This is a genomic window from Bacillus sp. UNC322MFChir4.1, assembly GCF_000746135.1.
Classification (GTDB): domain Bacteria; phylum Bacillota; class Bacilli; order Bacillales; family Bacillaceae_G; genus Bacillus_A.
The window spans coordinates 1-57,671 of the sequence record NZ_JQKQ01000022.1 but is presented as its reverse complement, the minus strand read 5'-3'; the positions used below and the strand labels follow the sequence as shown (position 1 = coordinate 57,671).

Annotated in this window: 55 protein-coding genes, 3 tRNA genes and 1 pseudogene (1 of these 59 running past the window's edge); 17 read left to right on the top strand and 42 right to left on the bottom strand. The window is 37.3% G+C overall.

Annotated features, from left to right (window positions below):
- Positions 1-970, bottom strand: the 5' portion of a protein-coding gene (locus BR72_RS09915; RefSeq protein WP_035432514.1) for an isochorismate synthase. It extends 425 nt beyond the left edge of the window; the window shows 970 of its 1,395 coding nt (coding positions 1-970); it begins with the start codon at positions 968-970; its stop codon lies beyond the left edge, outside the window.
- 225 nt (positions 971-1,195) lie between these two features.
- On the opposite strand from BR72_RS09915, the gene BR72_RS09910 reads away from it, so the two are divergent.
- Together BR72_RS09910 and BR72_RS09905 are read left to right on the top strand one after the other, a co-directional pair.
- Positions 1,196-2,143 carry a 1,4-dihydroxy-2-naphthoate polyprenyltransferase gene (locus BR72_RS09910; RefSeq protein WP_035432512.1) on the top strand — a complete coding sequence of 316 codons (948 nt, stop codon included), beginning with the start codon at positions 1,196-1,198 and terminating at the stop codon, positions 2,141-2,143.
- Positions 2,144-2,329: 186 nt separating this feature from the next.
- Complete coding sequence (locus tag BR72_RS09905; RefSeq protein ID WP_035432510.1) at positions 2,330-3,061, top strand: yteA family sporulation protein; 732 nt, start codon at positions 2,330-2,332, stop codon at positions 3,059-3,061.
- 437 nt (positions 3,062-3,498) lie between these two features.
- Here BR72_RS09905 and cspD read toward each other — a convergent pair whose 3' ends face one another.
- Positions 3,499-3,699, bottom strand: a complete 201-nt coding sequence (gene cspD / locus BR72_RS09900; RefSeq protein WP_035432508.1) for a cold-shock protein CspD — start codon at positions 3,697-3,699, stop codon at positions 3,499-3,501.
- A 289-nt stretch (positions 3,700-3,988) separates the two neighbouring features.
- Between cspD and BR72_RS09895 the strand changes: the two genes are divergently transcribed.
- The gene (locus BR72_RS09895) at positions 3,989-4,771 is read left to right on the top strand and encodes a TIGR00266 family protein (RefSeq protein ID WP_035432505.1); all 783 of its coding nucleotides are present in this window, start codon (positions 3,989-3,991) and stop codon (positions 4,769-4,771) included.
- 238 nt (positions 4,772-5,009) lie between these two features.
- Positions 5,010-5,756 carry a lipase family protein gene (locus tag BR72_RS09890; protein ID WP_035432503.1) on the top strand — a complete coding sequence of 249 codons (747 nt, stop codon included), beginning with the start codon at positions 5,010-5,012 and terminating at the stop codon, positions 5,754-5,756.
- A 412-nt stretch (positions 5,757-6,168) separates the two neighbouring features.
- Here BR72_RS09890 and BR72_RS09885 read toward each other — a convergent pair whose 3' ends face one another.
- From BR72_RS09885 to BR72_RS09860, 6 genes are all read right to left on the bottom strand, one after another.
- Positions 6,169-8,523 (bottom strand): glycogen/starch/alpha-glucan phosphorylase, encoded by a 2,355-nt coding sequence (locus BR72_RS09885; RefSeq protein WP_371261908.1) that lies wholly within the window; start codon positions 8,521-8,523, stop codon positions 6,169-6,171.
- 121 nt (positions 8,524-8,644) lie between these two features.
- Complete coding sequence (glgA, locus tag BR72_RS09880; protein ID WP_035432617.1) at positions 8,645-10,150, bottom strand: glycogen synthase GlgA; 1,506 nt, start codon at positions 10,148-10,150, stop codon at positions 8,645-8,647.
- Between the two features lie 84 nt (positions 10,151-10,234).
- Positions 10,235-11,263, bottom strand: coding sequence for a GlgC family sugar phosphate nucleotidyltransferase (locus tag BR72_RS09875; protein WP_035432500.1), 1,029 nt, complete (start codon positions 11,261-11,263; stop codon positions 10,235-10,237).
- A gap of 193 nt (positions 11,264-11,456) precedes the next feature.
- Positions 11,457-12,587, bottom strand: a complete 1,131-nt coding sequence (locus BR72_RS09870; protein ID WP_035432498.1) for a glucose-1-phosphate adenylyltransferase — start codon at positions 12,585-12,587, stop codon at positions 11,457-11,459.
- Entirely contained in the window at positions 12,535-14,442 is a 1,908-nt protein-coding gene (gene glgB, locus BR72_RS09865; RefSeq protein ID WP_035432615.1) for a 1,4-alpha-glucan branching protein GlgB, read from the bottom strand. Before glgB ends, BR72_RS09870 begins: the two co-directional genes overlap by 53 nt.
- 349 nt (positions 14,443-14,791) lie before the next feature.
- Positions 14,792-15,736: an L-lactate dehydrogenase gene (locus tag BR72_RS09860; protein ID WP_035432495.1), complete on the bottom strand. Its 945-nt coding sequence runs from the start codon at positions 15,734-15,736 to the stop codon at positions 14,792-14,794.
- Positions 15,737-16,074: 338 nt separating this feature from the next.
- On the opposite strand from BR72_RS09860, the gene BR72_RS09855 reads away from it, so the two are divergent.
- Both BR72_RS09855 and BR72_RS09850 read left to right on the top strand, forming a co-directional pair.
- Positions 16,075-16,299: a hypothetical protein gene (locus tag BR72_RS09855; RefSeq protein WP_035432613.1), complete on the top strand. Its 225-nt coding sequence runs from the start codon at positions 16,075-16,077 to the stop codon at positions 16,297-16,299.
- A 91-nt stretch (positions 16,300-16,390) separates the two neighbouring features.
- On the top strand, positions 16,391-16,690 hold the full coding sequence (locus BR72_RS09850) for a hypothetical protein (protein WP_035432493.1): 300 nt from the start codon (positions 16,391-16,393) through the stop codon (positions 16,688-16,690).
- 102 nt (positions 16,691-16,792) lie between these two features.
- On the opposite strand, the gene BR72_RS09845 is transcribed toward BR72_RS09850, so the two are convergent.
- The 4 genes from BR72_RS09845 to BR72_RS09830 form a co-directional block, all read right to left on the bottom strand.
- Positions 16,793-16,864, bottom strand: a tRNA-Glu gene (locus tag BR72_RS09845).
- Between the two features lie 6 nt (positions 16,865-16,870).
- A tRNA-Ser gene (locus tag BR72_RS09840) sits at positions 16,871-16,961 on the bottom strand.
- A gap of 8 nt (positions 16,962-16,969) precedes the next feature.
- Positions 16,970-17,044 (bottom strand) — tRNA-Asn (locus BR72_RS09835).
- Positions 17,045-17,167: 123 nt separating this feature from the next.
- A complete protein-coding gene (locus BR72_RS09830; protein ID WP_035432491.1) occupies positions 17,168-17,614 on the bottom strand; it encodes a SprT family protein in 447 nt (148 codons plus the stop codon).
- 107 nt (positions 17,615-17,721) lie between these two features.
- On the opposite strand from BR72_RS09830, the gene cmpA reads away from it, so the two are divergent.
- Positions 17,722-17,835: a cortex morphogenetic protein CmpA gene (cmpA, locus tag BR72_RS26370; RefSeq protein ID WP_020063275.1), complete on the top strand. Its 114-nt coding sequence runs from the start codon at positions 17,722-17,724 to the stop codon at positions 17,833-17,835.
- 78 nt (positions 17,836-17,913) lie between these two features.
- Here the strand turns inward: cmpA and BR72_RS09825 are convergent, their stop codons facing one another.
- The 6 genes and pseudogenes from BR72_RS09825 to acpS all read right to left on the bottom strand — a co-directional run bounded on the left by BR72_RS09825 (position 17,914) and on the right by acpS (position 22,803).
- On the bottom strand, positions 17,914-20,085 hold the full coding sequence (locus BR72_RS09825; protein ID WP_035432488.1) for a Tex family protein: 2,172 nt from the start codon (positions 20,083-20,085) through the stop codon (positions 17,914-17,916).
- A gap of 66 nt (positions 20,086-20,151) precedes the next feature.
- Entirely contained in the window at positions 20,152-20,502 is a 351-nt protein-coding gene (gene ndoA, locus BR72_RS09820) for a type II toxin-antitoxin system endoribonuclease NdoA (protein WP_020063273.1), read from the bottom strand.
- 4 nt (positions 20,503-20,506) lie between these two features.
- Positions 20,507-20,794, bottom strand: a complete 288-nt coding sequence (locus BR72_RS09815) for an antitoxin EndoAI (RefSeq protein ID WP_000004571.1) — start codon at positions 20,792-20,794, stop codon at positions 20,507-20,509.
- Positions 20,795-21,023: 229 nt separating this feature from the next.
- Positions 21,024-21,182: pseudogene (locus tag BR72_RS25515) on the bottom strand (alanine racemase); the annotation flags it as partial.
- A gap of 157 nt (positions 21,183-21,339) precedes the next feature.
- The gene (locus tag BR72_RS09810) at positions 21,340-22,287 is read right to left on the bottom strand and encodes a LolA family protein (protein ID WP_035432611.1); all 948 of its coding nucleotides are present in this window, start codon (positions 22,285-22,287) and stop codon (positions 21,340-21,342) included.
- A 156-nt stretch (positions 22,288-22,443) separates the two neighbouring features.
- Positions 22,444-22,803 carry a holo-ACP synthase gene (gene acpS, locus BR72_RS09805; RefSeq protein ID WP_035432485.1) on the bottom strand — a complete coding sequence of 120 codons (360 nt, stop codon included), beginning with the start codon at positions 22,801-22,803 and terminating at the stop codon, positions 22,444-22,446.
- Between the two features lie 88 nt (positions 22,804-22,891).
- Here acpS and BR72_RS09800 point away from each other — a divergent pair, with 88 nt between their 5' ends.
- The gene (locus BR72_RS09800; protein ID WP_035432483.1) at positions 22,892-23,461 is read left to right on the top strand and encodes a rhomboid family intramembrane serine protease; all 570 of its coding nucleotides are present in this window, start codon (positions 22,892-22,894) and stop codon (positions 23,459-23,461) included.
- Between the two features lie 2 nt (positions 23,462-23,463).
- Here the strand turns inward: BR72_RS09800 and uvsE are convergent, their stop codons facing one another.
- From uvsE to BR72_RS09735, 12 genes are all read right to left on the bottom strand, one after another.
- The gene (uvsE, locus tag BR72_RS09795; protein WP_035432481.1) at positions 23,464-24,426 is read right to left on the bottom strand and encodes a UV DNA damage repair endonuclease UvsE; all 963 of its coding nucleotides are present in this window, start codon (positions 24,424-24,426) and stop codon (positions 23,464-23,466) included.
- A 100-nt stretch (positions 24,427-24,526) separates the two neighbouring features.
- Positions 24,527-26,101 (bottom strand): degradosome RNA helicase CshA, encoded by a 1,575-nt coding sequence (locus BR72_RS09790; protein WP_035432479.1) that lies wholly within the window; start codon positions 26,099-26,101, stop codon positions 24,527-24,529.
- A 581-nt stretch (positions 26,102-26,682) separates the two neighbouring features.
- Complete coding sequence (locus BR72_RS09785) at positions 26,683-28,059, bottom strand: UDP-N-acetylmuramoyl-tripeptide--D-alanyl-D-alanine ligase (protein WP_035432477.1); 1,377 nt, start codon at positions 28,057-28,059, stop codon at positions 26,683-26,685.
- Positions 28,060-28,121: 62 nt separating this feature from the next.
- The gene (locus BR72_RS09780; RefSeq protein ID WP_035432475.1) at positions 28,122-29,210 is read right to left on the bottom strand and encodes a D-alanine--D-alanine ligase; all 1,089 of its coding nucleotides are present in this window, start codon (positions 29,208-29,210) and stop codon (positions 28,122-28,124) included.
- Between the two features lie 186 nt (positions 29,211-29,396).
- Positions 29,397-30,671, bottom strand: a complete 1,275-nt coding sequence (locus BR72_RS09775; protein WP_035432473.1) for an MDR family MFS transporter — start codon at positions 30,669-30,671, stop codon at positions 29,397-29,399.
- A 162-nt stretch (positions 30,672-30,833) separates the two neighbouring features.
- On the bottom strand, positions 30,834-32,249 hold the full coding sequence (locus BR72_RS09770; RefSeq protein ID WP_035432471.1) for a branched-chain amino acid transporter BcaP: 1,416 nt from the start codon (positions 32,247-32,249) through the stop codon (positions 30,834-30,836).
- Between the two features lie 437 nt (positions 32,250-32,686).
- Positions 32,687-33,856 (bottom strand): homogentisate 1,2-dioxygenase, encoded by a 1,170-nt coding sequence (locus BR72_RS09765; protein WP_035432469.1) that lies wholly within the window; start codon positions 33,854-33,856, stop codon positions 32,687-32,689.
- Positions 33,822-34,778 carry a fumarylacetoacetate hydrolase family protein gene (locus BR72_RS09760; protein ID WP_035432467.1) on the bottom strand — a complete coding sequence of 319 codons (957 nt, stop codon included), beginning with the start codon at positions 34,776-34,778 and terminating at the stop codon, positions 33,822-33,824. Before BR72_RS09760 ends, BR72_RS09765 begins: the two co-directional genes overlap by 35 nt.
- Before the next feature lie 93 nt (positions 34,779-34,871).
- Positions 34,872-35,990 (bottom strand): 4-hydroxyphenylpyruvate dioxygenase, encoded by a 1,119-nt coding sequence (gene hppD / locus BR72_RS09755; protein ID WP_035432465.1) that lies wholly within the window; start codon positions 35,988-35,990, stop codon positions 34,872-34,874.
- A 472-nt stretch (positions 35,991-36,462) separates the two neighbouring features.
- Positions 36,463-36,573 (bottom strand): DUF3948 family protein, encoded by a 111-nt coding sequence (locus BR72_RS09745; RefSeq protein WP_081904850.1) that lies wholly within the window; start codon positions 36,571-36,573, stop codon positions 36,463-36,465.
- Positions 36,574-36,663: 90 nt separating this feature from the next.
- Positions 36,664-36,774 (bottom strand): DUF3948 family protein, encoded by a 111-nt coding sequence (locus BR72_RS09740; RefSeq protein ID WP_090999245.1) that lies wholly within the window; start codon positions 36,772-36,774, stop codon positions 36,664-36,666.
- A gap of 51 nt (positions 36,775-36,825) precedes the next feature.
- Positions 36,826-36,936 carry a DUF3948 family protein gene (locus BR72_RS09735; protein WP_035432457.1) on the bottom strand — a complete coding sequence of 37 codons (111 nt, stop codon included), beginning with the start codon at positions 36,934-36,936 and terminating at the stop codon, positions 36,826-36,828.
- Between the two features lie 364 nt (positions 36,937-37,300).
- Here BR72_RS09735 and BR72_RS09730 point away from each other — a divergent pair, with 364 nt between their 5' ends.
- The 3 genes from BR72_RS09730 to BR72_RS09720 all read left to right on the top strand — a co-directional run bounded on the left by BR72_RS09730 (position 37,301) and on the right by BR72_RS09720 (position 40,963).
- Positions 37,301-38,170 (top strand): Cof-type HAD-IIB family hydrolase, encoded by an 870-nt coding sequence (locus BR72_RS09730; RefSeq protein WP_035432454.1) that lies wholly within the window; start codon positions 37,301-37,303, stop codon positions 38,168-38,170.
- 417 nt (positions 38,171-38,587) lie between these two features.
- Complete coding sequence (locus tag BR72_RS09725; protein ID WP_035432452.1) at positions 38,588-40,459, top strand: LTA synthase family protein; 1,872 nt, start codon at positions 38,588-38,590, stop codon at positions 40,457-40,459.
- A 303-nt stretch (positions 40,460-40,762) separates the two neighbouring features.
- Complete coding sequence (locus BR72_RS09720; RefSeq protein WP_035432450.1) at positions 40,763-40,963, top strand: hypothetical protein; 201 nt, start codon at positions 40,763-40,765, stop codon at positions 40,961-40,963.
- A 17-nt stretch (positions 40,964-40,980) separates the two neighbouring features.
- Here BR72_RS09720 and BR72_RS09715 read toward each other — a convergent pair whose 3' ends face one another.
- The 7 genes from BR72_RS09715 to BR72_RS27450 all read right to left on the bottom strand — a co-directional run bounded on the left by BR72_RS09715 (position 40,981) and on the right by BR72_RS27450 (position 48,863).
- Positions 40,981-42,126, bottom strand: coding sequence for an ABC transporter permease (locus tag BR72_RS09715; protein WP_035432448.1), 1,146 nt, complete (start codon positions 42,124-42,126; stop codon positions 40,981-40,983).
- 12 nt (positions 42,127-42,138) lie between these two features.
- Positions 42,139-43,335, bottom strand: coding sequence for an ABC transporter permease (locus BR72_RS09710; RefSeq protein WP_035432447.1), 1,197 nt, complete (start codon positions 43,333-43,335; stop codon positions 42,139-42,141).
- Positions 43,336-43,347: 12 nt separating this feature from the next.
- Positions 43,348-44,280: an ABC transporter ATP-binding protein gene (locus BR72_RS09705; RefSeq protein WP_035432446.1), complete on the bottom strand. Its 933-nt coding sequence runs from the start codon at positions 44,278-44,280 to the stop codon at positions 43,348-43,350.
- Positions 44,281-44,418: 138 nt separating this feature from the next.
- A complete protein-coding gene (locus tag BR72_RS09700; RefSeq protein ID WP_035432444.1) occupies positions 44,419-45,078 on the bottom strand; it encodes a response regulator in 660 nt (219 codons plus the stop codon).
- Positions 45,075-46,265: a sensor histidine kinase gene (locus BR72_RS09695; RefSeq protein ID WP_035432441.1), complete on the bottom strand. Its 1,191-nt coding sequence runs from the start codon at positions 46,263-46,265 to the stop codon at positions 45,075-45,077. The genes BR72_RS09700 and BR72_RS09695 overlap by 4 nt, the downstream gene beginning before the upstream one ends.
- Before the next feature lie 471 nt (positions 46,266-46,736).
- Positions 46,737-48,596, bottom strand: coding sequence for a ribosomal protection-like ABC-F family protein (gene abc-f / locus BR72_RS09685; protein ID WP_035432437.1), 1,860 nt, complete (start codon positions 48,594-48,596; stop codon positions 46,737-46,739).
- A 132-nt stretch (positions 48,597-48,728) separates the two neighbouring features.
- Positions 48,729-48,863: an RAxF-45 family protein gene (locus tag BR72_RS27450; RefSeq protein ID WP_090917231.1), complete on the bottom strand. Its 135-nt coding sequence runs from the start codon at positions 48,861-48,863 to the stop codon at positions 48,729-48,731.
- 430 nt (positions 48,864-49,293) lie between these two features.
- Here BR72_RS27450 and BR72_RS09680 point away from each other — a divergent pair, with 430 nt between their 5' ends.
- Positions 49,294-50,055 carry a DUF4931 domain-containing protein gene (locus tag BR72_RS09680; RefSeq protein WP_035432435.1) on the top strand — a complete coding sequence of 254 codons (762 nt, stop codon included), beginning with the start codon at positions 49,294-49,296 and terminating at the stop codon, positions 50,053-50,055.
- 18 nt (positions 50,056-50,073) lie between these two features.
- On the opposite strand, the gene BR72_RS09675 is transcribed toward BR72_RS09680, so the two are convergent.
- Both BR72_RS09675 and BR72_RS09665 read right to left on the bottom strand, forming a co-directional pair.
- A complete protein-coding gene (locus BR72_RS09675; protein WP_035432433.1) occupies positions 50,074-50,607 on the bottom strand; it encodes a transglycosylase SLT domain-containing protein in 534 nt (177 codons plus the stop codon).
- Positions 50,608-51,465: 858 nt separating this feature from the next.
- Entirely contained in the window at positions 51,466-51,822 is a 357-nt protein-coding gene (locus tag BR72_RS09665; RefSeq protein WP_035432609.1) for a YxeA family protein, read from the bottom strand.
- Between the two features lie 188 nt (positions 51,823-52,010).
- Here BR72_RS09665 and BR72_RS26365 point away from each other — a divergent pair, with 188 nt between their 5' ends.
- Positions 52,011-52,115, top strand: coding sequence for a DUF3948 family protein (locus tag BR72_RS26365; protein ID WP_090999269.1), 105 nt, complete (start codon positions 52,011-52,013; stop codon positions 52,113-52,115).
- Between the two features lie 78 nt (positions 52,116-52,193).
- Here BR72_RS26365 and BR72_RS09660 read toward each other — a convergent pair whose 3' ends face one another.
- Complete coding sequence (locus BR72_RS09660) at positions 52,194-52,802, bottom strand: lysophospholipid acyltransferase family protein (RefSeq protein WP_035432428.1); 609 nt, start codon at positions 52,800-52,802, stop codon at positions 52,194-52,196.
- A gap of 461 nt (positions 52,803-53,263) precedes the next feature.
- Between BR72_RS09660 and BR72_RS26360 the strand changes: the two genes are divergently transcribed.
- Positions 53,264-53,365: a DUF3948 family protein gene (locus BR72_RS26360; protein WP_090999273.1), complete on the top strand. Its 102-nt coding sequence runs from the start codon at positions 53,264-53,266 to the stop codon at positions 53,363-53,365.
- A gap of 58 nt (positions 53,366-53,423) precedes the next feature.
- On the opposite strand, the gene BR72_RS09655 is transcribed toward BR72_RS26360, so the two are convergent.
- Positions 53,424-54,353, bottom strand: coding sequence for a substrate-binding domain-containing protein (locus BR72_RS09655; protein WP_035432423.1), 930 nt, complete (start codon positions 54,351-54,353; stop codon positions 53,424-53,426).
- Positions 54,354-54,518: 165 nt separating this feature from the next.
- Between BR72_RS09655 and modA the strand changes: the two genes are divergently transcribed.
- The 3 genes from modA to BR72_RS09640 all read left to right on the top strand — a co-directional run bounded on the left by modA (position 54,519) and on the right by BR72_RS09640 (position 56,591).
- Positions 54,519-55,319 (top strand): molybdate ABC transporter substrate-binding protein, encoded by an 801-nt coding sequence (gene modA, locus BR72_RS09650; RefSeq protein WP_035432421.1) that lies wholly within the window; start codon positions 54,519-54,521, stop codon positions 55,317-55,319.
- An 8-nt stretch (positions 55,320-55,327) separates the two neighbouring features.
- Positions 55,328-56,002, top strand: coding sequence for a molybdate ABC transporter permease subunit (modB, locus tag BR72_RS09645; protein ID WP_035432420.1), 675 nt, complete (start codon positions 55,328-55,330; stop codon positions 56,000-56,002).
- Positions 56,003-56,102: 100 nt separating this feature from the next.
- Positions 56,103-56,591, top strand: a complete 489-nt coding sequence (locus BR72_RS09640) for an NUDIX hydrolase (protein WP_035432417.1) — start codon at positions 56,103-56,105, stop codon at positions 56,589-56,591.
- Positions 56,592-56,614: 23 nt separating this feature from the next.
- On the opposite strand, the gene BR72_RS09635 is transcribed toward BR72_RS09640, so the two are convergent.
- Entirely contained in the window at positions 56,615-57,157 is a 543-nt protein-coding gene (locus tag BR72_RS09635) for a GNAT family N-acetyltransferase (protein WP_081904848.1), read from the bottom strand.
- Between the last annotated feature and the right edge of the window lie 514 nt (positions 57,158-57,671).

The following is a 57,671-nucleotide window of genomic DNA, read 5'->3' as shown; positions in this document are numbered from 1 at the left end:
TGCGAATCATGTTTACTACATAACTATGCTCTGCTAAATTTTTTTCATCATTCAAAAGTTCATATCCATTCTCTTTCGTTTCCTCTTCTGAAGCACCTCGTCCAATCGAACCGGCAAGACACATAGATGTATATATTTCTCCCTCTTTACGAAGAAGCCTCTCTGGCGTTGCTCCTAAGAAACACGTTCCTTTATAATCAAAGGCAAATACATAACAATCCGGTTGTCCCATGCGAAGTGCTGCCAAAACAGAAGTCGAATCCACATCTTTATCCATAACAAGTTGCATTTCCCGAGCTAATACAACTTTTTGAACAGCTCCTCGCTTCATTTCTTCCTGCACTTGTTCAATTGCTTTAAGCCATTGTTTCGGTTCTATCTCTACTTTTGAAAGAATGGTTACATGTTCTTCTGCGGAAGAATGCTTGCTTTGCTGTAACAACTGCTTCTCAGCACTTTGCAATTCCTCGTAAATCTGCTTTGCACAATCATTTCCAGATACGAAACGGTTTACTGTTAACCAAGCTTTTTCATTCTTTACTGTTAATAAAAAGGCTGGTAATTGCAGCGTCGTATCGTCAAACGCATTCCATAAATCTGTTCTTTCTTTTCGCGGGTCAAAAGAAAAACCACCAAATAAAAGTGGGCCTGTTCCAAATTCATAAGCACCGCGGTGAATGACTGCTTCTCCTTTCACCTTCTGCCACTCTTCACGAGCGTTTTGAAAGCGCTTTTCAGAAGAATTTGCTATAGTAAAAGCAGAACCTACTCCAGCGAAAATAACATGCTGCGCTGGGTCTGCAAAGTAACATCTATCTTTATATCCAAATTGTGTTCCTGCTGCATAAAAAAGGAGTGGATCAATCCATTCCACTTGCTTTACAACACTAACGAGTACTTGCTCTTCAGCTGCACGCTGAATTGCAGTCAGAATCACATCTTTGACATCATGTTGTTTCGTTTGAATCACAGAATCTCCCCCCTATGGGCGAAAAATAGTCATAAATACGCTTGATTTTAAGATACACCTCAAATGAAAGGTGTGTCAATGTTTAGCATTTCTGAGAGAATCCGAGCACATTCCTAGAAAATAAACATTGACACTATATGAGGCATTTCCTACACTTAATTGTGGGCTTTACCCATTGTTAGAACTTATTTTATTTTATCCGATAGACAGATAGGAGGATTCCATATGGAAACAAAAGTTGAGACGAACTCCTCTCCCGTGCAGCCAAGTAAACAAACAGGCTGGCGTATTTGGTGGAGCTTATTACGTCCTCATACATTAACAGCAGCTTTTGTTCCTGTTTTTATTGGAACAACTTATGCGATGCAAGTTGAAGGCATTAATAAAATAAATGTACCTCTTTTCCTTATCATGCTTCTTGCTTGCCTTCTCATACAAGCAGCAACAAACATGTTTAATGAATACTTCGATTACAAAAGAGGACTCGATCATGAAGGATCTGTTGGGATTGGCGGTGCAATCGTTCGCGATGGCATTCAGCCGAAAACAGTATTGAACTTAGCGTTCGGATTCTTTGGCATTGCGATTTTATTAGGAGTTTACATTTGTATGAACTCTAGTTGGTGGCTCGCAGCGATTGGCCTTATTTGTATGGCTGTTGCCTATTTATATACTGGAGGGCCACTTCCAATTGCCTATACACCTTTTGGTGAATTAACAGCAGGTTTATTTATGGGTGTTATTATTATTGGAATTTCATTCTTTATTCAAACCGGAATCGTAACATCAGAGGTTGTATTACTGTCCATTCCAAATGCAATTTTAATCGGGGCCATTTTACTTGCGAATAATATTCGCGATTTAGATGGCGACAAAGAAAACGGTAGAAGAACATTAGCTATTTTAGTTGGACGAAACAATGCAATCGGCGTATTAGCATCTATGTTCATCATTTCTTATATATGGACGATCGCTCTTATTCTTGTCGGAATTGCCTCACCGTGGATGCTTGTCGTCTTTTTAAGCGCTCCAAAAGCGTTTAAAGCAGCGAAGGGATTCGTCGGAAAGAGCATTCCAATGGAAATGGCACCTGCAATGATTGCTACCGCAAAAACGAATACAATTTTTGGATTTTTAATGGGGATTGGAGTATTACTCGGATATTTCCTATAAGAAAAGCGCGAGTGCGAGAGCACTTGCGTTTTTTTATTGCGCATGTATGTCATATGTTGTCGAAGCGTCTTTATACTGTGTCAAAAGGTCTTTATCTTGTATAAAAGCGCCGATATATTAGCGTAATAATTCCCGCAATTGAGCTCATACTACTTAAAGAAACAGAATTGTAGGAAGGTGGATTTTATGCTAACTCCACAACAAATAAATCATTTTCAATCTGCATTGCAAAAGCAAAAAAAAGAGCTAGAACAAACGCTGCAAAATCATGAACATCGCGGGCAAGCATCTGAACGCGATGCAGTTGGCGAACTCTCTGCCTATGATAATCATCCCGGGGATATGGGAACAGAATTGTATGAACGAGAAAAAGACTTAGGATTAGTAGAATTTTGGCATAAACAACTGACAGATGTAAAACACGCTTTGGAAAAAATAGAAGCTGGAACATATGGAACTTGCGAAGTATCAGGCGAACCCATTCCGCTTGAACGTTTAGAAGCAATGCCAACCGCAACGACTTGCATTGAACACACGCATAATAAGCTAATCCTAGGCGCGCGTCCGATTGAAGAAGAACTGATTGAACCGCCTTTTGGTAAATATGATATGGATAGTGCCGTTGGATATGATGCTGAAGATGCTTGGCAAGATGTTGCTTTATATGGAACATCCGAAACACCTGCTGATTTAGAGCGCCGCGACTCTAAAAACTTTAATGAAATGTATGTAGACGCCGAGGAGCCACGCGGATATGTGGAGGATTTTGAAAACTTTATCGGAACAGACATATATGGAAAGAATGTACAAGTATACGCTACAGAAGAACATGAAGAATATGAACAAATGCTAGATGACTACGAAGCAAGAACCTTTAAAGGCGAACTTTCCTCAGACGAGTCCAGTTCAAGGCCATAAAGTGAAACTTTAATCAGTGGGGGTTCTCTTCAGCCCCCACTGATTATTAGTTGAACCAATCGGGCTTTTACGGGCAGTTTATCTCCCACCTAACTTCTTAAGAAAAGCGGAAGCGGCTCGTTCAGAATCGTAGGACGTTGGAGCCCCCGACAGAGAGGCGCTTTTGGCCTCGTCCGAGGGGGCGAAACGACCGAAGATTCTAGCCGCTAGAGCGGGACAATGCTTTCGCTGAATTTTAAGGTGGGAGTATTACTGCCCGTTAATGCGGGATAAAGTGAAACTTGCACCAGGGTGCCCTTTCCCCGATGGTTAGTTAAACCAATCAGGCTCTTACGGGCAGTTTTCCCTTCCCGCTTCTTTCCTACCTTTTACTGCCCGTTAGAGCGGGATAAAAAAAAGAAACATTCCTTATTCAGGAATGTTTCTTTTTGCTGTCATTACTTTTTAGTAACGTTAGCAGCTTGAGGTCCGCGGTTACCTTCAACGATTTCGAAAGAAACTTCTTGACCTTCTTCTAAAGTTTTGAAGCCTTCGCCTTGAATTGCAGAGAAATGTACGAATACATCTTCGCCACCTTCAACTTCGATGAAGCCAAAACCTTTTTCGCCGTTAAACCATTTTACTTTTCCTGTTTGCATTGCATGTACCTCCTAAATAAAAAAGAAATCTATCTATTGGAAACTACATACAACGGTCGAGATAAACATCATGATTTCCTCACAAGCTAATGCTTTGAAACGAACACGCTTTATTTCCGTACCACATTATGCAGCTCAATAGTACTTTTACTATACCATGCCCGAAATAAAACGTCAAACAAAACAGAAATGTCTTATTTGAAAATTAACAAAACTTGTATTTTCTATTTTGAAATCTTTCGGTACAATATAGATGTATTAATACATATTTATTATTTGAGGTGAACTGATGAAAGCACATGAAATTGAATACAAATTATATGGCGATGACATGCAATTTGTTGAAATTGAATTAGATCCAAAGGAAAGCGTAGTTGCTGAAGCCGGCGCTATGATGATGATGGAAGACAATATTGAAATGGAAACTGTATTTGGTGACGGTTCTGCCCAAACAGGTGGATTTTTCGGAAAGCTTGTTGGTGCTGGGAAACGTCTTGTAACAGGTGAAAGCTTGTTTATGACTGTATTTACAAACACAGGATATGAAAAGCGTCACGTCTCATTTGCAGCACCGTACCCTGGGAAAATTATTCCTGTTGATTTAACGAAATATCAAGGAAAAATAATCTGCCAAAAAGATTCTTTCCTCTGCGCTGCCAAAGGTGTTTCTGTCGGTATTGAATTTACAAAGAAAATGGGTAGCGGTTTCTTCGGGGGCGAAGGATTTATTATGCAAAAGCTTGAAGGTGACGGCCTTGCGTTCATGCATGCTGGTGGAACAGTTTATCAGCGTGATTTAAAGCCAGGAGAAAAACTCAAAATTGATACAGGCTGCCTTGTTGCTATGACAAGAGATGTTGACTATGATATTCAATTTGTTGGGAATGTGAAAAGCGCAATCTTCGGCGGCGAAGGTCTATTCTTCGCAACATTACAAGGCCCTGGAACAGTTTGGGTTCAATCCTTAACATTAAGCCGCTTAGCACAGCGCATTGTGGGATCAGGAGCAACTAACTCTGGAGAAGGTAGCATCCTTGGCGGAATCGGCCGCATTCTTGATGGGAACGAATAATCTTGTAACAGAATGAAACATACATCCTCCTCATATATTTATATAGATTCATTCTAATTTTTCAGCATGAAGTCATTGCTATGCAAAACGAAAAGTAACTTACACTCTCTTTGTTTTGTTTGGCATATGGCAAGAAGAGGATCTGACCGTTTCTATGTATGGCCAGATCCTCTCGCTCTCTGCAAATTTTCAATTGATATTTATATAAATTACGCTTCAACATGAGGAGGATTTTTCTATGCCAACTTCCGTATCCTTCCATAAGGATACCGCTGTATTGTTAGCTACTTGCTGTGAATTAACATATGAGCAATATAATCAAAATGGCATTTTTACTATTCCGAAAGGCTTTCGGTATGTCCAAGGCTTTCAAGCAACCGCTATTCAAATGACAGAATGGTTTGGATTCATTTTAGAATCAGACGATCAAATTATTGTAGCCTTTCGCGGAACACAATCAGATCGTGATTGGATTGCTGATTCTATCGTCCAACAAAAACCGTACCCATTTACCGCAAATAGCGGGAACGTTCATAGTGGATTTCTTTCTATTTATGAATCATGCCGAGATACAATTATGGACACCCTCGTTTCCTTGCCTTCCTCAAAAGCCCTTTTCGTTACAGGACATAGTTTAGGAGGAGCTCTTGCCGCTTTGCACATACTAGATGCCCGTGTAAACACTTCATTTCCTCATTACACACTCTACAATTTCGGCTCTCCAAAAGTCGGTGATATCGCCTTTCGAAATTATTATAAAATGCAAGTTGCCAATAGTTTTCGCTTCGTAAATTTATTTGATGTTGTTCCGCTTCTTCCACCCCGTAAAGTACAATTTGAAGAAAATGAATGGGAATATTCCCATACCCATCGCAGTATGACATTTACGAAAAATATGCATTCCTTTATAAAAAACCATCATATTACTACGTACAAAATGGCAATTTCTTCTCATTTCCAGAGAGATACATTGAAAGAATTGTAGTAAACTTTTTATCATATCTGGCGAGAAGACCTCCACCTCAAGCGCGGAACGGTAGGTGGGCGAGAGCAACTGGCCATGCATAGAAGCGATTTATCCCGCTATTCGTGGGCAGTAATACTCCCGCCTCAAAATTCAGCAAAAGCAAAGAAGTTAGGCGGGAGATAAACTGCCCGTAAAAGCCCGATTGGTTCAACTAATAATCAGTGGGGGATGAAGAACCCCCCCACTGATTAAAGTTTCACTTTATATGTTGGAAAATCAAAGTGGGTCTATATTCTATTTCTCTGATAAAGTAAAACGACTTGGAAAATTCCAAGTCGTTTTTTATGCCGAACAACGTCGAAGGGTCTTTAAATCGTGTCGAAGCGCCGATATATCGGTAGGCACTCTCCCTACTGCTGGAAGTTTACCCTTATCTCGCCCTCATCTCTTCTGTAATTCTCCAAATATCATGACTGTACTGCAAAATTGTTCGATCACTTGCAAAATGACCAGATTTTGCAATGTTCATCGTACTTATTTCCAACCATTTTTTTCGATCTTCATATGTTTCTCCAATTTTTTCTTGCATATCTGCATATGGTGCGAAGTCCCGAAGAACAAAATATTCATCGTTCTGAATAAGGAAAGAATCAAAAATGGCTTCAAACTCATCGCCCGCATTTTCAAAAAAGCCATTCGTCAACTGATTAACAACTTTTTGAATACGCATATCATGATGATAATAATCGCTAGCACGATATCCGCCATTTTGGTAATAATGCAGTACTTCCTCAGCCGTTAAGCCAAAAATGAAAATACCATCATTTCCAACTGCCTCTTTAATTTCAACATTCGCACCGTCTAATGTACCTAGCGTTATCGCACCGTTCATCATAAATTTCATATTTCCAGTTCCTGACGCTTCTTTACTTGCCGTTGAAATTTGTTCGCTCACATCTGCGGCTGGAAAAATATCTTCAGCAAGTGAAACGCGATAGTTTTCTAGAAAAATAATTTTCATATATTGTCTAACATACGGATCATCATTTATTTTTCGCGCCAATTCATTTATGAGTTTAATAATTTTTTTTGCATAATAATAACCAGGCGATGCCTTTGCACCAAAAATAAATGTACGCGGATAAAAGGAAAAACTAGAATCTTCTTTTAAACGATTGTACAAATATAAAATATGCAGGACATTTAACAATTGGCGCTTATAAGCGTGCAGACGTTTTACTTGTACGTCAAAAATAGAATACGGATCCACAACAATACCAGTTTGCTTTTCAATCCGTTTCATTAACAATTCTTTTCGCACTTGTTTTACATTGTAAAGCTCAACTAAGAACGCTGTATCGTGTTTATAATTTCCTAAAGCTTGCAGTTGCTCCGTGTCTTTCACCCAATCCGTTCCAATCGTGTCACAAATTAATCTCGATAGTTGCGGATTTGCCTTTAATAACCAGCGCCGATGCGTAATTCCATTTGTCTTATTGTTAAACTTCTCTGGATAAAACTCATAAAACAAACGCATTTCTCGTTGCTTTAATATTTCCGTATGAATTTTCGCAACGCCGTTCACACTATGACTCCCCACAATCGCCAAATGCGCCATTTTCACAAGCCCATGAGCAATGATTGCCATGTTTTCAATGCGGCTCCAATCATACGAATAGCGTTCCCATAACTCATGGCAAAAGCGCTCATTAATTTCTTGTACAATCATATAAATGCGTGGTAATAACGGTTCAAAAATGTGAATTGGCCATTTTTCTAGCGCTTCCGATAAGGTTGTGTGATTTGTATAAGAAATTGTATGTGTTGTAACGTACCACGCATCTTCCCAGCTCATCTTTTCCTCATCAAGCAAAATACGCATTAATTCTGGAATTGCTAAAACTGGATGCGTATCATTAATATGGATGGCAATTTTCTCATGTAGATTACAAAGCGTACCATTTCGTTCCCGGTGCAACCGCACAATATTTTGTAAGCTTGCCGACACAAGAAAATACTGCTGTTTCAAGCGAAGTATTTTCCCTTCATCATGCGTATCATCTGGATATAAGAACTCCGAGACTGCTTCTGTTTCCCGTTTATATTTCAATAAATCCTTGCAGTTTGGCGGAAATGGAACAAGCTCCGCACTCCAAAGGCGTAGCGTATTGACAGTACTTGTCTTATACCCAACAACAGGTACATCATACGGTACAGCCATAATCGTCTCTGTATTGATATGCCGAAACTCAAGACGCTCACCAGACTGAAATGTGTCAACTTGTCCCCAAAAACTAACTTCCACTGCTTGGTCATGTCTTCGCACTTCCCAAACATTCCCGTGCCGCAGCCATTGCTCCGGCAACTCAATTTGATAACCATCCACAATTTTTTGATCAAACAAACCGTGCTTATAGCGAATCCCGCACCCGTGCCCTGGTAAATTTAATGAAGCAAGTGAATCAAGAAAACAGGCTGCTAAACGGCCGAGGCCGCCATTTCCAAGTCCAGCATCCGCTTCCATTTCTTCAAGATCTTGCAAATAAATTCCCAGCTCTTCTAATCCTCGTTCACATACATCGCGTATTCCTAAATTTAATATATTACTTCCTAACAAACGCCCTAATAAAAACTCAATAGATAAGTAATATACTTGCTTCTGATTATCTGTTCGATACCGTTCATTCGTCCCAATCCAGCGCTGACTAATATATTCACGTACCATATGACCGAGCGTATTATATTGATCTTGCACAGTTGAATCTTTAAAACTTTTTCCATACATTGTTTCTAGCTTTTCTAAAAACGCAGCTTTAAAATTCTCTGTGTTCGAGAACAACTTTCTCACCTCTTCCAAAGTGAAACTTCCAGTAATGGTTTCTCCACTGCTGGTTAGCTCTATCCTACTACTTGATAACAGAAAGAATTGGTTGCTTATGATTACTCTTCTTTTCTTCCTTCTTAGCTGGTGGTTCTTGATTGATAGTAGACAAGCTTTCATATAGCTCCTTATACTTCTCAGCAGACTGCTTCCAGCTATAATCCTCTGTCATCGCACGTCTCATAAGAGACTGCCATACTTTTTTGTCGTGATAATAATGCAGGGCACGCTGCACTGTATGCAGCATATCGTGCGCATTAAAGTTCGTAAAACTAAAACCATTTCCTTCATTTGTAGCTTCATTATACGATTGAACGGTATCATTTAAACCGCCAGTTTCCCGCACAATTGGAATCGTACCGTACATAAGAGCAATAAGTTGCCCAAGACCGCACGGTTCAAATAAAGATGGCATTAAAAATAAATCGGAGCCGGCATATATTTGATGTGCCAGTTCTTCATGAAACCCGACATATACTTTCACTTTATCTGGGTAATCATATGCCATTTGTTCAAAAAACTGCTCATATTCTTTATCACCCGATCCAAGCACAATAAACTGCACATCTTCTTGCATCATTTCATGAAAAACATGGCGTACTAAATCTAATCCTTTTTGCTTCGTTAAACGTGTAACCATTGCAATAATTGGTGCATCTTCTTTTTCTGGTAATCCAAAATAACGCTGCAAAGCGCGTTTATTCTTTCTTTTTTTATAAAGCGAATTTGCATCATACATTGCCGCTATCGCTTGATCATTCTGTGGGTTGTACAACACATCATCAATTCCATTTACAATCCCAACAAGTTTATCGTTATATTTGCGCAATAAACCATCTAGCTTCTCTCCGAAAAACGAATATTGAATTTCTTCTTTATATGTCGGACTTACCGCTGTAATGATATCAGAAGCAATAATTCCGCCCTTCATAAAGTTAATGTTGCCGTAAAACTCAAGTTGTTCACTATGAAAATACTCATCACCAAGCTCTAACAAATCATGCATAACAACGCGCGGGAACACACCTTGAAACTGCAAATTATGAATCGTAAAAACAGTCTTTATCTTTTCATATAATGGCTGCTCACGATATTTTTCTCGCAATAAAAAGTTTGCCATCGCTGTATGCCAATCGTGGCAATGCAGAACATCTACTTCAAAGTCTAAATGCGGAATACATTCTAATACAGCCTTTGAGAAAAATGAAAAACGTTCGCCATCATCATAATGACCATATATGGAATCACGTTTAAAGTAATACTCATTGTCGATAAAGTAATACGTAATTCCTTCCTGTTTCATTTTCAAAATACCGCAATATTGATTACGCCAACCAAGCTGAACCGTAATCACTTTATGAAGCACACATTTTTTTCTTATATGCTTCGGAATTAAACTATAATATGGAAGCATAACACGCACGTTCATCCCAAGCTTTTGTAATGCCTTCGGAAGCGCCCCGGCTACATCTGCTAATCCGCCCGACTTAATAAATGGTACGCACTCTGATACTGCAAATAAAATATTCACTGTAATTGTCTCTCCGCAATAGCTAAGCATAGGTAAAACATTTCCCTATGCCGCATATGCAGATTCCTCCTCTCAATTCTTATCTTAATGAATTGTTACATTACTACTTTGAGTCTTTCCTTTCTCTACAACCACTGGATCACTTGCATCTGTTAATATTGTTCCATCCTCAATCTTTACATCTTTATCAAGGATGACACCATCTAGTATACAATTCTCTCCAATTTGACTCTTTTGCATAATAACACTATTACGAACGATAGAACCTTTTCCAATCTTTACAGAACGAAAGACAACGCTACTTTCTACTTCCCCTTCAATAATGCTGCCGTTAGCTATCATCGCATTATGTACACTTGCCTCTTTTCCGTACCTTGTTGGCGGCTCATCCTTTACTTTCGTAAAAATTGGCGCCTCTTTTTTAAAGAGTTGCTTCCAAATGTGCGGCTGCAGTATCTCTAAACTATGTTTATAATAACTCTCAATTGAATCTATGACTGCCACATAACCAGTATGCTCATAACTTTCCATACGCAATGAAGTGTTTCGTTTTTCTTTGACAATGTCAAGTAAGCTATAATAGCCCGTCTCTTGATACGTCTCAAACAAATGTAGCAATAACTCCTTCTTTAGTATATATGTCTGAAGCGACTGACCACGGTGACATACTTCCGTAATATGTGCGTTTGTATATAAATGACGTTCTAATACAGATTGGAAATCAAGCGCTGTGACAACATGACTGTTTGTAATGACCACATATTCTTGCTTACTACGTAAAAAGTAGTCAATATGTCTGCTAAAATGTGCAAATGATCCAAACTCATCTTGAGCACATTGACAATTTGGAGGAAATAAAAATAAGCCGTCGCGTTTTCGATCTAAATCCCACTGTTTCCCAGAACCGAGATGATCCATGAGCGAACGATTTTTATGACTTGTGAAAATAGCTACACTATGAATATGAGAATTTACCATATTCGAAAGCATAAAATCTATTAAACGGTAACGTCCACCAAACGGCAATGCCGCCACCGAACGATGATTCGTTACTTGCTGCAATGATGGGAAATTCTCTGTCGCATTAATAATTCCTAACATTGATTCTCTCACTCATCTCATCCCCTTTTCGTCACGCTCTAACAGAAAGTAAAATAACCGTCCATAAAAAATTAAATTGTTTCCAATAACCATTTATATATAAATCCGTTGTGACCGCTACTACACACGGCCAGACGCTCTTGCTCCCCTAAAAAGAAAGGGGGGGTATCAAGTCTTTTTTCACTTGTACAGCAAACATCTCACCTTACATTTCCTCTGCAATTAACACAACATCTTCTATATTTTTCTCCGGCCGAATAATTGTCCCATCTTGAATAACCATTCCTGGTCCAACAATAGCCCGCTCAATCACAACATTCTTTCCAACCTTAGCATCTGGCATAATAACGGAATCGACAATTCGGCTTCCTTCCTCTACAATTACTCCTTGAAACAATACAGAATGCTGCACATTCCCTTCAACAACACAGCCTTCATTAATTAACGATTCTTCCACTTCCGCTGATGGTGCAATATATTGCGGCGGCTGATTCGGATTTACAGAACAAATTCTCCAATCAAGATCATATAAATTAAGCGATGAATCTTCCTGAAGCAAATCCATATTTGCCTCCCATAAGCTCTTCACTGTTCCAACATCTTTCCAATACCCGCTAAATGGGTATGCAACAAGTTTTTTATCTTCATCTAGTAAAAGTGGGATCACATCTTTCCCAAAGTCATTACTAGATTCCGGATTTCTTGCATCCATTTCTAAATACTCTTTTAAAATAGCCCAATTAAAAATATAAATTCCCATTGAAGCTAGGTTGCTTTTTGGAAATTGCGGCTTTTCTTCAAATTCAACAATCTCCATCGCCTCATTCGTATTCATAATGCCAAAGCGGCTCGCTTCATCCCAAGGCACTTCAATAACAGAAATAGAGACATCTGCCTCTCTTTCTATGTGATAATCAAGCATTTTGGCATAGTCCATCTTATAAATATGATCTCCAGACAAAATGAGAACATGTTCTGGATCATACTGCTTTAAATAGTTTAAATTTTGATAAATGGCACTTGCCGTTCCTGTATACCACTTCACACCTGAAGACTCTGCATAAGGAGGCAGTACAGTAACTCCTCCATTTACACGGTCTAAATCCCATGCATCTCCAATACCGATATAGCTATGCAGCTCTAACGGCTGATATTGTGTTAAAATCCCGACTGTTTCGATACCAGAGTTCGCACAGTTACTTAATGTAAAATCAATAATGCGATATTTCCCCCCAAATGGAACAGCTGGCTTAGCTAAATTTTTTGTTAATGCACTTAGACGACTACCTTTTCCTCCTGCTAATAACATTGCTACGCACTTCTGCTTTTGAACCATCTTGTTTACTACTCCCCTTTCGTGTTTTCACTGGTCGTAAAATTGATATTCCAAATGGTGGTATTGTCATTTCGACATGTGCAAGCTGATTATGATAAGGTTCCATAATCGCCTTTAATCGCTTCTTATTCATTTTTCCTGAACCGCCATATGTAGAACTATCGCTATTTAAAATTTCGTTATAATAACGAAATGCTGGTACACCAATTTTATAGCTTTCATACACCGCGCTCGTAAAATTACAAACGATAACGAGAAGATCCTCTTCTCTTTCGCCTTGTCGAATAAATGAAAAAACACTTTGTTCACGATTATCTGCGTCAATCCACTGAAATCCTTTCGGTGTATGGTCAAGCTGCCAAAGCGGCTTGGAGCGCTTATACAATGCTATGAGCTCCTTGAAATAATCATGCATACAATTATGCATCTCAAAGTCATGTAAACTCCAATCTAAGTCTTCAAGGTCTTTCCATTCATCAAATTGTCCAAACTCGCCACCCATAAAGAGAAGCTTCTTCCCTGGATGTGTAAATAAATAGCCGTACAATAAACGAAGCTGCGCAAATTTGGACCAATAATCACCCGGCATTTTATTTAACAGCGACTTCTTCCCATGTACAACCTCATCATGCGATAAAGGTAAAATAAAGTTCTCAGAATACGCGTACAGCAGCGAAAATGTTACTTTGTCATGAATATATTTCCGATACTCCGGCGCGCATTCCATATATTTTAAAATGTCATTCATCCAGCCCATATTCCACTTATAATTAAAGCCAAGTCCACCTTCATACGTCGGTGCTGTTACAAGCGGCCATGCTGTTGAATCTTCTGCAGTCATTAAGAAAGTAGGATCTTCTTTAAATACAGCTTCATTTAACTGTTGCAAGAACGCCACCGCATGTTCATTGCTTTCCTGCCCCCCACTTCGCTCCCAATACAACATATTCGCAACCGCATCTACCCGAAAACCGTCAATATGATAAAACCTCATCCAAAACAGCGCATTTGAAATAAGAAAATTTCGCACTTCTTGTTTTCCTAAATCAAAATTCACCGTCCCCCATACACGGTTTTCTTGCACATCAAGATCTTTATATTCATACGTCGGTTCTCCATCAAACAAATAAAGCCCATGAGCATCTTTACAAAAATGTCCCGGTACCCAATCTAAAATGACACCGATCCCATATTTGTGACATTCATCGACAAAATACATAAAATCTTGTGGCGTTCCGTATCTACTAGTCGGCGCATAATATCCCGTTCCTTGATATCCCCAAGAGCGGTCATATGGATGTTCAACGAGCGGCATAATTTCCACATGAGTAAATTGATGCTCCGCTACATATGGAATAAGTTCATCTGCCATTTCTCTATAAGAAAAAAAAGACCCATCTTCTTTCCTTTTCCACGAACCAAAGTGAAGTTCATAAATGGCTATTGCTTCGTTATAGATGGACTTTCGTTTCTTTTTTTGGAACCACTTCTGATCTTTCCATTCATATCCTTTTATATCGTAAACAACGGATGCCGTATTGGGCCGAACTTCAGCACACATTGCATACGGATCTGCTTTTAAAAGCGTATGCCCTTCTCGTGTTTGAATGGCATACTTGTATAATTCCTGCTGAGAAATATTCGGTATAAATAAAGACCAAATCCCTTTCTCAGTCACTCGTATCATTTCATGTATCTCGCAATTCCACTCATTAAAATCTCCCACAATACTCACAGCTTGTGCATGAGGTGCCCATACGGAAAAACGTGTACCTTCCATTCCATTTTCCATCGTCAAATGAGCACCAAGAATCTCGTAGCTATCATAAAACTTTTCTTCATGGAACAATAACATGTCTTTCACATTACATTTCGTCTCAATCACTATGTTCACCTCACATGATGACAGAATTTTAAATACGTTATTACTATTCTTCAGTAAATTGAAATATCCTTGCGATTTTATAAAAAAACATTCGTTTATTTATAGAAATCTGCGATAATTTCATGAAATTTAACCGAAAAATATCGAATTTTGGCGAATATTCATTGTAAACGCTTTATTTTAGAATAATTTTTTAGTGGGGAAGAAAAAGATCTACTGCTCTATTTTGTTATTACTTTCCATTCAAATAAAACATAAAAAAACCCCTTCCGGCAAAAAGGATATAGGGGAGGCCGGAAAGGGATTTATACAATTTGAATTATAGTACTGGTGCCATAGTTTCTTTTAACACTTTTATAGAATGATCAAATTTCAATTCTTCTTCTGCATTTAATTCAAGCTCTACAATTTCTCGAACACCTTGACGGTTGATAACTGCTGGAACACCTATGTAAACATCTTGTTGTCCATATTGCCCTTCAAGATATGCAGATACTGTCAATACGCTGTTCTCGTTGTTTAGGATCGCTTTCGTTACACGTAATAGTGCCATACCGATACCGTAGTAAGTTGAGCCTTTACGTTGAATAATATGATAAGCAGCATCTCGAACATTTACAAAGATTTCATCTAAATCACTTTGGTTGTACTTTTCATTGTTCGCTAAGATTGTTTCTAGCTTTTGTACGCCGATCGTAGCATGGCTCCATACAGGAAGCTCTGTGTCACCATGTTCACCAATGATATACGCATGCACATTACGTGGGTCTACCTCTAAGTACTCACCTAGCATATAACGCAAACGAGCAGAGTCTAGAGTTGTACCAGAACCAATTACGCGCTCTTTTGGTAATCCAGATTCTTTCCAAGTTACATAAGTTAAAATATCCACTGGGTTAGTTGCAACTAAGAAAATACCATCAAATCCACTATCCATAATACCGCGAACGATTTGTTTATAAATTTTTGTATTCTTCTCAACTAAATCTAAGCGAGTTTCACCTGGCTTTTGTGGTAATCCAGCAGTGATAACAACAAGATCTGCATCTTTACAATCTGCATAGCTACCTTTCCAAACTTTTGTTGGAGCTGGCGCAAATGGAACCGCATGGCTTAAATCCATCGCTTCGCCTTCTGCTTTTGCTTCGTTTACATCAACAAGAACAAACTCTTCAACTACACCTTGGTTAATCATAGAATATGCATAGCTACAGCCTACAGCTCCTGTTCCTACTAATACTACGCGGTTAATACCTTTTTTCATGGTAAAATCCCCTCTCTATTTTCCAATCTCATTATTATCATTGTCATTTAAGTTAATAATTAAAATACTATTTTTATGTTGTTTATCTTGTTTACATTCATATTGTAGCACGATTACTTGTGAATGTATTCACATTTTTTTGACCTATTTGTGAATTATTTCACAGATAGGGGAAAGTTATTGTATCAAATGTGGAATCCATCTCAATTTCATCTATACACGCCTAATTTCACATACTATTCCCTTCAAAACTGTATATAATTTGTCCACACCTTTTTTCAGCTTAGAAATATATTATATATTGAATTAAAAATTTATTTTGAAAGGCGTTGATTGATATAAATAAGCATACAAAATGCGTCTGTGAGCAACTCGAAACTTTACAGCCTGGTACAGAAGTAGATATTTTTCTAAATGGAAACTTTATAGATGATGTTACTTTTGTTAATTTTAATCCTCAGAACTTTTGTGCAACGTTTGTAGATACAGAAGGAGATGAAGCAGGCGGCGTAATCCTTATAGATTGCCGCGATATTCAAGCGCTTCGAATTGAGGCAAGCTAGTTGATAAAAGAGAGCTTTTTTGAAGCTCTCTTTTATCATTTCAACATATAGTTCCATCCGAAATATACAAAAGAAAAAGAGGGAAAGAACCATGTCAATTTTCATAAACCATATTGCTAGCCCTAAAATATTTAACCCAAATTTAGTAAAGGATACAGATATACAATCTTTATATATAAAAAATAAAGAAAAATATTTTGAAGATATTTGTTACCTTTTAAACACCTTTCAGTTAGGAAAAAAAGTAAACGAAATTATAATTAATGGCGTGCCATTAACCGTTTCAAATTTTGCAGGGTTTCACTTTAGCACAGGTCTTGCTACATTTCTAAATAATAGTGGGCGCATTGTCCTCGTTAATTGCGAACGCATTGATGCAATTGTACTTTAACATTATTATTTATGAGAAAGTGAAAGTAAGATCGAGGATACATTATTAATCACTACAAGACAAATAAAAAAAGAGATAGCATCACATGCTATCTCTTTAGTATGACCCGTACGGGATTCGAACCCGTGTTACCGCCGTGAAAGGGCGGTGTCTTAACCACTTGACCAACGGGCCAATTTCTGGCAGAGAAGAAGGGATTCGAACCCTCGCACCGCGTAAGCGATCTACTCCCTTAGCAGGGGAGCCCCTTGAGCCACTTGGGTACTTCTCTATATTATATGGCTCCGCAGGTAGGACTCGAACCTACGACCGATCGGTTAACAGCCGATAGCTCTACCACTGAGCTACTGCGGAATATTTAAGACAATTTATATCTTATAAAAATTCATTTTCTAAGTCAAGTGCTTCCTACAACATTCTGTAGTGACGTGACATGTTTATAATATACTGGATTGTTTTTTTAGTGTCAAGGAGTTTTTAAACCTGCTTTAATTTCCCTTTACACTTCCCGCACACATAACGAACTGTATTTACTCTGCGTCTTCTTACATATTGAAAATGACACGTTATACATTCATACACATATTGTTTTACCTCTACTTGTCTCCCGGACATTCTTTTACAAAAACGCGGTGCGTTCACCTGCTTTAATAATTCACGAAAGTCTTTATCTCTATGCTGGTACCCTTTCCCCATAATATGCAAATGATAATGACATAACTCATGTTTAATTACTTCAATCAATTCCTTTTCCCCATACTTTACATAATAATGATAATTTAGTTCTATATTATGAGTGCTTAATATATACCGCCCACCTGTCGTACGTAACCGTTTATTAAACACCGCCTTATGCAAAAAAGGGCTCGCAAAATAATTTATCGATACTTCCTCCACTAATCTCTGAATATCTACTTCATACATCCTCATCTCTCCTACCCATTAAAATAAATCCACACGTCTCGTCGGTCTCATGCATACATTAAATAGTACATATACCCATCCTCATTCTTATCAAAGGAGGGATTCATATGCCAGCATGGCTTCGCAAACAAATGCGGCGTGCTTATTATGAAAAAAACCGCTATCAAATCAAATTACTTAACGAATGCTGGTTTTTTTATAAAAAAAAGCAACATCCCTAATAAACAAAGGGAATGGATCAACATATTCCACTCCCTTTTCATTCAACTAACAATAAACGCATCCATAGGCGTGGCTTTTTAATCTTCTAACGGTAACATAGATAAAGCGACGCGTCCTTTTTTCATATCAACATCATCGACCCACACTTTTACAATTTGTCCGACAGACACAATATCTAATGGATGTTTTACAAACTGTTTACTCATTTTCGAAATATGAACTAGTCCATCTTGTTTTACACCGATGTCAACAAAAGCACCGAAATCTACAACATTCCGAACTGTACCTTCTAATTCCATACCACGTTTTAAATCTTCTAGTTTTAAGATACCTTTTTTAAGAAGCGGCTTCGGTAATTCATCACGTAAGTCTCGCTCCGGACGGATAAGGGCATCAATAATGTCTCGCAGCGTTGGTTCACCAACGCCCGTTTGCTCTGATAACGAGGAAACTTCCACTTCCTCTAAGCGTTTTTGCAAATGAGGCTGTCCAACATCTGTAATAGATAACCCTAAACTTTTCACTAACAATTCCACATTCTTATATTGCTCTGGATGAATGCTTGTTCGATCAAGTGGATTCTCACCTTCTAAAACCCGTAAAAATCCGATGCATTGTTCATATGTCTTTGCACCTAATCGTGGTATATCTTTCAGTTCAGCACGTTTCGTAAACTTCCCGCTCTCTTCACGTTTTTTCACAATATTTTTTGCAACTGTTTTTGATAAACCAGAAACATATTGTAATAAGGAAACAGAAGCAGTATTTACATTCACCCCAACTTGGTTTACAGCTGTTTCAACAACAAATGTTAATGATTCATTCAACCGTTTTTGCGATACATCATGTTGGTATTGCCCTACCCCAACAGACTTTGGATCAATCTTTACTAATTCTGCAAGCGGATCTTGCAAACGTCTCCCTATAGAAACCGCGCTTCTTTCTTCAACTTGCAAATTCGGAAACTCTTCTCTCGCTAATTCTGATGCGGAATATACACTTGCCCCCGCTTCATTGACAATAATATAAAACACATCATGAGAAACTGTCTGTAGTACATCTACAATAAATTCTTCCGTTTCACGAGAAGCCGTACCATTTCCAATCGCAATTACTTCTACTTCATACTTTTCTAAAATGGAAATACATTTCTTTTTCGCTTCTTCATACTTCCGGACAGGCGGATGCGGATAGATGACATCGATATGAAGCACTTTCCCTGTATCATCTACAACTGCTAGTTTACATCCCGTACGATAAGCAGGATCTACAGCCAACGCTACTTTCCCCTTCATCGGCGGTTGTAACAATAAATTCCGTAAGTTCTCTGAAAAAATATGAATTGCTTGTTCTTCCGCTACTTCCGTTAGCTCTTTACGAATTTCCCTTTCAATAGACGGTTGAATCAAACGCTTATAACCATCTTCAATTGCTTCTTGTACATAATTCGCACTTGGTACGAATGAATTATGAATAACTTTTTTATGTAAAAATTGAAGAACGTCTTCAATCGGAGGTACAATTGTTACTTTTAAAATTTCTTCTTTTTCACCACGATTCATCGCCAATACACGGTGAGGAACAACCTTTTGCACTGGTTCTTCATAGCTGTAATACATTTCGTATACATTCTTTTCGTCTTTTTCTTCATCTTTTACGGCTGCTGAAATTGTTCCTTTTCTAAAGGTAGTATTGCGAATCCAACTACGATAAGACGCTTCATCAGATACATATTCTGCAATAATGTCTTTTGCCCCCTGCAATGCTTCTTCTGGCGACTGAACCTCTTTTTCTTCATTTACGAACACTTTTGCTTTTTCTAGCACGTCATCCTTCGCAAACGTTAATAACCACTCTGCCAAAGGTTCTAATCCCTTCTCTTTCGCAATCGTTGCTTTTGTTCTTCGTTTTTCTTTATATGGACGATATAAATCCTCGACCTCTTGTAGTTTTGTTGCAGAGGTAATATTACGACGCAGTTCTTCTGTAAGCTTTCCCTTTTCATGAATTAAACGCAACACTTCTTCTTTACGATTTTCAAGCTGTGTAATATATTGCCACCTTTCTAAAATCGAACGAATTTGCACTTCGTCTAATGAGTTTGTCCATTCTTTTCGGTAACGAGCAATAAAAGGGACCGTATTCCCTTCCTCTGTTAACTCAATAACATGACGAACTTGCTTCTCTGAAAAATTCAATTCTTTCGCTAGCGTTTTCATTAGCCCTTGGCGGTTATCTACCATTTCCATTTGCAACAAAACCTCCTTCAATAATAAAAAAAGTTGCTCTTACAAGAGAGCAACTTCAACGTTGAACTAAAAATCTATCAGTCCTAAACTAATTTGCAGAGCTTCATCTACACGATTCATCATCAGATCGTCTAACTGAGTGATTTTGTCCGTTAAGCGCTGCTTATCGATTGTTCGAATCTGTTCGAGCAAGATAACCGAATCTCTCTCAAATCCATACTTTTTTGCATCAATTTCCACATGGGTGGGCAATTTTGCTTTCTGAATCTGTGCAGTAATGGCCGCCACAATTACAGTAGGACTAAAACGATTCCCAATGTCATTTTGAATGACCAGAACCGGACGAACGCCTCCTTGCTCAGAACCAACAACTGGGGAAAGATCTGCAAAATACACGTCGCCGCGTTTTACAATCAAAAGATTACCCCCCGCTAACTAAGCGTTCTACTGTATGAGCTGCTTCATACTCTGCCAAGAAAGCTTCAGATGCAATACCAAGATTGATTTTTCCCATTTCAATGTACCCACGTCTCATTGATTCATGCTGGTAGCGCTTCTTTGTTTTATGTTGGCGCAATAGCAATTGTGTTGCCTGGCAAATAAGTTCATGGCGATTCTTATTCTCTTGTTTTCCAATTCCGTCTAATTCTGTTACCACTTGTTTCGGCAACCGAACAACGATTTCAGTAGTTACACTTGATTCGGACACAAAAATACACCTCCACCGTCAACTACACACACACATATACGACACCTATTGTAATAATACCATTGTATAGGGCCTGTTGCAAAGACTTCCTAATGTCTTGCTTTATGTTTTCCAACTTGGAAATAAAACATTCATTTCCTTGTACTTTTCTTTGTTATTCTTCTAAAGCGAGTTTCTCAAATTACCATCTAGTAAAAATATAAGTATTATAAACATACATTTAAACCATTGCAACCTCCACTGCCCAATGACCATATGCATTTGCTTTCACAACAGAAAAAATCTCTACACCGTTAAGGATAATAGACTGAATACGAGTTACATTCTCATAAATCGCATCTAAGTTTACCTCGGCCCACGCATCACGATAAAATGGCGATTTTCCCACCTAGAAAAAACACTCCCTTTATACGATATGCAGAGCTTATTCTTTTATATTCACTTTTTTCTCACCTTTATTACATCAGATTACATGAAATCTTTATCCATACATGAAGCCGTGCTAAAAAACGTGGTGTACACTGTAGTCACCACGTCTTAGTTGTTTACTTTACTTGTTTTTGAGTTACAGAACGCGCCACCATTAATAATTCTTCTTGTTTCAACTCTTTTGATACAAGCATATATTCCACTCCATTATGTGACCATGTAACAGAATCTTTTGTTAATGCCCCAATTGCGAAACCTAAATCAACAGGCTCTCCACTCACACTTTGCGTCGCAATAGTTGGTGCTACTTTCGCTTTTTCTTGTATTAATGTAAAACTCTTCTTATTACCAGTGTACGTAAGAATATTACGTTTTCCGTTATCTGTATTAAATTCCTTCTCTTCTTTTAAAGTCATGCCTTGCGGTGTATCACTTGGATACAAAACAGCAAATGGCTTTTCTTGTTGAGCTGTCGTTTGTATATCCACTTGTGCTCTAGACATATTTTGCTTCGTATCAAATGCACCTTTATCAAATTTCGCGTCAAACTTTACTTTCGAAAAATCCACTTGTACAAGAACATTTTGATCGTTATCCATCAATTTCACTGAAACAGGCGATAAATCTTTTTTATTAAATGTAATTTGTTGCTTTGGCAACATATTTTGATGATGATAGTTTGTTTTTGTTTCAAACACATAATATTTATCTGTTTTCTTAAACGAACGGTCCTTATCGTTCAAAATATCTCTAACAAGTGATTCATACAAATATGCTTGACTGCTATTTTGCGGCCAATCACTTTGAAAGCGAAAACTTTTATTTAAAGATGGAGTAAGAACAAATACACCTTCATCATTTCGTAAAATAATTTGACTTTGATCTTTCTTTGCATTTTTTAAATTCACTCGGTAATACGATGGTTTATTATACCAAACTTCAACATCATACACTTGTGGTTCATTTCCCGTTTTAATCGATAGCTTCGCTTCTGCTTGATAGCTTTTCATATCTTTTACTCTTTCATTCAAATCTTGCACAACATCTTCTTTCTTCTTCTCCATACAACCAGCTAACAGAAAAACGGTCAACAAACCGACAATAAACAAAAATAGCCGCCTTTTCATACGTTCAGCCCCTTTGTCTCAATAAGTAAGTGGAAGAAAGCCTCTTCCTTAACGCTACTCAAATATATGAGACAAAGAGATGAAATATGCAGACTAGCTTGACGAGCTTTCTAAAACAATCTGCGCTACCGCAAACTCTCGACTATGGCTAATTGAAAGATGAATCGTATGACTTGTATCGGCAAGTAAAATAGGTTTCCCTCTTTCATCATTCATAATTTCAATATCCAAAAAACTAACCTCTTTGCCAATTCCAGTACCAAGCGCTTTCGAATACGCTTCTTTCGCTGCAAAGCGCCCTGCAACAAATTCACTACGTCTTTTTCCTTTTAACGCACAGGCCACTTGGCGCTCATTTTCCGTTAAAATACGCTCTGTAAATTTCGGCTGTCCCTCTATCATCTTTTCAATTCTTTCAATTTCAATAATATCAATTCCAACTCCTACAATCATATCCCGCCGTTCCTTCCTTCTATTTTCTTTCGCACTCTCATATTGTAAGAATAACAGACAATATGCTAACAGCAAAAGGAGTGTAAATATGAATACTCCATTCAAATACTCATTTTCTTCTTTCCCGCCGGTTACTATGGCACTACTTTTTATACAACTTGTTTTACTATCATTAGGAAATAAGAGTCTCTCTATCGGAATCGCCTGTAACGAGTGTATAGCTGAAGGAGAATGGTGGCGACTCATTTCTTCATTATTTGTTCATACAACATTTTCTCATTTTCTATCCAATAGCATCTGCTTCTTTGCGCTTGGATTTTCATTAGAAAAACAACTGCATGGCATTCGATTTTTATTTGTGTTTCTTACGTCTGGAATTATCGGAAATATTGCCTCTTACTTTTTCTTTCCGATCTACTATACTCATACAGGAGCTTCTGGTGCTATTTTCGGACTATTAGGAGTACAGCTTTACCTATTCTATATGCAATTTCAGCCTACTAGAAGAAAAGAAATCCTTCTCTTTGTTACCATTTTATGTATTCTCCTTGCGTTTACATTTCTCGATTCAACAACAAATTCAATTAGCCATCTAGCTGGATTACTTATAGGAGCTTGCTTAGGGCCATTATTCATAAAAAAAACAGATGGTGCATAAGCTTATTTCACCCAAAAGCTTGCACCATCTATTATTTCCACTCCCACCTTATCTGTCATATCCCTCATCAACTGCAAGAGTGCTTCGTCTTTTTGTTTTGCCTCTATCATACAGTGTATTTCTGGAACACTTCCTCTTATATGTCGCAAAAAAGAAACGAAAGAATTAGAATCAATAAAATCGGCATGCGCCCGCGGATTCTTCCCTTCTCGCGAACTCGAAATATGCATTTTAATCGGCAAAGGAGATTGTTCCCAAGTTTGCACAACACGTTCCCAGTGGCTTTCCCATTCTTCTAAATCATGATTCATCATATGATGATGTAAATCAAAAACTACCGGAATCCCAAGTTTTTCTCCTAAGTACAGCGTCTCTTTTAAAGAAAATGTAGTGTCATCATTTTCTAGCATAATCATCTTTTGAATCCCAGCTGGAACAAGCGACCAGTTTTCAATAAATTTTTCTAGCGCTTGTTCTTTATTCCCATATGCACCACCAACATGTAAAACACAACGATGCGTTCTATCGATTCCCATTCCCTGTAGCAACTTCCCATGCATCTGTAATGTTTTTAGCGACTGCTTTACAACAGGTGGACGCAATGAATTTAAAACAACAAAATGATCTGGATGAAAGTCAATTCGCATCCGTTTTTGTTTTGCGTATTCTCCAATTTTCCGTAAATTTTCTTGCAAAGGTTTTATATAGTCCCATTCTAACAACGCCTCATGGTTTGCCAGAGGAATTAATTTCGAACTTAAACGAAAGAATGAAATATCATGTCCATAATTATGTTTTAACAACCGTAAGCAATTCTCCAAATTAGAATTAGAAATCCTCTCTAAATTTTTGATTGCTGCTTCTCTGTCTTGCATTCGCTGAAACTTTGCATACGTCATTGTTTGCGAAGGAGAAGCATTTTTGACACGCACACTCATCGCAGCATACCCAAGCTTTACGAGCATTCCATTTCCTCTTTTCCGATACAAGTTTCTATGTAGTATACCCAAATAAAGATACAAAAAAAGACAGCCTTTTGAAAAAGACTGCCTCTCTTCTATATGTTTAGTTAGATTGTGGTTTACGGCTTTGATGCTTTCTTTCGCCACTGCGCCCTCTAGGAGCTCCAGAACGCCCTTCGCCGCGTCCTTCGCCGCGCCCTTGACCTTCTCCTTTACGACCGCCACGATTGCGGTTGCCATCACGGTTACGGCCACCTTCACGATTACGGTTACCTTCGCGGTTACCATCACGATAACCACCTCTTCCGTTGCCGTTGCCGTTTCCGCTTCCGTTTCTCTTTCTAGAACGATCTTTTGAAACTACCGGCGGTTCTGATGTTAAAGAAACTGGCGTTGCATCCGGCTCTTTTGTCATCATTTTTAAAGCAGCTGCTACAACCGCTACAGAATCATGCTCTTCTAATAACTCTTCCGCAATACGTTTGTAGTATGATAAGTTTTCACTTTCGATCGTACTTTGAAGTTTTTCAGCAATCAAACGTTGTTGTCCTTCTAAAGCTTCATCTAATGTTGGTGGATTCATACGATCCATTTTACGTTTTGTTGTACGCTCAATATTCTTTAATTGTCCTGTTTCACGCGGTGTTACAAACAGCATCGCAAGGCCTGTTTTACCTGCACGACCTGTACGACCAATACGGTGTACGTATGATTCAGGATCTTGTGGGATATCAAAGTTATATACGTGTGTTACACCTGAAATATCAAGTCCACGTGCTGCTACATCTGTCGCAACAAGAACTTCGATTGAACCTTCTTTAAATTTACGTAATACAGAAAGACGCTTCGCTTGTGTTAAATCACCATGAATTCCTTCTGCTGCATAGCCACGTAAGTTTAATGCTTCTGATAATTCATCAACACGGCGCTTTGTACGACCGAATACGATTGCAAGCTCTGGAGATTGAATATCTAATAAACGTGTTAACACGTCAAATTTCTTTTTCTCTTGCACTTCTACATAGAACTGCTGAATGTTTGGCATAGTTACTTCTTTCGCTTTAACCTTAATATGTTTAGGTTCGCTCATGAAGCGTTCCGCAATGCGACGGATTGGATCTGGCATTGTTGCTGAGAACAATAATGTTTGGTGTTCTTCAGGAACATCCGTTAAAATCGCTTCAATATCTTCAATGAAGCCCATATTTAACATTTCATCCGCTTCATCAAGAACAACTGTCTCTACGTTTTGCAGACGAAGTGTTTTACGTTTAATATGATCTAAAATACGTCCTGGTGTACCAACAATAATGTGTGGACCTTTTTTCAATGCACGAATCTGACGGTTAATATCTTGGCCGCCATAGATTGGTAAAATACGCACACGCTTATGTTGACCAATTTTGTATAGCTCTTCACCTACTTGAATTGCTAACTCACGAGTTGGCGCGATAACGATACCTTGAACTGTATCTTGACGTGTATTTACTTTTTCTAATAGTGGTAATCCAAATGCAGCTGTTTTTCCTGTACCTGTTTGAGCTTGACCAATGATGTCTACACCTTGTAAGGCTACTGGAATTGTTTCTGCCTGAATTGGTGTTGCCTCTTCAAACCCCATGCTTTCAACAGACTGTAACAAAGAATTGCTTAATCCTAACTCTCGAAATGTTGTCAATTTTACTTCTCCTTTTCTATCTAAAATAGCCCAGATTATTCCTTCTTCTCATATTCACAGGATATCCAAGTAAGGTTGGGCTAAGTCTTCTTCAGACAAAATACGTTATCAGCGCAAGATTGCCTGACAATTATAATAAAACTAGCTTTTGAAAAATGAATGTAACAAGTATGTGTACTTTAAACATCCAAACGTAAAGCTAGACAAAAGTAGTCCCGAGACAAATTTATCCCGCTATTTCCGGGTAGTAAAACCCCATTTCAAACAATTATAACTTTCAAATGGCAGGAGTAATTATCCTAACTATTCACTCAAAAAAGACACTTTCCGTGTTTGCGGAAAATGCCCTTTCCCTGATGTTTACATAATATAAACGGGCCTACATTTATCACAAAAAACTCTACAACGTTATTACACCCTATCAATTATATGTTTTGTATGTGTAAAAAGCAAACCCAACTCTCACCATTATTTATATATAAATTTCGTCATCTTTATCCTAGATTTTGAATCCCTTTATTGTAAGGGGTTCCAATAACCAGGCAATAGAGTAGACTATATATAGGACAACAAAACCCAAATTACTTGATCATCGTAATAACTTCCTCTAATTTCATACCACGAGATGCTTTTACTAATACAACGTCTTTCACATCAACGACTTCTTTTAAAGCTTTAACGAGTTCTTCTTTATTATCATAAGCCTTTACTCGCTCATTAGGAAAATTAATTTTTGCGCCTTCTGCCATTTGTGCCCCGAGCGTACCATACGTAAACACATATGCAATACGAGCTGGATCAATTAATTTTCCAACTTCATAATGAAATTGTACTTCTTGGTTACCAAGCTCTAACATATCACCAAGCACGAGAATTTTTTTAGAAAATCCATTTAATTCATTCATTAAATGAAACGCTGCTTCCATCGCTGTCGGACTCGCGTTGTATGCATCATTAATAATCGTTAACCCTGCATCCGTTTTGACAACTTCCATACGCATGCCTGTCATTTTCAATGTCACGAAACCTTGTTTCATTTCTTCCCACGTTACACCAAAGAACTCAGCAACCGCCATTGATGCTAATGCGTTATATACATTATGCTTCCCAAGAACGGGTAAATAAAATACTACATTCTGTGCTTGATTCATTTTAAATTGTGTACCTGTTGCTTCCAACTTAACAGATATTGGGTGGTAATCATTCGCTCTTGCATCACCGAATGTAATTGTTTTTGCAGATAAATTCATGCCTGGTACACGTGTAGTTAACAATGGCTCATCTCCATTATAAACAAATACGCCATTTTCTTGTAAACCTGTTACAATTTCCAACTTCGCTTCAGCAATTGCATCACGAGAGCCTAAATCCATTAAATGTGCTTCTCCGATATTTGTGATAATCGCTGCATCAGGGCGAGCAAGCTTTGACAAAAATTCAATTTCACCACGGCTCGACATACCCATTTCTAATACCGCTATTTCTGTATCTTCTTCTAAATTTAAAATTGTCAAAGGAAGTCCGATATGGTTATTGAAGTTCCCTTCTGTTTTTTGCACTTTAAATTTTGTTCCCAGTAAGCTTGTCACAATATCTTTCGTTGATGTTTTTCCGTTACTTCCCGTTACACCAACTACTTTCACATTTAATTGGTCACGATAGTTTTTCGCTAATGTCTGTAATGCTTGTAATGTGTCTTCTACAAAAATAACTGGTACATTTTCCGGCGGGTTTGCCACGCCTTTTTTCCATAGCGTTGCGACAGCGCCATTTTCTATCGCTTTCTTTACAAAAGTATGACCATCAAAACGTTCCCCTTGAATTGGAACATATAAATTTCCTTGTTCAATCTTCCTTGTATCAATGGAAATACCTTTTATCTCTATATCATTCCACTGCTCCGCCAAACTAGTTCCGCATACCATTTGCTCAACTTGCTTCGCTGTTCGCTTTATCATATAAAAAACACTCCTTACAAGGAAGAAACACTATTCATTTGAATAGTGCTTCTCCTTTCTTGTTAGATTGTATATTTAATTTTTTGTTTTTCTTCATGACGTTCAATCGCTAAGCGCACTAATTCTTGAATAAGTTCTGGATACGCTAATCCTGTATTTTCCCATAATAGAGGGAACATACTAAACGGCGTGAATCCTGGCATTGTATTTACTTCATTAATAAATACATCACCATCTTTTGTTAAGAAGAAGTCTGCTCGCGTTAATCCCGCACCGTCTAAAGATTGAAATGCAAGAATCGCATACTCGTTAATCTTCTTATATTCCGATTCCTTAATTTCAGCAGGAATAACCATCGCCGTATCGCCATCAATGTATTTTGATTTATAATCATAGAATTCTTTTTTAGCTACGATTTCACCTACAACCGAACATTTCGGTTCATCATTTCCTAATACACCAATTTCCACTTCACGACCAACAATATTCTCTTCTACAATAATTTTACGATCGAATTGGAACGCTTCCTCAAATGCATTCTCTAACTCAGCACGATCTTTACATTTATTAATTCCAACGCTTGAGCCAAGATTTGCTGGTTTCACGAAACATGGATAGCCTAATGTTTCTTCAACTTTCCCATAAGCTTCTGTGCGATTTTTCTCCCAAACACTGCGGATGAATGAAACATATTTCGCTTGTGGTAAGCCTGCTTCCGCAAAAATATTTTTCATAACAACTTTATCCATACCTGCAGCTGATGCTAACACACCATTTCCTACATATGGAATATTTATAAGTTCTAACAAGCCTTGCACTGTTCCATCTTCACCATTTGGTCCATGTAATAACGGAAAGATTACATCGAGTGCATTCTCTTTATCAGAAGATGACATTGGGATAATCTCTGAACTTAATGATACAGGAGAAATTGCGTTCTCTTCTCCGTTCAGTTGCAACTCTTGAACGCTGTTTACTTCACCTTCAAGACGCTCACCGCGAACCCATTGTCCTTGTTCAGTAATATAAATTGGATGAACCTCAAATTTTTCTTGATCTAACGCTTTACTAACAGCAAGAGCTGTTTGTAAAGAAACTTGATGCTCCGCTGATTTTCCACCATATAATAAACCTAATTTAATTTTCATAATGAAATCACCCTAATCGTTTGTTTTCATTTTTCTATTGTAGCACTTTTTACAAAAATAGATAGTTCCTATTTTCGTAAAAAGCGAAACCGTCCACAAATAGCATGATAGCCAAGTCGACATAACCATTTTTCTAGTTATGTACCTAATAGTATGAGAAAAAGAACGTATTTGTGTATAATGAAAACTTTATGAAGTTCGCTTTACCATATTGTCTTTTTGTCTTTGCTCTACAAGTCGGTCTAATGATATGTAAACAAGTCCCGCTACCACACATCCGATTCCTAAAACCGTAAATAAAACGTGACCTAACAAACGATCGAGTAAAAACCCTGCAAGCAGAGGACCGAACGCATTACCTGTAATCCATTGTAAGCTAGCCGCTCCCATATACGTACCTCGCAGGTGCTCTGGTGCTAAGTTTGCTATAAATGTCATTTGGACAGGAGACATAATCATTTCTCCTAATGTATAAATCGCATATACAATTAATAGCGTAACAAGAACTACAGTAGCATTTGCCCCCATTCCGCCAAACCATCTCGGAAGCCATCCGATGGCAAGAAGACCTATTCCAAATAACCAAGCACCGTATAGCATCGTTTTCCCTACCGGTTTATCAGTCGCCCACTTCGAAATTTGAAATTGAAACAAAACTACCAAAAGTCCGTTCATAGCCATTAAGTAAGGATATGGATTATTCACTCCAAATATCCCTTTCATTTCATTATCAAAATGAAGAGGAAGCATACCTTCTGTTTGCGAAAATCCCATCGAAATAACAATTCCAGCCAATATATAAATGAGTAAAATTTTATCTTGAAATACAATTTTCCATACAGATTGTTTCGCTTCTTCCTCCTTACTCGTTTGTGTTGTTACATCTTTTGGCATTGTTTCTTGAATAAGTAGTAAAACTAGTATTGCGTAGAACAACATAGAAGATGACGCAATCATAAAAATAACCGTTTTAGAAAGCACTACAACCGAAGCACCTATAATTGGGCCAATAGCAGCTCCGATATTATGCCCCATTCGCAGCAAACCATATGCTTCTGTTCGCTTTTCAGGTTCAGTTACATCCGCTACCATCGCGGAAGCTGCCGGATGGAACAACGAATTACTCAACCCTAAACAAACGGATAAAATAGCATATGGTATAAAACCATCTATAAATATGAACCCAAGCATTAAAATCGCATTGCTGGCCATTGAAAATATCATAATTGGCTTTCTTCCATAAACATCTGCAATTCGGCCACCTATAAGAGAACCAAAACTTGCTGCAATTGGAGACAGTGCCATAATAATTCCCACTTCTAACAAAGAATCTACTTTATCTTTTAAATACAATGCAAAAAATGGCATTAACATCATCATCGCAATTCCATTTAACGTTTCTCCAATAAATCGAATCCAAACATTACGATCCATCTGCTTTAATTCTTGCCATGTTTTCTTCATATTCTCCCCCTCCCACTACTTTTGGGTAGTAAGCACCTGGTCGATTCCACTATCCAATCGAAACTTCACTTAATCGACCAAATTTCATCTTATAATATTTTTGTAAAAATGTAAATTTTCAAAAATAAAAAGCCGTTCTTTTTCTTAGAACGGCTTTCAACCTTATAGATTCACAGTTTTTTCATCACTAGATTCTTTGTGTAATGCACTATTCTTTCTGCTATATAAGAAATAGACTCCTATTCCAATTACCATCCAGATTCCAAAACTTTTCCATGTGATTGCCGGTAATTGAAGCATTAAATATAAACAAAAGATTACAGTTAGTGCTGGTAAAATCGGCACAAGCGGCGCTTTAAATGCACGCGGTAAATCTGGATGTGTTTTTCTCATTACAATAACCGCAATTGCAACGAGTGTGAACGCAGATAGAGTTCCGATATTTACAAGGTGAGCTAGTACACTTAAGTCAACAAGTCCTGAAATAAGCGCTGCTACAACCCCTGTTATCCATGTATTTAAAAACGGTGTTTTAAACTTTGGATGTACTTTTGAAAAACGGTTCGGTAATAAACCGTCACGACTCATTGCATACGACACACGGACTTGACCATACATCATAACTAACATAACAGTTGTAATCCCTGTAATCGCACCTACTGAAATAACACCTGCCAAACCATCTTGTCCAATAAATTGAAGTCCAAATGCTACTGGATCTGAAATATTTAATTTTCCATACGGTACAATACCTGTCAAAATAAGCGAAACAACAATGTACAAAACAGTACAAATTAATAACGATGCAATAATACCAATTGGTAAATCACGCTGCGGACGTTTTACTTCTTCCGCCGCTGTTGAAACGGCATCAAAACCAATAAAAGCAAAGAATACCGTCGCTGCGCCTACCATTACACCATCAAAACCAAACGGCATAAACGGTGTCCAGTTTTCTGGTTTTACATATTTAACACCAGCAAAGATGAACAATAGTACAACGGCTAATTTAATGAATACCATAATATTATTTACACGGGCACTTTCACGAACACCTCGTGATAAAAGGACTGTCATAATTAAAATAATACAAACAGCTGGTAAATCAATAATTCCACCTTTTCCTGCCCCAGGAGCAGAAGCTAAAATGGTTGGAATTTGAATTCCAAACCCTTTTAATAAAGACTGAAAATAAGCTGACCATCCATTTGCAACAGCTGATGTTGCCAATAAGTACTCAAGCATTAAATCCCATCCAATTAAAAAGGCAAACACTTCTCCCAGCGTTGCATATGTATACGTATACACACTACCCGATACTGGTACGCTAGAAGCAAATTCTGCATAACAAAAGGCGGCAAAGGCACAAGCGAGTGCGGCTAATGCAAAAGATAAAATAATAGCAGGTCCAGAATGTTTCGCAGCAACTACTCCTGTCAAGACGAAAATACCTGTCCCAACAATCGCCCCTACCCCTAACATCGTTAAATCTAATGCTCCTAATGTTCGATCCAATTTCTTCTGACTTCCCTCTTGCAACAGTTGTGTAATCGGCTTTTTTTGAAAGATTTGCTTCATCCCCAGCACCTCAACAATTGTAATTTTCTGAAAATTTAATATTTAAATTCATTTTACTTATTTCAGCTTTTTTCGTCAATAACTTAATGCAAAATTTGTCATTCCATCACCATTTTGAATGATCTGAACTAGTATGGTGCGTTATTGTAGTACAAATGAAAATTATAAAGATGATTTATATTTGTATATTTTTATATCATTCTATAAATATTTTTGGTATTTTAAATATGTCGATTTCTTTACAAGGAGCTGACTAAAAAGTTCACGTTTTAGTCAGCTCCTTTCACTTTTTTGTATAATTCAGCTTTGCGGATCAACTACTTGTATGTCGAAGCGCCGATATATCGCAAAGAACGGTCGATAACGAAAAAAGAACTGACTTCAAAAGGCACTTATGTACCTTTTGGGTCAGTTTGTTCTTTCGACATAGTAGTCATTTATACGGTATGTGTGCCTCGTTCTATCCAACTGTACATGTATTGCTCATCTTCCATATCATGTGCATCTTTTATAATGCGTAGTGGACGGAATGTATCAATCATAACCGCTAGTTCGATTGTCTCCTTTTTACCAAGGCTAGCTTCTGTTTTCCCAGGGTGTGGTCCATGTGGAATACCGCTCGGATGAAGCGTAATAGACCCTTCCTCTACCCCTTTTCTGCTCATAAAGTTGCCTTCTACATAGTAGAGCACCTCATCACTATTTACATTACTATGGTAATACGGTGCCGGAATTGCTTCTGGATGATAATCATATAGACGCGGAACGAATGAGCACACAACAAAGTTATGTCCCTCAAATGTTTGGTGTACTGGTGGCGGCTGATGAATGCGTCCTGTAATTGGCTCAAAATCCTCAATATTAAATACCCATGGATATAAGTGCCCATCCCATCCTACAACATCCAAAGGATGATGCTGCAAAACATGTTTATGCATATATCCTCTCGATTTTGTCATCACAACAAACTCACCTTTTTCATCGTACGTTTCCAACGTCTCAGGACCACGAATATCACGCTCACAAAACGGACTATGTTCTAACAATTGTCCGTACTCATTGCGGTAATTACGCGGTGTTGTAATTTGACTATTTGCTTCAACAACGAGAAATTTCGATTCTCCCGCTTCAGGCATTACACGGTAGATCGTACCGATTGGAATAATAATATAATCTCCTTTTCGATAGTGAATCGTGCCGAACATTGTCTCGATTTTTCCAGACCCATAATGAACAAATAGCATCTCATCTCCATCGCCATTGCGATAAAAATAGTCCATTTTTTCCGCCCCGTTTACAACCCCAATTCGTAAGTCTTCATTTCCTAATAGAAAATTCCTTCCGTTCACGGCATCTCCTATTTTTCTATATTCTTTCGTTCGAAAATGACGATGCGCTAACGCTACATCTTCTTCATATTGCAATTGACAAGACCGCGCTAAAGAAGCATGCCCAACTTCTGTTGGCATGTAATGGTGATACAAAATAGATTGCGTACCAGAAAAACCTTTCGTCCCCATAACTTGCTCACGATAGAGCGTTCCGTCTTGTTTACGAAACTGTACATGTCGTTTACGAGGAAGTTCCCCCATGCGACGATAATACATGCTCATCCCCCGCTTTCTTTTCTGCTTTTACCGTATTACGCAATGTCCCTAAACTAGTAATGTTTAACTCTACCACATCGCCGTCTTTCAGCCATCTCTCTGTTCCAAGCTCTAAAATACAGCCGCTTCCAACCGTACCAGAACCAAGTATATCTCCTGGATACAGCGTAACACCTTGAGATGCTCGTTCAATCATTTCAGCAAACGTATAATAAATATCTTGAAAATTACCTTTCGACCATTGTTCGCCATTAATATGAGCTGTCATTTCTAAATTGTAACGATCCTCATTTCGATATATGTCTAACTCATCTTTCGTCACAATATACGGCCCAAGCGATGTAGAAAAGTCCTTTCCTTTTGCTGGTCCAAGGCCGACCTTCATTTCATGCGCTTGTAAATCTCTAGCGCTCCAATCATTCATAATACAATATCCAAAAATATATTCATGAGCTTGCCCTTGCGAAATATTTTTACCTTCTTTTCCAATGACACAAGCAATCTCTAATTCATAGTCAAGTTTCTTCGTTGCATTCGGACAAATAACAGCTTCTTCCGGTCCAATCACAGCGCGATGATTCGTAAAATAAAAAACAGGAATCTCATACCACTCCGGAACAATATCTAAACCGCGGCGACCACGCGCCGTTTTTACATGTTGTTCAAATGCATAAAAATCACGGATACTTCCTGGGTTTGGTAAAGGTGCACAAAGCTCTACATCCGCAACATGATAAATACCACTCTCTGGCGTACCAATCTTACTGATGATTTCCATATATTCATCGGATTTCTCTAAAAAAGAAATCATTGTGGACGGAAGCGCCCCCAGGCTTGCCGTATGCATATCAATAACTTTGTCACCTTCAAGCCAACCAGCTCGCATTTCTTGTGAAGGAAGACGAAATGTAATAAACTTCATCATTTTCTCTCCTCGCTTAAAAAGTAAAGCGCGGGAGGAAGGAGCATCTCTCCTAACCATTACCCCGCTCTAACAGGCAGTAAAATTTTCATTTTACAGATTTCCGCGACGCGCCTGTTCTCTTTCAATCGATTCGAATAACGCTTTAAAATTACCTTCTCCAAATCCCCTTGATCCTTTACGCTGAATAATCTCAATAAATAAAGTTGGACGATCCACAATTGGCTTCGTGAAAATTTGTAATAAGTACCCTTCATCATCACGATCCACAAGAATTTTTAGGTCTTTTAATTTTTCAATCTCTTCATCAATTTGACCAACACGTGCTGTCAACTCTTCATAATACGTATCTGGCGTATCTAAAAATTCGACGCCATTTGTACGCAGCGCAGAAACAGTTTTTACAATATCATTCGTTAATAATGCAAGATGTTGTACACCTGCTCCGTTATAGAACTCTAAATACTCCTGAATTTGTGATTTTCTTTTTCCATCTGCCGGTTCATTAATTGGAAACTTAATACGGCTTCCATTTGTCATTACTTTCGACATTAATGCAGAATACTCCGTACTAATATCATCATCGTCAAAATGAATCATTTGTTTAAAGCCCATTACATTTTCGTAATAACTTACCCATTCTTCCATTTTTTCTACGTTTCCAACAACATGATCAACAGCAACTAAACCTGTTTCTTCCACCGGAACAGTAGATGTAAATGGTTCATATCCTGGCATAAACGCACCCTTATAATTCTTTCTTTCTACAAGTGTATGAATCGTATCACCGTATGTGCCAATGACCGCTTTTTTTAGAGTTCCATGTTCATCAGATAGCTCTTCTGGCGGGGCAATCGCAACTGCTCCACGCTTTACAGCTTCTGTATATGCTTTCTCTACATCTTCTACTAGAAGTGCTACATCTTTTACTCCATCACCGTGCTGTTTTACAAATTCAGCAATACGGCTATTTGTATTCAAAGCACCTGACACAACAAAACGCATATTTTTCTGTACAAGTACGTAAGATACTTTATCTCGATTTCCTGTTTCTAAACCAGAATATGCAGCTATGCTAAATCCAAATGCTCTTGCAAGGTAATAACTCGTTTGTTTTGCATTACCAACATAAAATTCTAAATGGTCAACATCACGTACTGGAAAAAAATCCTCCATTTGTGCCGCTAAATCTTCCATGGACTTTTGTTTCATAACTTCCTCATCCCCCTGCAATATAATTTTCTAATTTCTTCTCCCAAAACGAAAACGCTTCCAATTACGAGTAAAAAAACAAACCGCACCGCAATTTGTTTTTGTCAATTTTAAATCTTCTGTCTTTTCCGTCAAATACCTTCCTTTTTCTCACATAGAAAATTCGACTTTTTTCTATCCATCCCATACGAAGTAACATTTCCCCCACTATATAAACCCATCTTGCTTTTTCATCGTCTAAGTCACTGATATGTAAAACAAAGCATGACCCGTACTCGCTTTCTCCCTTTGTTTTAAACATTGCGTGCAGCAGAAAAAGGAACTTACCGCCTCTATGCATGTCCAAATGTGCTCATCCTCCTAAGAAAGTTTTATGTCGTTTTTTATTTGCTCTGACATAATAGTACAACAAAAAAAGACTTCGTTTTCCGAAGTCCCTCTTTTCTCTCACGTCCAAAATTATCTACTTAAATTATACTAACGCACTTGATAGAAACATAATTAATGTTGTTAAAGCCATTGCTACTCCTGCTGATCCTAATAAATCCACTTTTGTTAATTGTAATACTTCTTTGTTTTCCATTATCCTCATTCTCCTTTTAATAGATTTCTATATGTAACTTGCACTTTGTAATAGTTTTCCGCTCTACTTCCTATACAAAATTGCTTTAAATTATACTAACGCACTTGCAAGAAATACGATGAATGCTGTTAATACCGCTGCTGCTCCCGCTGATCCTAATAAGTCCGTTTTTGTTAGTTGTAATACTTCTTTGTTTTCCATTGTTTTCATTCTCCTTTTATAAGATGTATATATTCCGCTCGTTTTTTACAATTAAACTAAAACACTTGATAAAAATACGATTAGTGCCGTTAATGTTGCCGCCGCTCCTACTGATCCTAGTAAATCCATTTTTGTTAGTTGTAATACTTCTCTATTTTCCATTGTTCTCATTCTCCTTTTTTTATAAGTATTTATATGTAATTAAAATTTATGTCATCCCTAAGAAATAGTTTGTTCAAATTTTTTAAATTAACGTTACATTTAAGTAACAACTGTAACGTTTGTAACATTAATGTAACATAACTATTTTATTTAAGCAATAGCTCTATGAATTTATTACAATTTTTTTTTTAGGAATCTTTAATACTATTATTGCTTTCTAATATATATGTAATAGTAGCGACATATAAGTCGCTACTATGCGCAGCCAGATGGCCTCGTCCACCTTTTAAAAAGAAAGAAGGCCTTTATGTCGGTGTTTTAACTTGCGTATATATAGTATGATGGAAACAAAGAGGTGAGCACTTTGAAATTAATCGCACTTGATATGGATGGCACACTGTTATCATCCAATCTAGAAATCTCCAATGAAAACTTGGAAGCAATCCGAAATGCTGAAGAAGCAGGGCACATCGTTATGATTTGTTCTGGTAGAGCCAAAGAAGATATTTTAAAACTACTTGAGCAATATCAATTATCCCTTCCACTAGGTGCTAGTAATGGGGCAGTAGTATACGCTGATGGAAAGGTCATTCACTCACGTACTTTAAAGAAAGAAAAAGTATATGAAATTGCCAAGCAACTCGAAGCGGAGAAGTTTCCGTATAAACTCTATACAAACAAAGGTGTGTATGCACCGTATAATTGGAAAGAACAAGTTACAAAGTCTTTTCAACTAAATGAAGAGTCTCTTGACATTACAATTGAAGAAATTGAACGAATTACCGAAAAGCAACTAAAGGCTAACTTAATTACAACATTCCAAAGTATTGAAGATGTAATATCCGATTCAACTATTGAAATTTCAAAATTCTTCATCCTTACATTCAATAAAGATAATCGTACACAATTGCTACAATCATTAGAAAAAGATGACGCAGTGATGGTGACTGCATCTGCTCCAACAAACTTAGAAATTATGGACAAACACGGCCATAAAGGCACCGGATTACAGGAGATGGCAAAATATTTTCATATCCCTTTACAAGATACAATTGCCATTGGGGATAATTTTAATGATGTACCAATGCTAGAGGTAGCAGGTTTATCGATTGCAATGGGAAATGCAGAAGCTGCCGTAAAAAATTTATGTGATGTTGTTACGTTGACAAATAATGAAAACGGCGTTGCTTATGCAATTGAGCGGTATGTATTAGAAACAACCCTACAAAAATAAGCCAAGTACGATAGGCTATTCAGCAAAGATAATTACTTTATTCTCTGACGGGAAGGTATTTTTTCTTTTCACACTGGAGGATAAAACAACTCGAATTTTATAAAGTGAAACTTTAATCAGTGGGGGATTCATCCCCCACTGATTATTAGTTGAACCAATCGGGCTTTTACGGACAGTTATCCCCACCTATCTTCTTCGATTCTCTCTCAATCTTGAGGTGGGGGTCTTACTGCCCACGAATAGCGGGATAAATCCTTATCTTTTAACAAAAATTGGACAGGGAATGTACTCCCTGTCCAATTTTTGTCTTCTAGAGAACAATCCTTGTTTCATGCTAAAATAAAAATAACTTATAAATGACACAGCCCACTATCATTCTTCATTACAACTGTGTGTATACAAAAGGGGATTTTCTACATGTTGACATTATATTCTCAGACAAAAAACTTTATATTGTCAAAACTTGACTTCATTATTTTTACCGTTTTCCTTTTATGGAAACTAAACTTATTTTACAGCGTATTTTTGGCTGAACCACAAGAAATTACAATACGCATTACTTTCTTTGAAATCGTACTCGTTCTTCCAATTATTCATTTATTTTCGAAAAAATGGCGGATTATTTCTATAATTACACTAGATTTTCTGTTTAGTCTATTATTGCTATCTAACGCCATTTATTATCGCTACTTTCATGATTTACTCTCTATCAGCTTAATTAAACAATTTGGGCAAGTATCTGATTTAACGGACAGTATTTGGACATTGATTGAAGGAAAAGATATTATTTATTTCCTCGATATCTTCCTATTGATTTTCGTCTATGTCATTATGATTCGAAAAGACTTATTCCAATACTCTAAAAGTATTATCGTTCACGCAATTGTATTCCTCGTAATTGCACTGCTTGTCTTATTTCCGCTACGAGAGAAGTACACATACGTGAAAGAATCAAACATTACAACGGCTCGCTTTTCGAATTCGTGGGTTGCAGATCATCTAGGGATTATAAATTACCACGTTTTCGATATTTATAAATATATAAATACCATGATTTTAAAAGAAGATGTCTCTAAAGAAGAAATAAACAATATAAACACATGGTTTCACGAACAAAATAAAGAAATTGTAAAAGGAGTACAGTTTGGAAAAGCAAAAGGACAAAATGTAATTCTCATTCAAGCTGAATCTTTGCAAAACTTTGTTATCGATTTAACTGTCAATGGACAAGAAATTACTCCAAACTTAAATCGCTTTAAAAGGGAGAGTACTTACTTCCCAAATTTCTTTGATCAGACCGACCAAGGAAGAACGTCAGATGGTGAATTTACATCATTAGTTTCCATGCATCCATCTCGATTTAATGGGAGTATTTACTTTAACTTCGCTGATAATACATTCGAAGGATTACCATTTATTTTAGATGAACACGGTTACGCTACACTTTCAGCCCATGGATATGAAGGCGGATTTTGGAATCGAGCGTTTATGCATCGTAACTTAGGATTCCAACAATCTATGTTTGCAAAAGATCTTCAACCTGGGGAACAAATTGGCTGGGGTATATCAGATATGGATTTTCTAAATCAAATGGGGGATCAATTACCAAAGTTGAAACAACCTTTCTTTAGTTTCTTAATTACATTAACAAATCACCATCCATTTGAAATACCGCCTCAGCATAGGGAGTTACAACTAGGCGACCTAGAAAATACATTAATGGGGAACTACCTTCATTCCGTTCACTATATTGATCAAACATTAGGTGTTTTTATTAAAAAACTGAAAGAAACAGGTTTATATGATTCTTCTATTCTTGCCATTTACGGAGACCATGATGCTGGATTACCTCCAGAAGAACTAGATAAGATTAAATTACAACAAAAATTCGATCGTCAATATGATAAAGTTCCTTTCCTTGTTCATAGTGTGAAATTAAATAAGCAACAAGGTAAAATTGATGAACGAGCAAGCGGTCATTTAGATATTACACCAACGATTCTATACTTATTAGGTATTGAACAAAATGATAAATATTTCTTAGGACAACCTTTATTTGATCAAAACGTTGAAAATCATTACGTCCCATTTCGAGATGGCTCGTTTGCAAAAGGTGATTATATCTTTTTAAATAAACACGGATCATTTGACAAAGGCGAAGTATGGAACTTCAAAACTGGAGACAAAGTAAAGGCATTGTCAGAAAAAGATTTCGAAAAAGCAAATAAAAGATTAATAACTTCCGATTTATTTTTGGAAGGGAATTTAATTACGAAATTAAAAAAATAAAAGATTTTAAAATAACAAGTACTCTTTTCATTTTGGAAAGAGTGCTTGTTATTTTATATGCGATGACACGCTACATATATAAATCCACATTGCAAAACATTTTCTTTTAGGTAAGAGATATCGTGCGTGCATGGAGGTGGGTCCTGAGAGGGCAAAGGCGTGAATGCGGCACTTTTTATCCTTCTTAACAGCAACTTACATATTACAACATTTACATTACGCGAAAATTCTCTTCAAAAACCATTCTATTAATTACTAGACATGCATACGATAATAACAGATTCTTAATAAAGGGGAGAAAACATGGACAAGTTATTCCTACACGTCTTGAACTATATTTGTTTAATGCTCGTCATATTAGGAGCATTACTCTTATTCCCGTTCTTCCCGACGTTCGTCCTCTTTTTAATGTGTATCTTCATGTTCGGGATTGCGATTATCATTTCATTTAGGTCAACGGGAGAACAAGAAAAAGAAAGCAGAATGCAGCGTGCAAAGCTGTAAATTCTGCTTTCTTTTTTTCAATCATAACGTATTCTTGTTAAACCGATAACAAAGAAGATACCAGCAAATAAAAGTAGCACTCTAATATATCCTGCTATATCTGCCAGTGCTCCTCCTCTCGCAATTAATTCTGTAAAACCGCGCATTGCCCATGTTTGCGGGACAAAGTTTGCAATCTTTTGCATAAACTCCGGTTCTATTTCAATTGGCCAATACAGTCCGCTAATCATACAAGTTGAAATAATGACGATATTTCCTAATGCCGATTGTTGCTCTGTCGTTTTCACCACACTCGCTAACAATAAAGCTAGCCCAATAACAGCAAGTAATAACACCGAAACAAGCACAATAATTCCTAACATATCTCCCCACTGTACATCAAATAATAGATTCGTTAATATCATGAGTGCTCCAAATTGAAGCCAACCAATTAGGAAGAATGAGAGAATATATCCAGCTAGTACTTGCACTCTTGTAACAGGTGTTTCCAACAAGCGATGCCACACTCCCATTTGCCTTGCTTTTAAAATCGTTCCTGTGCTACTCAGCATAACAATCATTACAAATAAAATTGAAAATCCTGCCGCTCTAGCTGATACACCATTAATTGTTTTCTTTCCTGTTACAATAGATTCTTTTTGAATATGAACAGGTTCTGCTTTCGTATGGATAGTTTCGTACATTGTTTCCCAAGACTTTCCGCTATTTTGGCTCCATACATTCGCTCCTTTTACTTCCACTTCCATTTTCTTTAGTGTATTTTGTAACACGTGCTCTACAGAAGCACCGCCTGTAAAATCAGCACTAGATTGAAATAGAACTTTATCACCTTTTCCATCTAACATTTGCTTTTGAAAGTCTTTCCCGATTGTTACAATACCAGAGGCTTTTTTATTTTCAATTTTCTTCTTTGCCTCTTCATATGATCCTTTTTCCACACTCACAAGATCGCTATGCGTTAATGATTCATAATAATACGCCGACAATTTGGATTGATCTTCATCAACCAAAATAATTTTCACTTTGTCATTACCACTTCCACCTAGAAGTCCACCAAAAATTAATGTGAAAAGAATCGGCATACCTAACATAAGAAAATAACTTTGCGGCTTCATTAATATTTGCTTTAACTCTAGTGAACAAATCGCCCAAATTTTTTTCACTGCTCTCTCCCCCTATCTAGTCCGTAACCGTAATGTTCCAATGATAACGGAAAGGATGCCAGCACTAGATAAACTCAAAATAATTGGTAATAGCGTATTCCAAGACGTTCCTGACATAATATCTAGAAAACTCGTAAGCGCCCATTTATTTGGGGCAATATTAGCAAGTTTTTGCAACGTACTAGGGAATGCATAAATTGGTAACATAGAACCGCCTAATACCGCTAACAGTTGAATACCAATCCCGCCCATAACATCTGCTGTTCTTTCATCTCGAATAAAGGCGGCGATCAGCATCGATAATCCCGACACACAAATCGCATAGGAAACTCCCACTGCAATAAGCTGTGCAATGTCATCCCCCCAATTCACACCGAATGCATAATGGGTTGCAATGACAAATACGCCAAATTGAATACACGCAAATAGTAACGTTCCAAAAAATTTCCCTAATAAGACAGAATAAGCACTTGTCGGTGTCGTTAATAACCTTGCTAACGTTTCTGTTCGCCGTTCTCCTATAATTGATTTTGCACCAACTGTTACGTTATATAGAAGAAACATCACCAACATCGCTGCCGCATAGTATTGCATAGCCACAACCGTTTTCTTACCAATTGTGCCTGTTTGAATTCCAGTTTCATGTGAAGTTGCAATAGATTGTAAGTCTGTTCCCATATTCTTTGCTACTTCTTGCACATTCCCTTGTTGAGATTGCGCCAGGTCCGTTACTACGCTCTTTGTCGCAAAAGCTACCGTTTGCACTCGTTCAGCAAAAGATTGAATGAATGAATCTGCAATTTTTGCTTGTATGTCTTTCGCAGGATCCGTAAGCAGTTCAACTTTTTTAAATTTCCCTTCTTGTATATGTTCACTCCACTGCTTCGGAATGATAATCCCAGCGTCAATCTTCTTCTCCTTCAACATCTTTTCTAAATCGGTTCGCGACGAAACTTTCTCGACTTTCACATCATCTTTTATTTCTTTTGCCTCCAATACGTCTGTTCGAAACATAGTAGCAAACGTATCTTCATCTTCCTGATAGTAGCCAATTACTGTTTTCGGTAATCCGCCTTCATCTATAACCGCACTTAAAGCTGACCCTAAAATAGCTGTTAATAAAAGCGGCATAAGTAACATCATCATGAAACCACGCCGATCCGTAAAGCGTATCTTAAAATCTTTCCATGCGATAATAAAACTTTTCATATTCTCTCCTCCTTAATCACGAAGTGAACGACCAGTTAGTTGTAAAAAGAGTGCTTCTAAATTCGGTTCTTGTACTTCAAGCTTTGCAATTTGCACACGATTTCCAACAACTTCTGAAACGACCATACCAACTGCATCACTATGTGTTAGAGCAATATCAATCGTATTCGAATCCTCATCCCCTACAATACGCTCTACAACAGGAAGTGCTTGTAATTTCTGCAATAATTGTTGTTCGTAATGATTAACCTGTAGCTTCACCATGAAACCATCTGCAAGACGATTACATAGTTCACTCTTCGTTCCAAGCGCAATGACCTTTCCATGATCTACAATCGCAATGCGCTCACATAAATATTCGACTTCCTCCATGTAATGACTCGTATAAATAACTGTCATTCCCTTTTCATTTAACTTTTTCACTGTTTCTAAAATATGATTTCGTGATTGCGGGTCAATTCCAACTGTCGGTTCATCCATAATTAATAGTTCAGGTTCATGCATAAGTGCCACGCCGATATTTACACGGCGCTTCATACCGCCTGAAAATGTTTCAATTTTATCTTTCGCGCGTTCTTCTAGACCAACATACGCTAGCACTTCATCCGCACGTTTCTTTGCTGCCGCTCCGCTAAGTCCATACATTTTTCCCCAGAAAATTAAATTCTCTTTCGCCGAAAGTGTCGGATATAAAGCAATATCTTGCGGAACAACACCAATTTTTTGTTTCGTCTCCATCGGATGCTCTTTCACAGACTTTCCACCAACACGTATATCCCCGCTATCATATGGAAAGAGCCCACAAATCATTGAAATTGTTGTTGATTTCCCTGCACCATTTGGACCAAGCAGTCCAAATGTTTCCCCTTTCTCAATCGAAAATGATACGCCCCTCACGACTTCTTTTTTCCCGAAAGACTTTGTAATATGATCTACGACTAACATGTCGATTCAACCCCTTTAATGTAATCTCACTATGATTGTAAAAAAAAACCTTCATCTTTCCATCGCTCTTTAGATAGAAAATGCATAACAAAAAAGCAGCATCATCTGCTGCTTTTTCATACTTATCTATGCCAAAAGTCATATGTAAGCTGTCACACCGTACCGCACAGCAAAAATAGCTGCTTGCGTTCGGTCACGAAGCTCCAATTTACTAATAATATTGGAGACGTGATTTTTTACCGTTCCTTCCGTAATAAATAATCTCTCCGCGATTTCTTTATTATTTAATCCATATCCTAATTCCCGCAACACTTCTATTTCTCGCTCTGTTAACTGTCCGATTTGTTCTGGAACACACTGCTCAGCAACATAATCTTTCGTTTTCTTCAATTCTTTCACAATTTGAGCGGTAATATCTTGCGGGAGTACAACGCCTCCAGCATGCACAGTCAAGATCGCTTGCACAATTGTATCTGTCGCCATATCTTTTAATAAATAGCCGCTTGCCCCTTGTTCAAGCGCTTCAAAAATAAGTTCACTATCATTAAACGTTGTCAACATAAGTACTTTTATATGAGGAAATCGCTCCCTTATTAAACGCGTTCCCTCCACACCGTTTGTACGAGGCATCCGAATATCCATTAAAATGATTTCAGGTTGAAGCCGCTTTGCATTTTGCACAGCTTCTTCTCCATCGCTTGCAGTTCCAACCACTTCAAGTTCTGGGCGTAAATTTAATAACATCGCTAATCCATCACGAACTAGCGACTGATCGTCAACAATCATAATTCGAATCATACCGCGCCCCCTATCACCCACGTCTTTTCCCTTAGTGGGAACTCCACGTTTAGTTGAAATCCTTTATCTTTTTCACTTTCAAACCGAATCATTCCCCCGCGTTCTTCTACGCGCTCCTTCATATTGATTAGTCCAAAACCAGGATGTACTTCATTTACGCCTGTTCCATCATCAGAAATAGAAATATGCACCTTTCCATCTAAACAAGACAGTTTCATTTCACATGTACCTGCCTTACCATGACGCTTTGCATTTGTTAACGATTCCTGCATAATACGCAATATAGTGGGGTGTAATGATAACGGAATAATGACTGGATCACCGTTCAGTTTAAATGTCGTTCTCACATTTGTTGCATTCGAAAATTCATTTAACATTTGCCTAATATTACTGACTAAGTCTCCTGTATTTTCTTCTTTCAAAGTTCGCACAGAGGCCCTCACCTCTTGCAACGATTTTTTCGCTAACTCATGACATGTTTGCAGAACCGTTCCAGTTTGATCTGATTTCTGTTTCAATAATTCCTCAGCAAGCTGTAATTGAACAAGTAATGCCGTCATATTATGACCTACCGTATCATGAATTTCACGTGCAATATCATTTCGCTCTTTCACTGCCGTTAATTCTTCCACTTCTTTTGCATATAGCTGCAATTGCTCATGTGCCTCCTGAAGTGCTTCATGTGATGAAGTTAGCTTTTCATACTGTTCATCTACCGTTTGGCGAGCTGATGTTAGTTTTTTAATTAACCCACCAGTAAGAGCACTAAATACAACGAACATAAACGAAATAATATTGCCCCAAATTTCAAACGCTCCAAAATATTGATATGAATATATTAAAATAGCAAACCAACAGATAAAGAAAAATCCTATAAAAAAACGGGCTATCATTTTCGATTGAATATTAATAAATAAAGTTACCGCATCTACACCGAACAAAATTAAATACAAATCTACTTTTGGAAATAAGAATCCAAATATAGCTGTTACAATCCCATTCGATAACAATATAAAAAATATTCGTCGCTCTCCGCTACGAGGCATCATAAGCAAACAATGATTCACAACATAAATCAGACAAGCAGCGCCAACAAATAATTGTAAGCCTAGTTTCCCATGTGGAATATGCAAAGCATACACAATACAAATGAGAACAATCGTAAGTAGCCGGGCATATCCTAGCATAAAGTTTCCCCCCGTATTCAAACAAAATATACAGACTCCATATTCCTCCCCATCCGAATCATCAAACCATCTTTCTTAAAAAACAGGAATGTCATACTGAAATTCCAATATATAGAAACTGTAAGTGTTTTATGCTACAGTGGAATTGTGGTTAATATGTAAAGGAGAATGGTACCTTATGAATCTAAAACTTAAAAGACCTTTAATTTTTTTGATTCCCCTATATATTATTCTCGTTTTATTTGATTATAACAATTATAATCAATTCAAATGGATCGAGAATATTATACAGTCATTATTTATAGTCGTATTTTATGAATTTTTCATGTGGTTATTTTCTACAAAAAAAGAATCAACATCTAAAAATTAAGCGGGTCACGTGTAGTACAACAACAAAGCGATGACTTAAATGAATTTATATATAAGATACATACACAATTTAAAAAGCTGGTATCCACCAGCTTTTTAATTCTACATATCTATATCATTCTCTAAATCCTCATATAATTTTGTTCTTAACAATTCTTTTCGCTCTTTTTCATTATGCAGCCTCTCTAACTCTGCAATATTTTTCGTTTTAGCCATTTTGCAGTCTAGTTCGTATATACTTTGCTCCACATTCATAACATGCTCTTCCAGATCGATAATCTCCTTATTTATAGGCTTCGGCACAGGTGGTGCTTTTTCCTTTTTCACAACGCTTCGTTGTTCTTTCTCTCTTTTTTCTTGCCACTTTTCACGTGCAAAGGCATAATTCCCAGTAAATCCATACGCTGTTTGATTATCAATCCAATACGTTTTAGGGAACAACTTATTTAGAAAATAACGATCATGAGAAACCGCTAAAATTGTGCCATTATACTGTTCAAGCGCTTCTTCCAATACTTCTCTTGATTCAATATCAAGGTGATTTGTCGGTTCATCGAGTACAAGAAAATTAATATCTTGATACATAAGCTGCGCTAACCGCAAACGCATTCGTTCGCCCCCGCTTAATTGATTCACCTTTTTAAATACAGCCATGCCGTAGAATAGAAAGCGAGCAAGTATATGACGTGCTTCTCCTTCTGTTACTGCTACCTGTTCCCTGAACATTTCTAATACCGTTTGTTTACTGTCCACATTCACATGTTGAGACAAATAGCCGAGTTTTACTCCGCTACCAATGCGAATTTCACCTATATCTGGATTCATTTCTTGTAATAATAATTTCAATAGCGTTGTCTTTCCTGTACCGTTCCGTCCAACAACCGCAACGCGCTCTTGAAAACGAACATGTAATTCTACATTTTGAAATAAAACACGTTCATCAAAACTCTTTCCTACTTCTTTCATGACCACAACGTCTTTACCGCTGCGTTCTTGTCCTTCAAACTGAAGCCCCATTTGCTTATGCTCTAAAACTGGTTTCTTCAATTTCTCCATTCGCTCTAGAGCACGTTCCATATTGCGGGCACGTTTATGCAATCCCTCGTTTGGCGGATTCGCTTGATTGGCCCACTCTCTAAGCCTTTTAATGGCTTCTTTCATTTTCTTTATTTTCTTTTGCTGCTCTTGATACGCTTGAAACTCTTGCAACAATCTTTCTTCTTTCTCCTTTACAAACCGCGAATAGTTCGTATGGTATACATATAATTCTCCATCTTCTAAATCAAAAATCTTCGTTACGACTTCATCCAAGAAATAACGATCATGTGAAATCACAACGACTGTCCCGTCATATTCCTTTAAAAATTGCTCAAGCCATTCCACTGCGAATAAATCTAAATGGTTTGTCGGTTCATCTAGAAGCAATAAGTCCGGCTTTTTAAGGAGCATATATGCAAGACTCACTTTCGTCTGTTCACCGCCGCTTAGCTCCCTAAAATTGCGTGAAAATAATTCTGTCACTTGCAGTCCATTAGCCACTTTCATAATATTTGCTTCTATTTCATAACCGCCTAGGAACGAAAATTGCTCCTGTATTTCTCCGTACTCCGCCATCATTTTTTCCGTAACATTTACCGCCATCTTCTGTTCAAGTTCACGCATCTTTCTTTCTAATGCTTGCTCTTTCGCAAACGCAGAACATAATACATCATACACAGTCATTCCTTCAGTAAACTTCGGAATTTGGGCAACATGACCAATACGCGTCCCTTTCTTCATGTGGATCGCACCGCCATCCACATTTTCAATTCCCGTTAATAGTTGAAAAATTGTTGTTTTCCCACTACCGTTTCGACCAACTAGCCCAATGCGTTCACCTGTCTTTATTTCAAATGATATATTTTCAAATATGAAATTTCCACCAAACGTCTTCGCTATATTGTTTACACTACAAATCATCATTTTTTCCGTACTCCTTTCAACGTAAAAAAGCCATGAGTAAAGAACCTTACCCACGGCTTTCATTTCAAAATAGAAAAGGGAACCACCATAGTTCCCTTTTCACACGTTTCTATAAAATGGGTGAAGAGACCTCTATCGTTCAATAGTTATTATGAAATTGCTAAAAAAGGGCATACGTATCCCGTTAGCAACTACACGATGAAAAATCGCACGACAAATGTAGATAAAATCTAAAAATTGCGTGCGCATAACTATAGAACGATTCATCTCTTTCACCTCTTTCGTACGGAATTTTATACTTACCTTTTCATTATACTCTCCTAAAACACGTTTGGATAGTCATTTTTCTGAAAATAATGTAAATAGACACATTCATATATAAAAGGCAGCTGTGGTTCAAAATCATAAGGAGGAATAGAACGTGCTGGATATTGTAAAAACCGTTATTCACATTTTAGTTGATGCAAAACCAATCATTGATGAAATTAACAATTTATAAAAAGATAACGAAAACAATAAAGACGAGATATCCTAAATTAGGAAGAGTATCTCGTCTTTGTTTTGCTCTATCACAAATTGCTGCTGGAAATTTTTATAATATGTCTATCTTTCCCTAATTCTACTATAAAGGATTTAAAATGACTTTTCACGAATATGTATTAGTTGGAGTATGACAAATAGGGGGAGAAATATAAAGATGCAACAACAGCTATACTTTTCAAATCAGATTGGACAACAAAAACCAAACAGTATGCAAAATAAAGAAACAGCTTGCCCATTTTGCGATCAAACACAACTAAGCGACATTTTAGAAACAGATGAAACAATTATTTGGCTAAAAAATAAATATCCAACATTACAAAACACATTACAAACAGTCATTATCGAAACTGATAACTGTCATGATCATATTGCAACCTATACACAAGAGCATATGCGAAAGCTTATCCGATTTTCAGTTGGGCACTGGTTATCATTAGAAGAAAGCGGAAAATTCCAATCTGTTATTTTATATAAAAACCACGGACCTCTATCAGGAGGAACAATCCACCATGCCCATATGCAAATTATTGGTATGGAACAAGTCGACTATCGACAAAATGTAAGAACCGAACATTTCAAAGGAATCGTTGTAAGCAAAGAACATGGAATTGAACTAAATATTTCTACTCATCCAATTATCGGTTTCGTAGAGTTTAACATTATAATAGAAAATAAAAATCAAATGGATCTAATGGCCGATTATATTCAAAAAACTATACGCTACGTATTACAAGACTTTCATAAACGATGTAATAGTTATAACATGTTCTTTTATAGCTTAAATGGAAACATTATATGTAAAGTCGTTCCTCGCTTTGTCGTTTCACCACTATACGTCGGCTATAAAATCCCTCAAGTTTCTATGCAATTACAAGCAGTAAAAGCGCAGTTAGCGACATATTTTACAGAAAAATAGAGTAGGTCATCACAGGACCTACTCTTTCATAACACCTTTATTTTGATAATATACATTCTCTAGTCCGATATTATATTTCATGTTTTTATCAGTCCACTCTGGCCCGAGAGTACCCGGCCAGCCAGATGTGTTCGCTACATATTTAAGTAACTCAAATTCTGTTAACCCTTTTTCCATACCTCTTTTATATCCTTTTGCCAAATGAGGCATAGCAATTTCAGCATTTCTCCGCGGATCTTTTAACTCCTCATCTGTTAGATTCTCCGGAGCAAGTCCACCACCGCGATGCAATTGAAACAACCCAAACGATGTTCCTTGATCTCCAATAGCTCTCGGATTGAAACGACTCTCATGCTCAGCAATTGTAAGGGGTATCCACTCTGGAAGATTATATTTCTTAGCCTCTTCGCTAATAACTTGTTTCGCCTGTTTTGCTTCTTCTGAATCAACATAACTCATCTGATTTACAGGTTTCCCCACACCTGCTGATTCGCCTCGAAAAAACATATATACTCCTAAAACTACTAAGAATCCTACAAAGAATTTCTTCATGTGTATGCCCTCTTCTTTCGCTGAAATTTGTCCCCTTTCAGCATTACGTATATACAACTGTTTCCTTATCTATCATACCAAGAATATACAGCACCAACATCCTTCTTAAGGCTGATTTTACGATGCAGAGGATACGAAACAACTATAAAAATGTAATATTTTGCTATCAATTATCAAAACGAGTTTCAATGATTGATAGCGACATCCACTTTCATTTTCCGACATAAAGGTCGCTGCTGTGCAGAATAAAATATGACCTACTCTCTTGTTTTAAACTCCGCACACGGCAGGAAAGGGCCCCTATACATGGCCAGATGCTCTCGCCCACCCATAAAAAGAAAGTGGCCTTTATATCACCAACTCGCATTTATATAGTACAAATTTCTAAAATATATATAAAATAAAAAAACAAGAAGGCTCGCCTTCTTGTTTCATCTATATTATTAAACAATAAAGTTTGTGATTATATCAAAAATCCCAATACATACAATCGCAACACCAAAGTAGCTAAACCACTCTACTAACGGAACATTAACTACTTCTTCTTTTTGCATTTCAATCGTCTCCCTTCTATAATCTCCCTAACTTTTATATCTATTTTCATTATGAGAGAAATATGACAAAAGAGCCATTGAATTTGCTTACGTAAACCTTACATTTTTGTAAGGTAGAAAAATAGTCCCATCTCCTTTGAGATGAGACTTACATATAGTTGGTTGTTAATCCTTTTCATCACATTATTACTTCAGACAGAAAGATGTATTTCGTTCTTTCTATTTTTATTATAGGTCATACCCACGATCGCAACTATCGAATTACATTACACATACCTTACAGTATTGTAATATGTCTTTCTTTTTATTGTATTGTTAAAAGTTTCCCTCTCGCATTTAACGGAATATCTTCTTTATCTATTTCAACTAATCTCTCAGCATAACGCCCTTTTGCAATGATTTCTAACGGTTCATTTTGTTTTAACATTTTCTGAATCGTTTTTGTAATCTTCTGTTCCCGTCCGTCTTCATCATATCCAACAAACTCATATTCATACCAGCCATCTCCAATATGTTGACCAATCCCTTTTACAATTGTGTAATACGCTTTCGTTTGATAAAACGGATTATACTTATCAATTACTGGACCAAGCTTTGTTGGTAATAGTAAGACAACGATAACAATACTAGCAAGTGCCCAAAAAAATATACGTCTCCGTATCTTTTCCAATTTGGTTTCCTCCCTTGCATTTTATGCGTAACCTTTCTCTCAGTTTAGAAAAGAAAGGTTACGCATACCATTGAACTGCCTTACACTTCTCTTACAAAAATGTAAGCTTTCTGTAAGCTAATTCGATAGTTGAAATGCCCCCGATTTCGTACAATGAAATCAGATAAGGAGAGATTATAATGGAAAACCAAATTACCTTTAACAAGTTTGATTACGTAGGGCTTGCTGGCGGCGCGACTCTTCTTACAGCATCCATTTATGTTGCCGCAGTAATGCTTATATAATTTTGTGTCCCCTTTCCCCTTATATAGATAAATTTGAAAAGACGACCTTCTATGCCAGGTCGTCTTTTCCTATTATCATTATGCTCTTTTATCCTCTTGCAACGTTTCTTTTAACTGTGTAAACGTCTCATTTAATTTTTCTGTCATCAGTTTCATCACTTCTTTACGATCCATTTGTTCTGACTGCTCTACTTGAATCGGATCACCAAAAATTAATTGCGCTCTTTTTCCACGAAACAATTCTTTTAAACTGTTAGGCCCAACGTATGCAGCCGGAACTAACGGAACATTAGAACGAAAGGCAATTGTAACAGCACCAGCTTTCAATGAAGTAGCCTCAGCAGATCTCGTTCCGCTCGGGAAAATTCCCACAACTTTTCCTTCTTTTAATAACCTAGATGGAATTTTCAGCGTACTTGGTCCTGGATTTTCACGATCAACCGGAAACGCATTTACCCCATTAAAAAACCAATTCCCAAATTTACTTTCAAACAATTCCTTTTTAGCCATATAGTAAATTTTTGTTGGTAACATCCCCGTCGCTAACATGACAACATCCATCCAACTTCTATGAGTACAAGCTACGACATATGCTCCGCTTTGCGGTAATTTTTCTTTTCCATATACCTCCACTTTCCCAAATGTTTTAAATATATATTTCAACACCCTTACAATGAATGTATACATTCGATCTGTTCCCTTCTACAATTTAATTTTTTATAACTGTATTTATATAAATCCAATTTGACTTTCCAACACACAAGTTGCTGCCGTGCTGAACAAAAAATAACCTGCACTTGCTTTCTCTCTTTATTTGAACATTGCCTGTGGCAGAAAAGGATTTTATGCCAGTTTTTTAATTTGATTTATATATTTTCGATTATAACACTAAGTATTAATAGTTGGTAATAAAATTAAGTGACAATTTTTAAAATTTTTTCCTTACAAAACTGTAATGCTACTGTAAGCTAATTCGATAGTTACTCCCTTTCACCTGTCATATACTTAAATCAGAAACAGGGCAGCAAAAAACATCGAAAAGGCACTCACATACTAAACAAAGGTTGTAACTACAAGGCGGTTTGTGTTATCCCCTTTATCGATGCAAAATTGTTGCTACTGCATTACATAAGTAAGGAGAGATCACTATGAACAACATTACTTTTAATAAATTTGATTACATGGGACTTGTAAGCGGCGCCGCTCTTCTTACCGTAGTTATTTACGCGCTTGCACATGTCCTTGTATAACCCCCCTCCCCCTTTATATAGCTAAAAGTGCCGCCTGTAATCTTACAAGCAGCACTTTTTAGTTTGTTTCATACATAATTTGACCCGTTTTACCTATATCATAACCACCAATAGCACGCAATTCATTTTGAAATTCAGGAGACTGTAATACCTTTTTTACTGTTTCAATCAGCTCCATGTTTTCCTCTGTTTTTAAAATTACTAAATCGTAACGTTCTTGTATAAGCGGAACAAAATCTACATTTACAATTTGCGCGACTTTTTCTGTTCCTACTCCTACGTCAGCTTTTCCATTTGCAACTTGAGAAGCAACACCAATATGATTTGATTCTTCCCAATCATATCCACAAATGTCCATTTTTGATATTCCGTTTATACGCAACTGTTCATCGACAAGAACTCGAATACCAGATCCTCTTTCCCTATTTACAAATTGAATGGATGTACCACATAAATCATTCCATGTTTGCACTCGTTTCGGATTTCCTTTTTGCACATAAAAACCTGATGTTCTTGATAATAAATTCATAACAATACAAGGCTGTCCAACTAAAATTCGTTTTACATACGGAATGTTGTATTCCCCCGTATCCCCATCGAACAAATGAAGGCTCACAATGTCTCCTTTTCCTTGATACATCTGAATCAAACTTGTTAAGCTCCCTTGATATGCCCTTAACATATTAGAAACTTTCAAACGGCTCTCTACATGTTTCGTTAACATATCTAAAGACAAATCTTGTCCACTGATAATACAAGAATCAGATTTACTTGGCGGGTTCATTACTTGCATAGATGAAGAAACTACCTGGACTTTTCCTGTTTTCATTTTTGTAATATATTGCTCTAAATCACTAGCATCAACACGCATTTGCCTACCAATTCGATAAGAGGGTAATTCACCTTTTTTAATCAAATCATACACTGTTAATTTTGATACTTTTAACCGTTTCGCTACTTCTTCTGTTGTGTAGGAATGATGATCCATAAGCCGATTCCTCGCTTTCTGCCTTCATTGTAACAAAAATTCCAGTTTTCTTTCTATTTATTTTCACTATCGTGAGAAAAATCACAACATAACTAAATATAACTATTTATAATTAATTATATCTAGTTATAATTAGATTGGGGATAAAAGAAGGGAGAAATGAAAATGAACAAGCACATATTTCGTTTAATTTGCAGTATTTTATTCACACTACTTCTCGTAACAAATGTAGGATGTACAAACACAAATAAACAAGAAAAAACAATTGCTAAAGAAGAAAAGGTTGAACTTACCGTTTCTGCAGCAGCTAGTTTACAAGATGCATTAAAAGAGATTCAAGCACAATATGAAAAGAAAGAATCAAATATAAAGCTCTCATTTAACTTCGATGGTTCTGGCAAGCTTCAACAGCAAATTGAACAAGGAGCTCCTGTTGATTTATTCTTCTCTGCCGCAGAAGATAAATTTCAAACGCTCGTATCGAAAGGACTTATTGATCAAAAAGAAGGAAAAAACCTACTCGGTAATGAGTTAGTATTAGTTGTTCCTAAAGATAGTAATTTAAAAGACTTTCAATCGTTAAAAGATGAGCAAGCAACAAAAATTGCATTAGGTACACCTGAATCTGTTCCAGCTGGAAAATACGCAAAAGAGACGCTTACTCATTTAAATCTTTGGAACGACCTTCAAAGTAAAATTGTATACACAAAAGATGTGCGCCAAGTATTAACATACGTAGAAACAGGAAATGTTAATGCGGGGATTGTTTATAAAACAGACGCCCTTATTTCAAAGAAAGTGAAAATCGCTAACACAGCCCAGGCAAATTCACACGAACCAATCCGCTATCCATTAGGAATTGTAAAAGCAACGAAACATAAAAAAGAGGTAACTGCTTTTTATGAATACTTACAGTCTAAAGACGCTATGGCGATCTTTAAAAAATATGGTTTTACAGCGTTGTAATTGTAACGATGACATTTGATACATTTTGGTCACCTATCATTCTTTCACTAAAAGTTGCTGCACTTTCTACAATCATTGTGATGGTATTTGGAACGATAGTTGGACGTGTTTTAGCTCGGTCCTCGAAGCGCTATAAAATTTTGTTAGAAACCTTTTTTCTATTACCGATGGTACTGCCGCCCACTGTAATTGGATTTTTCCTCATTATTATCTTTGGAAAAAGCAGTCCCCTCGGTCAGTGGATCGAAACTTTGTTTCAACAATCTATTATGTTTACATCTTGGGCTGCTGTGATTGCTTCAACTGTAGTTGCATTTCCGCTTATGTACCAATCAGCAAAAGCGGGGTTTAGCATTGCCAATGAACAAATTGAAGACGGGGCTAGAGACCTTGGAGCAAATGAATTACAAGTGTTCTTACATGTAACATTACCACTCGCACTCCCTTCTCTACTTGGCGGAATGATTTTAAGTTTCGTTCGCGCCCTAGGAGAATTTGGTGCGACGCTTATGTTCGCTGGTAATATTCCTGGTAAAACACAAACGATCCCAACTGCCATTTATATGGCAATTGATGCTAGTAACATGCCACTTGCATGGGCGCTCGTTCTTACAACTGTCGGTATGTCGATTGTTTTTTTATTGCTCATTCAGTTTATAAATAAAAAGGTAACCTCTTTCTAACAGTAGCTTTCGACAAAGCTACTGTTTTTCATATTATTTCCCGCGAAATGAAATGGAATTTAGCTATTTATGTAGAATTATAGAAATAAGGGGGAATTACATGTACAACCAAACACTTTGCTTTATAAGAAAAGATAATGAAATATTAATGCTAAATCGGGAAAAAGCACCGCTGCAAGGATTGTGGAATGGCGTTGGGGGTAAAATGATAGAAACGGAAACGCCAATGGCATGTATTCTACGTGAGATTGAGGAAGAGACAGGACTACATTTAACGGAGAAAGAAGTCACCTATAAAGGAACATTATCATGGACAAGTGACAGTACAAATTTCGATGGATTGTACCTTTTTACCGCTAACCTCCCAGCACATATTTCATATCATACTCCAAAAAAAGTAGCTGAAGGAATTTTAGATTGGAAGCATAGTTCTTGGATTTTATCTAAAGAAAATAGAGGAATAAACGCTTTAACAAAGCATTTTTTACCCACTGTTTTACAAGATGAAAGCATATACGATCATACTTCTGTTTTCGACAATAATCAGCTTGCGCACTACGAACAAAAGATACATGTAAATATGAAATAGCCTCTTTAGCAGAGGCTATTTTGCTATATATTTCGGCAGTACCTGTAATATACAGCCTGTTCTTCTTCCGTACTTCCTAGGTCCTGACGTTCAAATTGTTTTACAAATCCCTTTGCCTCGTAAAAAGGAATTCCTTTTTCATTCCCCTTTGCAACTGACACCCACTGCCCTAAAATCCCTTTTTCTTTTTGAATTTCTGTAAAACAGTCTACTAACAATGTCCCAATGCCTTCTCTTCTTCGATTCGGATCTAAATAGAGGACAAAAATTTCTCCACACTTTTCACCTGTTGTCCCTCCACCAATCGCTCCAACAACCTGCCCGTTTTCAAGTGCAACGTACCAACCATACCAATTTTCGTCATTCGTCAGTACTTCCTTATGAATACGCTCGTAATTATAGTATTCTTCAATGACTCGATCGATATATTCCTGACTATGCAAACCATCATATGTCGCTAACCACCCATCCATACAAACCTGTGCAATCCCTTCGACATGACTTATATCTGCTCTTACTACTTGAATCTGACTTGTTTTCTTCTCTTGTGCTACATAACCTTCCACAACCTCTATCCCCTTTACATTCTATTTTTAGCACTACTACATTAATAGGGATGGATAAAAAACCCAATTGTTATAATTCATTATATCTTCTGAATTCCACATAAACTATTACAATTTTCATATTCATAGAAATATACATTCTATTTGAATTCACTTTCTAGACGAGACAATTTCCTGTTATGATATGAAGGTGCAAAAATGGAGAGAAATAAAAGTACATTCATATAAAATGAAACTTTAATCAGTGGGGGTTTTCTTCATCCCCCACTGATTATTAGCCCTCACCAATCGGGCTTTTACGGGCAGTTTATCTCCCACCTAACTTCTTAAGAAAAGCGGAAGCGGCTCGTTCAGAATCGCAGGACGCCCACGCCCCTGACAGAGAGGCGCTTTTTGCCTCGTCCGAGGGGGCGAAACGGCCGGAGATTCTAGCCGCTAGAGCTGGACAATGCTTTCGCCGAATTTTGAGGTGGGAGTATTACTGCCCACGAATAGCGGGATAAATGATGGCGTT

What these genes read in the sequence shown, in the direction of transcription:
- modB (WP_035432420.1), top strand. Translation starts at nt 55,328, where the DNA reads ATGACATTTGATACATTTTGGTCACCTATCATTCTTTCACTAAAAGTT.
- hppD (WP_035432465.1), bottom strand. Translation starts at nt 35,990, where the DNA reads ATGAAACAAAAGTCCATGGAAGATTTAGCGGCACAAATGGAGGATTTT.
- BR72_RS09675 (WP_035432433.1), bottom strand. Translation starts at nt 50,607, where the DNA reads ATGAAGAAATTCTTTGTAGGATTCTTAGTAGTTTTAGGAGTATATATG.
- BR72_RS09695 (WP_035432441.1), bottom strand. Translation starts at nt 46,265, where the DNA reads ATGCTAGGATATGCCCGGCTACTTACGATTGTTCTCATTTGTATTGTG.
- BR72_RS09910 (WP_035432512.1), top strand. Translation starts at nt 1,196, where the DNA reads ATGGAAACAAAAGTTGAGACGAACTCCTCTCCCGTGCAGCCAAGTAAA.
- BR72_RS09725 (WP_035432452.1), top strand. Translation starts at nt 38,588, where the DNA reads ATGTTGACATTATATTCTCAGACAAAAAACTTTATATTGTCAAAACTT.
- BR72_RS09885 (WP_371261908.1), bottom strand. Translation starts at nt 8,523, where the DNA reads ATGTATGGAAAAAGTTTTAAAGATTCAACTGTGCAAGATCAATATAAT.
- BR72_RS09680 (WP_035432435.1), top strand. Translation starts at nt 49,294, where the DNA reads ATGCAACAACAGCTATACTTTTCAAATCAGATTGGACAACAAAAACCA.
- BR72_RS09740 (WP_090999245.1), bottom strand. Translation starts at nt 36,774, where the DNA reads ATGGAAAACAAAGAAGTATTACAACTAACAAAAACGGACTTATTAGGA.
- BR72_RS26365 (WP_090999269.1), top strand. Translation starts at nt 52,011, where the DNA reads ATGGAAAACCAAATTACCTTTAACAAGTTTGATTACGTAGGGCTTGCT.
- BR72_RS09890 (WP_035432503.1), top strand. Translation starts at nt 5,010, where the DNA reads ATGCCAACTTCCGTATCCTTCCATAAGGATACCGCTGTATTGTTAGCT.
- BR72_RS09870 (WP_035432498.1), bottom strand. Translation starts at nt 12,587, where the DNA reads ATGGTTCAAAAGCAGAAGTGCGTAGCAATGTTATTAGCAGGAGGAAAA.
- BR72_RS09705 (WP_035432446.1), bottom strand. Translation starts at nt 44,280, where the DNA reads ATGTTAGTCGTAGATCATATTACAAAGTCTTTCGGGAAAAAAGAAGTC.
- glgB (WP_035432615.1), bottom strand. Translation starts at nt 14,442, where the DNA reads ATGTTATTGTTCCATGAAGAAAAGTTTTATGATAGCTACGAGATTCTT.
- BR72_RS09825 (WP_035432488.1), bottom strand. Translation starts at nt 20,085, where the DNA reads ATGGAAATGGTAGATAACCGCCAAGGGCTAATGAAAACGCTAGCGAAA.
- BR72_RS09770 (WP_035432471.1), bottom strand. Translation starts at nt 32,249, where the DNA reads ATGAAGCAAATCTTTCAAAAAAAGCCGATTACACAACTGTTGCAAGAG.
- BR72_RS27450 (WP_090917231.1), bottom strand. Translation starts at nt 48,863, where the DNA reads ATGAATCGTTCTATAGTTATGCGCACGCAATTTTTAGATTTTATCTAC.
- BR72_RS09710 (WP_035432447.1), bottom strand. Translation starts at nt 43,335, where the DNA reads ATGAAAAGTTTTATTATCGCATGGAAAGATTTTAAGATACGCTTTACG.
- BR72_RS09785 (WP_035432477.1), bottom strand. Translation starts at nt 28,059, where the DNA reads ATGATAAAGCGAACAGCGAAGCAAGTTGAGCAAATGGTATGCGGAACT.
- BR72_RS09800 (WP_035432483.1), top strand. Translation starts at nt 22,892, where the DNA reads ATGAATACTCCATTCAAATACTCATTTTCTTCTTTCCCGCCGGTTACT.
- BR72_RS09895 (WP_035432505.1), top strand. Translation starts at nt 3,989, where the DNA reads ATGAAAGCACATGAAATTGAATACAAATTATATGGCGATGACATGCAA.
- BR72_RS09745 (WP_081904850.1), bottom strand. Translation starts at nt 36,573, where the DNA reads ATGGAAAACAAAGAAGTATTACAATTAACAAAAGTGGATTTATTAGGA.
- BR72_RS09735 (WP_035432457.1), bottom strand. Translation starts at nt 36,936, where the DNA reads ATGGAAAATAGAGAAGTATTACAACTAACAAAAATGGATTTACTAGGA.
- BR72_RS26360 (WP_090999273.1), top strand. Translation starts at nt 53,264, where the DNA reads ATGAACAACATTACTTTTAATAAATTTGATTACATGGGACTTGTAAGC.
- BR72_RS09640 (WP_035432417.1), top strand. Translation starts at nt 56,103, where the DNA reads ATGTACAACCAAACACTTTGCTTTATAAGAAAAGATAATGAAATATTA.
- BR72_RS09860 (WP_035432495.1), bottom strand. Translation starts at nt 15,736, where the DNA reads ATGAAAAAAGGTATTAACCGCGTAGTATTAGTAGGAACAGGAGCTGTA.
- BR72_RS09810 (WP_035432611.1), bottom strand. Translation starts at nt 22,287, where the DNA reads ATGGAGAAGAAGAAAGAAGATGTTGTGCAAGATTTGAATGAAAGAGTA.
- BR72_RS09760 (WP_035432467.1), bottom strand. Translation starts at nt 34,778, where the DNA reads ATGAAGTTTATTACATTTCGTCTTCCTTCACAAGAAATGCGAGCTGGT.
- acpS (WP_035432485.1), bottom strand. Translation starts at nt 22,803, where the DNA reads ATGATTGTAGGAGTTGGAATTGATATTATTGAAATTGAAAGAATTGAA.
- BR72_RS09850 (WP_035432493.1), top strand. Translation starts at nt 16,391, where the DNA reads ATGTCAATTTTCATAAACCATATTGCTAGCCCTAAAATATTTAACCCA.
- BR72_RS09905 (WP_035432510.1), top strand. Translation starts at nt 2,330, where the DNA reads ATGCTAACTCCACAACAAATAAATCATTTTCAATCTGCATTGCAAAAG.
- BR72_RS09660 (WP_035432428.1), bottom strand. Translation starts at nt 52,802, where the DNA reads ATGTATACATTCATTGTAAGGGTGTTGAAATATATATTTAAAACATTT.
- cspD (WP_035432508.1), bottom strand. Translation starts at nt 3,699, where the DNA reads ATGCAAACAGGAAAAGTAAAATGGTTTAACGGCGAAAAAGGTTTTGGC.
- BR72_RS09700 (WP_035432444.1), bottom strand. Translation starts at nt 45,078, where the DNA reads ATGATTCGAATTATGATTGTTGACGATCAGTCGCTAGTTCGTGATGGA.
- BR72_RS09655 (WP_035432423.1), bottom strand. Translation starts at nt 54,353, where the DNA reads ATGGATCATCATTCCTACACAACAGAAGAAGTAGCGAAACGGTTAAAA.
- abc-f (WP_035432437.1), bottom strand. Translation starts at nt 48,596, where the DNA reads ATGATGATTTGTAGTGTAAACAATATAGCGAAGACGTTTGGTGGAAAT.
- BR72_RS09830 (WP_035432491.1), bottom strand. Translation starts at nt 17,614, where the DNA reads ATGTATGAAGTAGATATTCAGAGATTAGTGGAGGAAGTATCGATAAAT.
- BR72_RS09775 (WP_035432473.1), bottom strand. Translation starts at nt 30,671, where the DNA reads ATGAAGAAAACATGGCAAGAATTAAAGCAGATGGATCGTAATGTTTGG.
- BR72_RS09720 (WP_035432450.1), top strand. Translation starts at nt 40,763, where the DNA reads ATGGACAAGTTATTCCTACACGTCTTGAACTATATTTGTTTAATGCTC.
- modA (WP_035432421.1), top strand. Translation starts at nt 54,519, where the DNA reads ATGAACAAGCACATATTTCGTTTAATTTGCAGTATTTTATTCACACTA.
- uvsE (WP_035432481.1), bottom strand. Translation starts at nt 24,426, where the DNA reads ATGCTCGTAAAGCTTGGGTATGCTGCGATGAGTGTGCGTGTCAAAAAT.
- BR72_RS09765 (WP_035432469.1), bottom strand. Translation starts at nt 33,856, where the DNA reads ATGTATTATCGTCGCATGGGGGAACTTCCTCGTAAACGACATGTACAG.
- cmpA (WP_020063275.1), top strand. Translation starts at nt 17,722, where the DNA reads ATGCCAGCATGGCTTCGCAAACAAATGCGGCGTGCTTATTATGAAAAA.